The 57,465-nt window shown below is 43.6% G+C and carries 57 protein-coding genes (2 of these 57 running past the window's edge); 26 read left to right on the forward strand and 31 right to left on the reverse strand.

Annotation, left to right across the window (positions count from 1 at the left end):
• The 7 genes from AC04MM_RS02630 to tsaA form a co-directional block, all read left to right on the forward strand.
• On the forward strand, window positions 1–177 hold the 3' end of the coding sequence (locus tag AC04MM_RS02630) for a YicC/YloC family endoribonuclease (protein ID WP_475378759.1). It extends 714 nt beyond the left edge of the window; the window shows 177 of its 891 coding nt (coding positions 715–891); the start codon falls outside the window, past its left edge; it ends in the stop codon at window positions 175–177.
• 2 nt (window positions 178–179) lie between these two features.
• A complete protein-coding gene (gene gmk, locus AC04MM_RS02635; protein WP_475378760.1) occupies window positions 180–764 on the forward strand; it encodes a guanylate kinase in 585 nt (194 codons plus the stop codon).
• A gap of 59 nt (window positions 765–823) precedes the next feature.
• A complete protein-coding gene (gene rpoZ, locus AC04MM_RS02640; protein WP_475378761.1) occupies window positions 824–1,063 on the forward strand; it encodes a DNA-directed RNA polymerase subunit omega in 240 nt (79 codons plus the stop codon).
• Between the two features lie 105 nt (window positions 1,064–1,168).
• On the forward strand, window positions 1,169–3,412 hold the full coding sequence (locus AC04MM_RS02645; protein ID WP_475378762.1) for a RelA/SpoT family protein: 2,244 nt from the start codon (window positions 1,169–1,171) through the stop codon (window positions 3,410–3,412).
• Window positions 3,412–3,978, forward strand: coding sequence for a hypothetical protein (locus AC04MM_RS02650; RefSeq protein ID WP_475378763.1), 567 nt, complete (start codon window positions 3,412–3,414; stop codon window positions 3,976–3,978). The genes AC04MM_RS02645 and AC04MM_RS02650 overlap by 1 nt, the downstream gene beginning before the upstream one ends.
• 61 nt (window positions 3,979–4,039) lie before the next feature.
• Complete coding sequence (gene ileS / locus AC04MM_RS02655) at window positions 4,040–7,210, forward strand: isoleucine--tRNA ligase (protein ID WP_475378764.1); 3,171 nt, start codon at window positions 4,040–4,042, stop codon at window positions 7,208–7,210.
• The gene (tsaA, locus tag AC04MM_RS02660) at window positions 7,210–7,959 is read left to right on the forward strand and encodes a tRNA (N6-threonylcarbamoyladenosine(37)-N6)-methyltransferase TrmO (protein WP_475378765.1); all 750 of its coding nucleotides are present in this window, start codon (window positions 7,210–7,212) and stop codon (window positions 7,957–7,959) included. Before ileS ends, tsaA begins: the two co-directional genes overlap by 1 nt.
• A gap of 228 nt (window positions 7,960–8,187) precedes the next feature.
• Here tsaA and AC04MM_RS02665 read toward each other — a convergent pair whose 3' ends face one another.
• From AC04MM_RS02665 to hemB, 3 genes are all read right to left on the reverse strand, one after another.
• On the reverse strand, window positions 8,188–8,484 hold the full coding sequence (locus AC04MM_RS02665; protein WP_475378766.1) for a hypothetical protein: 297 nt from the start codon (window positions 8,482–8,484) through the stop codon (window positions 8,188–8,190).
• A 12-nt stretch (window positions 8,485–8,496) separates the two neighbouring features.
• Complete coding sequence (locus tag AC04MM_RS02670; protein ID WP_475378767.1) at window positions 8,497–9,294, reverse strand: hypothetical protein; 798 nt, start codon at window positions 9,292–9,294, stop codon at window positions 8,497–8,499.
• A gap of 993 nt (window positions 9,295–10,287) precedes the next feature.
• Window positions 10,288–11,259, reverse strand: coding sequence for a porphobilinogen synthase (hemB, locus tag AC04MM_RS02675; protein ID WP_475378768.1), 972 nt, complete (start codon window positions 11,257–11,259; stop codon window positions 10,288–10,290).
• A 100-nt stretch (window positions 11,260–11,359) separates the two neighbouring features.
• On the opposite strand from hemB, the gene AC04MM_RS02680 reads away from it, so the two are divergent.
• The 9 genes from AC04MM_RS02680 to hemH are packed head-to-tail and all read left to right on the forward strand — an operon-like array spanning window position 11,360 to window position 21,172.
• Window positions 11,360–12,262: a Rossmann-fold NAD(P)-binding domain-containing protein gene (locus AC04MM_RS02680; RefSeq protein WP_475378769.1), complete on the forward strand. Its 903-nt coding sequence runs from the start codon at window positions 11,360–11,362 to the stop codon at window positions 12,260–12,262.
• Window positions 12,253–13,737: a type 2 periplasmic-binding domain-containing protein gene (locus AC04MM_RS02685; RefSeq protein WP_475378770.1), complete on the forward strand. Its 1,485-nt coding sequence runs from the start codon at window positions 12,253–12,255 to the stop codon at window positions 13,735–13,737. The genes AC04MM_RS02680 and AC04MM_RS02685 overlap by 10 nt, the downstream gene beginning before the upstream one ends.
• A gap of 2 nt (window positions 13,738–13,739) precedes the next feature.
• Window positions 13,740–15,026, forward strand: coding sequence for a glutamate-1-semialdehyde 2,1-aminomutase (locus AC04MM_RS02690; RefSeq protein WP_475378771.1), 1,287 nt, complete (start codon window positions 13,740–13,742; stop codon window positions 15,024–15,026).
• Window positions 15,023–15,898, forward strand: coding sequence for a sensor histidine kinase (locus AC04MM_RS02695; protein ID WP_475378772.1), 876 nt, complete (start codon window positions 15,023–15,025; stop codon window positions 15,896–15,898). The genes AC04MM_RS02690 and AC04MM_RS02695 overlap by 4 nt, the downstream gene beginning before the upstream one ends.
• A gap of 1 nt (window position 15,899) precedes the next feature.
• Entirely contained in the window at window positions 15,900–16,586 is a 687-nt protein-coding gene (locus AC04MM_RS02700) for a response regulator transcription factor (protein ID WP_475378773.1), read from the forward strand.
• 22 nt (window positions 16,587–16,608) lie between these two features.
• Window positions 16,609–17,619 (forward strand): uroporphyrinogen decarboxylase family protein, encoded by a 1,011-nt coding sequence (locus AC04MM_RS02705; RefSeq protein ID WP_475378774.1) that lies wholly within the window; start codon window positions 16,609–16,611, stop codon window positions 17,617–17,619.
• The gene (gene hemN, locus AC04MM_RS02710) at window positions 17,612–18,958 is read left to right on the forward strand and encodes an oxygen-independent coproporphyrinogen III oxidase (RefSeq protein WP_475378775.1); all 1,347 of its coding nucleotides are present in this window, start codon (window positions 17,612–17,614) and stop codon (window positions 18,956–18,958) included. The genes AC04MM_RS02705 and hemN overlap by 8 nt, the downstream gene beginning before the upstream one ends.
• The gene (locus AC04MM_RS02715) at window positions 18,955–20,169 is read left to right on the forward strand and encodes a protoporphyrinogen/coproporphyrinogen oxidase (protein ID WP_475378776.1); all 1,215 of its coding nucleotides are present in this window, start codon (window positions 18,955–18,957) and stop codon (window positions 20,167–20,169) included. The genes hemN and AC04MM_RS02715 overlap by 4 nt, the downstream gene beginning before the upstream one ends.
• On the forward strand, window positions 20,162–21,172 hold the full coding sequence (hemH, locus tag AC04MM_RS02720; protein WP_475378777.1) for a ferrochelatase: 1,011 nt from the start codon (window positions 20,162–20,164) through the stop codon (window positions 21,170–21,172). The genes AC04MM_RS02715 and hemH overlap by 8 nt, the downstream gene beginning before the upstream one ends.
• 33 nt (window positions 21,173–21,205) lie before the next feature.
• Here the strand turns inward: hemH and AC04MM_RS02725 are convergent, their stop codons facing one another.
• The 15 genes from AC04MM_RS02725 to AC04MM_RS02795 form a co-directional block, all read right to left on the reverse strand.
• On the reverse strand, window positions 21,206–22,222 hold the full coding sequence (locus AC04MM_RS02725) for a hypothetical protein (RefSeq protein WP_475378778.1): 1,017 nt from the start codon (window positions 22,220–22,222) through the stop codon (window positions 21,206–21,208).
• Window positions 22,203–22,490, reverse strand: a complete 288-nt coding sequence (locus AC04MM_RS02730) for a hypothetical protein (RefSeq protein ID WP_475378779.1) — start codon at window positions 22,488–22,490, stop codon at window positions 22,203–22,205. Before AC04MM_RS02730 ends, AC04MM_RS02725 begins: the two co-directional genes overlap by 20 nt.
• Window positions 22,491–22,564: 74 nt before the next feature.
• Window positions 22,565–23,017, reverse strand: a complete 453-nt coding sequence (locus AC04MM_RS02735) for a single-stranded DNA-binding protein (RefSeq protein ID WP_475378780.1) — start codon at window positions 23,015–23,017, stop codon at window positions 22,565–22,567.
• A 175-nt stretch (window positions 23,018–23,192) separates the two neighbouring features.
• Window positions 23,193–24,161 (reverse strand): type II secretion system protein GspN, encoded by a 969-nt coding sequence (gene gspN, locus AC04MM_RS02740; RefSeq protein WP_475378781.1) that lies wholly within the window; start codon window positions 24,159–24,161, stop codon window positions 23,193–23,195.
• On the reverse strand, window positions 24,161–24,847 hold the full coding sequence (locus AC04MM_RS02745) for a hypothetical protein (protein WP_475378782.1): 687 nt from the start codon (window positions 24,845–24,847) through the stop codon (window positions 24,161–24,163). The genes gspN and AC04MM_RS02745 overlap by 1 nt, the downstream gene beginning before the upstream one ends.
• Entirely contained in the window at window positions 24,844–26,565 is a 1,722-nt protein-coding gene (gene pilM, locus AC04MM_RS02750) for a pilus assembly protein PilM (RefSeq protein WP_475378783.1), read from the reverse strand. The genes AC04MM_RS02745 and pilM overlap by 4 nt, the downstream gene beginning before the upstream one ends.
• Window positions 26,566–26,628: 63 nt before the next feature.
• Window positions 26,629–27,900: a type II secretion system minor pseudopilin gene (locus AC04MM_RS02755; protein WP_475378784.1), complete on the reverse strand. Its 1,272-nt coding sequence runs from the start codon at window positions 27,898–27,900 to the stop codon at window positions 26,629–26,631.
• Complete coding sequence (locus AC04MM_RS02760; RefSeq protein WP_475378785.1) at window positions 27,900–28,766, reverse strand: type II secretion system protein GspJ; 867 nt, start codon at window positions 28,764–28,766, stop codon at window positions 27,900–27,902. The genes AC04MM_RS02755 and AC04MM_RS02760 overlap by 1 nt, the downstream gene beginning before the upstream one ends.
• A complete protein-coding gene (locus AC04MM_RS02765) occupies window positions 28,759–29,271 on the reverse strand; it encodes a type II secretion system protein (protein WP_475378786.1) in 513 nt (170 codons plus the stop codon). Before AC04MM_RS02765 ends, AC04MM_RS02760 begins: the two co-directional genes overlap by 8 nt.
• Before the next feature lie 20 nt (window positions 29,272–29,291).
• Window positions 29,292–29,915 (reverse strand): prepilin-type N-terminal cleavage/methylation domain-containing protein, encoded by a 624-nt coding sequence (locus tag AC04MM_RS02770; RefSeq protein ID WP_475378787.1) that lies wholly within the window; start codon window positions 29,913–29,915, stop codon window positions 29,292–29,294.
• Between the two features lie 16 nt (window positions 29,916–29,931).
• Entirely contained in the window at window positions 29,932–30,378 is a 447-nt protein-coding gene (locus AC04MM_RS02775; RefSeq protein ID WP_475378788.1) for a type II secretion system protein GspG, read from the reverse strand.
• Between the two features lie 7 nt (window positions 30,379–30,385).
• Window positions 30,386–31,606 (reverse strand): type II secretion system F family protein, encoded by a 1,221-nt coding sequence (locus AC04MM_RS02780; RefSeq protein WP_475378789.1) that lies wholly within the window; start codon window positions 31,604–31,606, stop codon window positions 30,386–30,388.
• A 5-nt stretch (window positions 31,607–31,611) separates the two neighbouring features.
• Window positions 31,612–33,303 (reverse strand): type II secretion system ATPase GspE, encoded by a 1,692-nt coding sequence (gene gspE / locus AC04MM_RS02785; RefSeq protein ID WP_475378790.1) that lies wholly within the window; start codon window positions 33,301–33,303, stop codon window positions 31,612–31,614.
• Between the two features lie 18 nt (window positions 33,304–33,321).
• The gene (gene gspD, locus AC04MM_RS02790) at window positions 33,322–35,697 is read right to left on the reverse strand and encodes a type II secretion system secretin GspD (protein ID WP_475378791.1); all 2,376 of its coding nucleotides are present in this window, start codon (window positions 35,695–35,697) and stop codon (window positions 33,322–33,324) included.
• An 11-nt stretch (window positions 35,698–35,708) separates the two neighbouring features.
• On the reverse strand, window positions 35,709–36,632 hold the full coding sequence (locus AC04MM_RS02795) for a type II secretion system protein N (RefSeq protein ID WP_475378792.1): 924 nt from the start codon (window positions 36,630–36,632) through the stop codon (window positions 35,709–35,711).
• 151 nt (window positions 36,633–36,783) lie between these two features.
• On the opposite strand from AC04MM_RS02795, the gene AC04MM_RS02800 reads away from it, so the two are divergent.
• A complete protein-coding gene (locus tag AC04MM_RS02800) occupies window positions 36,784–37,275 on the forward strand; it encodes a hypothetical protein (RefSeq protein WP_475378793.1) in 492 nt (163 codons plus the stop codon).
• A 124-nt stretch (window positions 37,276–37,399) separates the two neighbouring features.
• The gene (locus AC04MM_RS02805; protein ID WP_475378794.1) at window positions 37,400–38,341 is read left to right on the forward strand and encodes a hypothetical protein; all 942 of its coding nucleotides are present in this window, start codon (window positions 37,400–37,402) and stop codon (window positions 38,339–38,341) included.
• 6 nt (window positions 38,342–38,347) lie between these two features.
• Here the strand turns inward: AC04MM_RS02805 and AC04MM_RS02810 are convergent, their stop codons facing one another.
• Together AC04MM_RS02810 and AC04MM_RS02815 are read right to left on the reverse strand one after the other, a co-directional pair.
• Window positions 38,348–39,205, reverse strand: a complete 858-nt coding sequence (locus AC04MM_RS02810; RefSeq protein WP_475378795.1) for an adenylate/guanylate cyclase domain-containing protein — start codon at window positions 39,203–39,205, stop codon at window positions 38,348–38,350.
• Between the two features lie 649 nt (window positions 39,206–39,854).
• Window positions 39,855–41,015: an endonuclease/exonuclease/phosphatase family protein gene (locus AC04MM_RS02815; protein WP_475378796.1), complete on the reverse strand. Its 1,161-nt coding sequence runs from the start codon at window positions 41,013–41,015 to the stop codon at window positions 39,855–39,857.
• 107 nt (window positions 41,016–41,122) lie between these two features.
• Here AC04MM_RS02815 and AC04MM_RS02820 point away from each other — a divergent pair, with 107 nt between their 5' ends.
• On the forward strand, window positions 41,123–42,007 hold the full coding sequence (locus AC04MM_RS02820) for a hypothetical protein (protein ID WP_475378797.1): 885 nt from the start codon (window positions 41,123–41,125) through the stop codon (window positions 42,005–42,007).
• Between the two features lie 91 nt (window positions 42,008–42,098).
• On the opposite strand, the gene AC04MM_RS02825 is transcribed toward AC04MM_RS02820, so the two are convergent.
• From AC04MM_RS02825 to AC04MM_RS02850, 6 genes are all read right to left on the reverse strand, one after another.
• A complete protein-coding gene (locus tag AC04MM_RS02825; RefSeq protein ID WP_475378798.1) occupies window positions 42,099–43,247 on the reverse strand; it encodes a hypothetical protein in 1,149 nt (382 codons plus the stop codon).
• Window positions 43,247–43,837 (reverse strand): YceI family protein, encoded by a 591-nt coding sequence (locus AC04MM_RS02830; RefSeq protein ID WP_475378799.1) that lies wholly within the window; start codon window positions 43,835–43,837, stop codon window positions 43,247–43,249. Before AC04MM_RS02830 ends, AC04MM_RS02825 begins: the two co-directional genes overlap by 1 nt.
• A 31-nt stretch (window positions 43,838–43,868) precedes the next feature.
• Entirely contained in the window at window positions 43,869–44,264 is a 396-nt protein-coding gene (locus AC04MM_RS02835) for a hypothetical protein (RefSeq protein ID WP_475378800.1), read from the reverse strand.
• An 18-nt stretch (window positions 44,265–44,282) separates the two neighbouring features.
• Window positions 44,283–44,975: a hypothetical protein gene (locus AC04MM_RS02840; protein WP_475378801.1), complete on the reverse strand. Its 693-nt coding sequence runs from the start codon at window positions 44,973–44,975 to the stop codon at window positions 44,283–44,285.
• A gap of 8 nt (window positions 44,976–44,983) precedes the next feature.
• Window positions 44,984–45,529 carry a globin family protein gene (locus tag AC04MM_RS02845; protein WP_475378802.1) on the reverse strand — a complete coding sequence of 182 codons (546 nt, stop codon included), beginning with the start codon at window positions 45,527–45,529 and terminating at the stop codon, window positions 44,984–44,986.
• A gap of 286 nt (window positions 45,530–45,815) precedes the next feature.
• The gene (locus AC04MM_RS02850) at window positions 45,816–46,694 is read right to left on the reverse strand and encodes an RluA family pseudouridine synthase (RefSeq protein WP_475378803.1); all 879 of its coding nucleotides are present in this window, start codon (window positions 46,692–46,694) and stop codon (window positions 45,816–45,818) included.
• A gap of 74 nt (window positions 46,695–46,768) precedes the next feature.
• Between AC04MM_RS02850 and AC04MM_RS02855 the strand changes: the two genes are divergently transcribed.
• A complete protein-coding gene (locus AC04MM_RS02855) occupies window positions 46,769–47,455 on the forward strand; it encodes a DedA family protein (RefSeq protein WP_475378804.1) in 687 nt (228 codons plus the stop codon).
• Between the two features lie 59 nt (window positions 47,456–47,514).
• Here the strand turns inward: AC04MM_RS02855 and AC04MM_RS02860 are convergent, their stop codons facing one another.
• Window positions 47,515–48,558: a hypothetical protein gene (locus AC04MM_RS02860; protein ID WP_475378805.1), complete on the reverse strand. Its 1,044-nt coding sequence runs from the start codon at window positions 48,556–48,558 to the stop codon at window positions 47,515–47,517.
• An 86-nt stretch (window positions 48,559–48,644) separates the two neighbouring features.
• The gene (locus AC04MM_RS02865) at window positions 48,645–49,577 is read right to left on the reverse strand and encodes an HD-GYP domain-containing protein (protein WP_475378806.1); all 933 of its coding nucleotides are present in this window, start codon (window positions 49,575–49,577) and stop codon (window positions 48,645–48,647) included.
• A gap of 29 nt (window positions 49,578–49,606) precedes the next feature.
• Between AC04MM_RS02865 and AC04MM_RS02870 the strand changes: the two genes are divergently transcribed.
• The 5 genes from AC04MM_RS02870 (at window position 49,607) to AC04MM_RS02890 (ending at window position 52,969) form a co-directional block, all read left to right on the forward strand.
• Entirely contained in the window at window positions 49,607–50,092 is a 486-nt protein-coding gene (locus tag AC04MM_RS02870) for a hypothetical protein (protein ID WP_475378807.1), read from the forward strand.
• 5 nt (window positions 50,093–50,097) lie between these two features.
• Window positions 50,098–50,880: a TatD family hydrolase gene (locus tag AC04MM_RS02875; protein WP_475378808.1), complete on the forward strand. Its 783-nt coding sequence runs from the start codon at window positions 50,098–50,100 to the stop codon at window positions 50,878–50,880.
• Between the two features lie 27 nt (window positions 50,881–50,907).
• Window positions 50,908–51,786 carry a tRNA threonylcarbamoyladenosine dehydratase gene (locus AC04MM_RS02880; RefSeq protein ID WP_475378809.1) on the forward strand — a complete coding sequence of 293 codons (879 nt, stop codon included), beginning with the start codon at window positions 50,908–50,910 and terminating at the stop codon, window positions 51,784–51,786.
• The gene (locus tag AC04MM_RS02885; RefSeq protein WP_475378810.1) at window positions 51,786–51,923 is read left to right on the forward strand and encodes a hypothetical protein; all 138 of its coding nucleotides are present in this window, start codon (window positions 51,786–51,788) and stop codon (window positions 51,921–51,923) included. The genes AC04MM_RS02880 and AC04MM_RS02885 overlap by 1 nt, the downstream gene beginning before the upstream one ends.
• Window positions 51,924–51,997: 74 nt before the next feature.
• Window positions 51,998–52,969, forward strand: a complete 972-nt coding sequence (locus AC04MM_RS02890; RefSeq protein ID WP_475378811.1) for a deoxyhypusine synthase family protein — start codon at window positions 51,998–52,000, stop codon at window positions 52,967–52,969.
• Window positions 52,970–53,041: 72 nt separating this feature from the next.
• Here AC04MM_RS02890 and AC04MM_RS02895 read toward each other — a convergent pair whose 3' ends face one another.
• Genes AC04MM_RS02895 through AC04MM_RS02905 form a run of 3 tightly spaced genes read right to left on the reverse strand, consistent with a single transcriptional unit; the run spans window position 53,042 to window position 56,572 of the window.
• Window positions 53,042–54,523: a phospholipase D-like domain-containing protein gene (locus tag AC04MM_RS02895; RefSeq protein WP_475378812.1), complete on the reverse strand. Its 1,482-nt coding sequence runs from the start codon at window positions 54,521–54,523 to the stop codon at window positions 53,042–53,044.
• 19 nt (window positions 54,524–54,542) lie between these two features.
• On the reverse strand, window positions 54,543–56,054 hold the full coding sequence (locus AC04MM_RS02900; RefSeq protein WP_475378813.1) for a phospholipase D-like domain-containing protein: 1,512 nt from the start codon (window positions 56,052–56,054) through the stop codon (window positions 54,543–54,545).
• Between the two features lie 11 nt (window positions 56,055–56,065).
• Entirely contained in the window at window positions 56,066–56,572 is a 507-nt protein-coding gene (locus AC04MM_RS02905) for a hypothetical protein (RefSeq protein WP_475378814.1), read from the reverse strand.
• Window positions 56,573–56,763: 191 nt separating this feature from the next.
• Here AC04MM_RS02905 and AC04MM_RS02910 point away from each other — a divergent pair, with 191 nt between their 5' ends.
• Window positions 56,764–57,465, forward strand: partial view of a DUF3943 domain-containing protein gene (locus AC04MM_RS02910; RefSeq protein WP_475378815.1) — the 5' portion only. The gene runs 378 nt beyond the window's last position; only the first 702 of its 1,080 coding nucleotides appear in the window; the start codon lies at window positions 56,764–56,766; its stop codon lies off the right edge, out of view.

A 57,465-nucleotide genomic window follows, 5' to 3' on the forward strand; every position in this document is an offset into this window, starting at 1 on the left:
AAGCTGATTGAAAGCTCTATTGTCGAAGGTAAAAAGCTTGATTTTTACACACAGGAATTATTGCGTGAAGTTAATACGATCGGATCAAAAAGTCAGGTTGCAGGAATCACCGAATCTGTTGTAGAAGCTAAGACACTTATCGAAAGAATCAGAGAACAGGTGCAAAACATAGAGTAGATATGAACAGCAGTAACAGCAGCAAAGCCACTCCTACAAAAATGATCATCGTGGCTGCTCCAAGCGGAGCAGGCAAGAGTAGTTTTGTGGAAAAATTGGCCGCTGAAGATAAACGTTTGCACGACGTAGTTACCTACACCACGCGTTCTATGCGAACCGGCGAAAGCCAGGGTAAACCTTACTTCTTTATCAGCGCTGAAGACTTTGAACAAAAAAAGAAGGAAAACTTCTTTATCGAGTGGGCTAAGGTTCACACCAATCATTACGGAACCTCGTACGAGCAGTTACAAAGCGCTTGGGATAACGGCAAGGTCGTTATCATGGATATCGATATCCAGGGTGTTGCGACATTTAAAAGCAAGTACCCGGATGCGAAAACTGTGTTCATCTTGCCGCCGTCGCTGGATGAGTTGAGACGCCGCGTTATCAAGCGTGACGGTAATCCGCCGCCTGACCTGGAAGTGCGCATGCAAAATGCCGAAAAAGAGATGGCTAAGGCCCATGAATTTGACGTTAGAATCGTCAATGACGACTTTGAGCGCTCTTTTGCCGAATTTAAGAAGATCGTAGACGCCTGGCTAGCTTAATTCCTTGAAAAATCACTAAGTTAAGGGTACAACTTACTACTTAAACCGGAGGTCCACCCATGGCTCGTGTAACCGTTGAAGATTGCTTAGATAAAGTTCCTAACCGTTTTGCTTTAGTTTTATTAGTAGCTAAACGCGCAAAGCAATTACTTAAAGGCGGCGAGTGCACGGTTGCGACTCGTAACAACAAATACATCGTTAACTCTCTTCGTGAAGTGGCGATCGGTAACGTCGTTTTCGACACGAAAGTTGACGAGACGATGGCTCGCGAAGACATGTTGAAAGATTTAAACAAATAGTTTGTTTAGGCCTAGGTCCGAATCAGTTAAATTTTGTTAAAAACCCGCTCACAAGGCGGGTTTTTTCATTTAAAATATCTGGATAGGGCGAGGTGCTTTACCACGATGGCTGATTTTTCTTCTCCGACTTCACATCTTGATGATCGTTTACCGACGAAGCCGGTGAAAACCGTCGAAGACCTTTTAAATAAAATCAGAACCTATTACCCACAGGCCGATCTGCAGATCGTGGAAAAGGCTTATTTATTTTCCGAGAAAGCCCACGAGGGACAGCTGCGCAGATCGGGTGAGCCGTACATTTCCCATCCGTTATCAGTTGCCGGAATCCTGGCTGATTTAAAACTCGATTTAGATACCATTATGACCGGCTTACTGCACGACACTGTCGAAGACACCGCGGTTACATTAGATGATATTAAGCGTGAATTCGGCGAAACGGTAGCTTACTTAGTTGATGGTGTAACTAAAATCGGTCAGATGAATTTTCGTAACAGCTTTGAAAAGCAGGGCGAAAATATCCGTAAGATGATCGTGTCGATGGGTAAAGATGTACGCGTCGTTTTAGTAAAGCTTGCAGACCGCCTGCACAATATGCGCACGCTTAACCACATGCCGTACGAAAAACAAAATCGTATCGCACAAGAAACCCTGGAAATTTACTGCCCGCTGGCCGGCCGTATCGGTATCAGTGCTTTAAAGATCGAATTAGAAGATCTGTGTTTTAGATATTCGCGCCCTGATAAATACTATGAACTTGTTCAGTTGATCAAAAAAACAGAAGCAGACACTGACCGCTACATCGAAGAAGTAAAAAGAAATGTCAGTGAGGTTTTGAGCAAGTCGACAATTAAAAATTATAAAATTTACGGCCGATCGAAGCACTTATGGTCGGTTTACAGAAAAATGACATCGCGTAATCTTGATTACGATCAGATTTACGATGTGTTGGCGTTTCGTATTATCGTGAGCAGTGTGGTTGAGTGTTACGAAGTGCTTGGTTATATCCACTCGATCTGGAAACCGATTCCAGGGCGTTTTAAAGATTTCATCGCCATGCCGAAATCAAATAATTACCAGTCACTGCACACCACCGTGATCGGCCCGGGCGGTGATCGTATCGAGATCCAGATCCGTACCGAAGAAATGCATTTGATCGCTGAAAAAGGTATCGCCGCACACTGGAACTATAAAGAGCGCGGAAACCTAACCGGTGATAAATTACAGCAGGCCAACTGGCTTCGTGAGTTAGTTTCATTGCACCAACAGTCAGAATCATCGGATGAGTTTTTAGAAACCGTTAAGACTGATTTGATGGAAAAAGATATTTACGTGTTCACCCCGCGTGGAGATGTAAAAGAACTTCCGGAAAATTCAACACCGGTCGATCTGGCCTATGCGATTCACACCAATTTAGGTAATACCTGCACCGGTGCGCGCGTAAACGGGCGTATGGTTCCGCTCAAACATGCCCTGCAAAACGGGGATCGTGTCGAGATTTTAACCTCTAAAACCCAGTCGCCCTCGAAAGACTGGTTAAAGTTTGTTGTTACCAATAAAGCCAAATCAAAAGTGCGCCAGTTCGTTAAAGAAGAGCAGCGCCGAAATGCACTCGCTATGGGTAAAGACCTGGTCGAAAAAGAATTTCGCAAATTCGGCATGGCTGCATCCCGCTATTTAAAAGGGGATCTGTTTGATAAGTACATCCGCGAAGCGGGTGTGGTTGACGTTGATGATCTGTATGTAAAAGTCGGTTACGGTAAAACTGAACCGCGTCATTTGATTTCTGCCCTGGTTCCTGAAGAGCAGCAGAAAATTGCCGATGCTAAAGAAGCTAAACATGAACCGGCATCGTTCATGGAGAAAGTCGTTAAATCGGCCAAATCGAAAAAACGTAAAACCAATTCTCTGGTTTCTGTTGACGGTATGGATGATGTGTTAGTGCATTTTGCCAAGTGCTGCGCGCCGATTCCGGGTGATCCGATCTCGGGATTTATTTCACGCGGTAAAGGGATCATGATTCACAGAAGTGATTGCCATAAGGTGTTTGAATTAGATCAGATGCGCAGGGTAGATGTGGCGTGGACAACAAAATCCGCAGGCGAAGGACAAGAGCGTTCAGTGCGCCTGGAAGTGATCGGTCAAGACGTGCCAGGATTGTTAAAACTGATGTCAGAGGCCTTTTCAGCCCAGGGGATTAATATTGAATCAGCCCAGATCAGAACTACCCGCGATAAAAAAGCGGTCTGTGTGTTTGAGATTTCAGTTAAAGATTTAACCCAATTAACCAACTCGATATTAGCGTTACAGAAAATCAAAGGTATTATCGGCGTTAAACGTGTGACCGAGTAATGAACAGTAAAGCTGTCCGTGCCATTGTTATTGTTTTAGTCGGTCTGTTACTGGGCTCGTATTTTAAAAATATCAAAGATAATAATCAGCCTGCGATGGAATGGCAGCCAATTCAGTTTAAAGAACTAAGTTTTACCTCGCCGTTTAAAATCGAAACTGATCCTGAGCCGGTCGATTATCCGCCGGAAGTTGATGTATTGATCAAAGAATTTCAGCAGTGGCGGGCCATTAAAAGTGGCGATGTTCAACTGGGTGTAGCCAGAATTGTTTACCACGATCAGGCAAATATTTCTGTAGATGGAGCTGCCACCGGCTCGATCAATTCTATGGCGCGCGGTTATGGCGATACCACGCCGGTGCCTAACTTTGAGCCGATTCAAAACAAACCTTACGAGGGTTTAATAGCCATCTACAATACCACCGTCGAAAGTAAAAAAATGCTTATTCGTGGGGCTTATATTGTGCGCGGTCAGAACCTGTATATGCTTATTGCGATTTTTCCCGAAGGTGCGTTTGCTGAAAACGATGTCTATAAAATTTTTGACTCGATCGAGTTTAAAGACTAACAGCTGACGCAACGCCAAATCGTGTCAAGTTTCTTAAAAACCTGTTAAATATTAAGGACCTATGACAAATGCAAACACACGTTCAAATCCGTACTCAGCCGTTAAACCCGATGTCAATCTTGCCAAGCAAGAAGAAGGCATTCTTAACTTCTGGGATCAGGAGAAAATTTTTGCGCGCTCGTTAGATCCAAAAGGCAAAAAAACTTACAGCTTCTACGACGGGCCTCCGTTTGCAACCGGTCTTCCGCATTACGGCCACTTACTTGCCGGCGTGCTCAAAGACGTGGTTCCTCGTTACTGGACAATGAAGGGTTACACTGTGCCTCGTCGTTTCGGTTGGGATTGTCATGGTCTTCCGGTTGAATACGAAATCAATAAGACGCATAAAATTGAAAGCCGCAAAGACGTTTTCAAAATGGGTGTGGCCAATTACAACGACGCTTGCCGCTCGATTGTAAAACGTTATTCGAACGAGTGGAAAACCACGGTTCGCCGTGTGGGCCGCTGGGTCGATATGGAAAACCCGTATTTCACGATGGATGTTTCATTCATGCAATCGGTGTGGTGGGTATTCCAGCAATTATTTAATAAAGGTTTAATCTACGAAGGTTACAAAGTCGTTCCGTACTCAGTAGGTATCTCAACGTCACTTTCAAATTTTGAAGCCAATCAGAATTATAAAATGGTTCAGGATCCGGCGATCACGGTGATGTTTAAATTATTAAATACTCCGGATACGGCTGTAATGGCCTGGACAACAACGCCTTGGACATTACCTTCTAACTTAGCTCTAGCTGTTGGTAATGACATCGAATACGTAAAAGTCTTAGAAAAAGCGACCGGCAGAAAACTTATTGTGGCGAATGCCTTACTTGGTTCAGTTTGGAAAAAACCGGCTGATGAAGTTGAAGTTATTCAGATGATGAAGGGCTCAGAACTTGTTGGGTTATCTTATGAGCCGCTATTTGCATACTTTGCTGATCGCGCAGATAAAGGCGCATTCCGCATTATTCCTTCCGATCACGTAACCACTGAAAGCGGTACTGGTGTAGTTCATATGGCGCCAGCGTTTGGTGAAGACGATTACTACGCTTGTGCTAAAGCCGGTATTCCGATGGTTAATCCGGTGGATGACGATGGTATGTTCACAGCTGAAGTTCCTGATCACGCCGGTAAACGGGTAAAAGATGCCGATAAAGATATTATCGCTGATCTAAAAAAACAGGGAAAATTATTTAAGCAAGATACCATTCAGCATAGCTATCCATTTTGCTACCGTTCAGATACGCCGTTAATTTATCGTGCGGTATCAAGCTGGTTTGTGGCTGTTGAAAAAATCAAAGAAGAATTAATTGCCAATAACAAACAAACTAACTGGGTTCCGGATCACTTGCGCGACGGTCGTTTTGGTAATTGGCTAGAAGGTGCTCGTGACTGGGCGATTTCGCGTAACCGTTTCTGGGGAACGCCGCTTCCGATCTGGAGAAATTCAGAAGGTGAAGTGATCTGTATCGGCTCGCGTGCAGAACTAGAAAAACTGTCAGGTCAGAAGATCGATGATCTGCATATTGAGTTCGTTGATAAAATCACCATTCCATCGCCGACAGGTAAATCGCCACTTAAACGTGTAGATGGTGTTCTGGATTGCTGGTTTGAATCAGGTTCTATGCCATACGCGCAGTGGGGTTATCCTGAAACTTCGGTTGAAGATTTCAAAAAAGCTTTTCCTGCCGATTTTATCGCAGAAGGTTTAGATCAGACGCGTGGCTGGTTTTATACCTTATCAATCATCGGGACAGCGTTATTTAACCAGGCGCCGTTTAAAAACGTAGTCGTGAACGGTTTAGTTTTGGCTGAAGACGGTCGTAAGATGTCTAAGTCGTTAAAAAACTACCCTGATCCGATGGAAGTTTTAAATCAGCATGGTGCCGATGCTCTACGTTTATATTTAATCGATTCGCCGGTCGTAAAAGCGCAGGAGTTAAAATTTTCTGAAAAAGGCGTTTACGATATCGTTCGTAAGATCCTGCTTAGATGGTGGAACTCGTATTCGTTTTTTGCCAACTACGCCAATATCGACGGCTTTATCCCTAAAGGTGATGCGAAGCAATCGCCGAACATCTTAGATCAGTGGGTTTTATCTAGATTAAACGGTCTGATAGCAAACACGCACAAAGAGATGGACGCTTACCGTCTGTACAACGTTGTGCCACACTTACTGCAATTTATCGAAGATTTAACGAACACCTATATCCGCTTTAACAGAAGTCTATTCTGGCAAGACGGCATGCCTGAAACGAAACGTTACGCCTACGAGACTTTACATGAAGTTCTTGTGACCTTAGCGCGTTTAATGGCGCCGTTTGCGCCGTTTATGTCGGAAGTCACTTACAAAAATCTGGCGCAGGTTTTAAAAGACAAGAAAGACTCTGTGCACTTAGAATCTTTTCCGGTGGCCGATCTATCAATGCTTCGTCCTGAATTAGAAGAAGCAGTAAAAGCGATGGATACGTTAGTGACGTTAGGCCGTAATCACCGTGAAAAAATCGGTGTAAAAGCGAAGATTCCGTTAAATGAAATTAAAATCATCCACAGAAGTGCAGCTTTACTTGAAACTTTAAAGAAGTTTGAACCTTACTTCGTTGACGAGTTGAACTTCCGCAAAGTGGTTTACAACCCTAATGAAGATCAATTTGTTCAAGTGACGGCTAAAGCAAACTTCCCGGTACTAGGTAAACGCCTTGGGCCGAAGATGAAGTCTGTGGGCGCTGGTATCATGGCGCTGTCATTAGAAAACATCTTAAAGCTTGAAAGCGGCGGTACAGTGACAATCGAAGGCGAAGAGATCACATTAGCTGATGTTGAAATCCGTCGTGCACCTAAAGGTGATAACGCCAATCTTTCTGTGCATCAGATTGTTTCGATTGAAGTTGATCCTACAGTAACTCCAGAGCAAGAACGTGAAGGTTTAGCTCGCGAGATCATGCGTAAGATCCAGCAAGCCCGTAAAACGGCAGATTTTCAAATGGATGATAAGATCACGCTTGAAATCGCATGTGATGGCGCTTTACTTGAAGCCTTGAACGCGCATAAAGATATGATCGTCAGTGAAACACTGACGAAAAATTTAAATATCCTGGCGTTATCAGCAGAACCTAAAGGTAAACACACCGAAACATCTGACATCGACGGTCAGGTGCTTAAACTTGGTGTGATGAACTTACCAAGATAATGAAACCACTCGGAGAAGAATTTAAATTCTCTGCGATAGGTGTGGTGCGAACTCCGTTCAAAGATCGCTTCGGAGTTCCGCGCCAGCCTGGTCTTGCAACGCAAGCTAAAGGGGTTATTAAAATTAACCCTGATCCGGATTTGAAAACTGCTCTTCGATCGCTCGAAGAGTTCTCGCATATTTGGATTGTTTTTGTTTTTCACGATCATGGTGGCAAAGACTGGAAGCCAAGTATTCGTCCGCCAAGATTGGGCGGAAATGTTAAAGTAGGCGTTCTTTCGTCGCGCTCTCCGCATCGTCCGAATCCGATTGGTATTTCTGCTGTCGTGATTGAAAAAATTGATTTAGAAGCCAGTGGCGGGCCTGAGATTCATGTTGGTGGTGTTGATCTTGTAGATGGAACTCCGGTTTTAGATATCAAGCCTTACATCGCGTACGCCGATTCAATTCCTGATGCAAAAGCGGGGTGGGCGTCTGAACCTATTCCAAGGTTTCCGGTTATTTTTTCTGAAGAGGCCGAGAAAGAAATTTTAAAGCGTGATCCAATGGGCGAAAGTAATTTACGCGCGTTGATTATCGATATCATTGAACTTGATCCAAGACCGGCTTTTCAAAAACGTCAGAACCCCGTAACCGAATCTTCTTCATGGGGCCAACGTTACGGTATCGATGTGATTGGCAATGACGTTAAGTACGAACTTCGCGAAGGTGGATTTTACGTCAATGATATTCAAGACTTAAAAAAGTAAACACATGCTCTTTAGCTCCGGCCATGACGGTGTTTCAGAGTTAAGCAAACAGTGTTTTCATATTTCATCGTTAGTTCGCTTTAATGAATTCACACAGTTTGTCGGGTGTTCGGCATTCTAATTTCGTGACGATTGCTACTCGACTTAATCTACCATTCTTTGTATTCATCACCGCTGCCATCAGCTACATCAAATAGTTAAAATATACTTTTTACGTTAATGGATTTTCTAGAATGATGTCAGGTAGAGCAGCATTGAGATCGGTCCTGCGACAAATAATCCGAAATTCCAAGATAAAGCTAGCGATCCGACTGCAAAGCCAATTCTGTATGCGAAATCTGGTTGGAAGGCCATAATGCCGTCGTTGCTTATTATATTGATAATAATTTTCCAAATTAACACTGAGCCATCCCATAATCCTGCAAAGAAGCTTGTGTTATCTGTAGTTGAGTTTGAATCTCCAATAAAATGACAAGATGAGAGAGTTGCAGTGAGAGCTAATAACAGTATTAAATGCTTTTTCAAGATACTACTCCTTTAATATGCTTTTTTGATGACTTTCTTACCTTCAAAAAAAGGAAACTGATATTTTTTGTTAATTACAAGTCGGGATTCTTTACCTTCAATATTAATCATTTGCGAATATTGTGGAATAAGCTTTGGATTATTTAGAGTGAAAGGTAATTGCGAGCCGCTAATGCTTAAGACTCCACATTTCAGGTTAAAGAACTCAATATGCCCAGAAATAAGAGATAAAGATGGTAAGCATGTTTTGGTCATGTGCATTGAGTTCAAATCTAAATCAATGATTGAGAATTGATGATTTCCAAAAATGAAATATACTTGGCTCATTGCTTTATCGTGAATAAATTTTGTTAATCGCTCCTGAGAAGACTTTATTTCAAAGAGTAACAAAAATGCAGTAGTTAAATATGCGTCGTTATAAGTGTTAATTAAATTCTGGTATTTGATTAAGGTGGTTTTAAGATTAAGAATTATGCTTAAAACAGTATACATGTTTAAGATGTCTTCTCTGTTTTTGTAAAGGTCAGCCAAAAATGAGCTATGTTTAAAATTTGTTAGATCGCTTTCGATTTTGTAGTCTTGCCCAGATAAAAGTTTTCCTAGCTCAGATATATGTAAACTGAATATTTGAATTTCATTTAGTAATGGTAAGAAAGTCTGAAAATTAAACCCTCTTTTGCTATCTTCGTCCTCTTTAATGTAAATTCGAACAAAGTCGAGACTGTCGGGTAAATCAAGTTTCGCTCTTTTTTGGATTAGATCAAAATTGATCGCTTGCTTAAGAATATTTAAGTCTGGCTGAATTCCCATGAAATAAGTTTAAATAGAAAAAATATTTAAACACTATAAATAAAATAATAGTTAGACTTTAGTATTAATCTGATTTGTTTTTTATCAGCAACATATTGCCACTGATCCTCTGGAAGATCGCCTAGTTTTGATATGCCAGTACGAACACTTTTAAAACCGTAAACCTTTAAATTAACTAGTTCGCGCATTCTTCTGATTTGACTTTTTTCTTTAGGGAGTTTGCCTTCAGCACCAAGTTATTTCACGAGCACAATATATTTTTACAGTCGAAGATTTTTCGACGATAGCCTTTTAGCAACTCAGGCATCTTGAGTGCATAAAAGCAATCCTTGTGGATCGATATCTAAACGACTGGATCATAACCAGGTTCAGGTTGTGCTGACGCATATCCGATCGACTTATTTATCATTATAGTTTTATGTTATTTTGATTCTTCATCGCTTCGGCTGAAAAGTGTGATTTTTGCATCTTAACAGAATGTAAGCTGTGATCGCAGCTTAAACCGTCGTAATATAATGGAGCCTATCAATTAAAATCGGGGCGAAATTCTCAAGAAACTTCACAGGGAATACCTGTCTAGATGATGATAATTCTCCGGATAAGTCGCAATTTAATAGCTTTTTTTTATATTAATCATTTTATCGAATAAGGTGGAAATAGAGAGGTGATCAGTTGCAAAACCATTAGTAATTATGTTTACTTTGTTGTTAGCTCTTTCGTCTAAGCTGCATACTCAAAACAAAGCAGTTACTTTTACTGCTAAAGCAACAAATGGATCTTACCATTGCGCACATTTAACATGTCCAGACTCGCCATAAATTCTTTTTTCAAGATTAATTTATGGCAACTAGCCAATAATGTTTGTTTGTCGACCGACGTGAAAAAGCATTATCATTATGAATATAAAATTCTCTTTACAGATGTCGGTTACCATAAATTTATGAATTCATTAGTCGTTCAAGCAACAAAGCTGGGTTGTTCCTAAAGTAGGCACTAATTAGATATTAAAACTCTTGCCACTTCAGGAGCGAAGTAAGTCAAAATTACATCAGCACCGGCACGACGAAATGAGTACATGCACTCCATCATCGTTTTTTCTAAATCCAAAGCACCAGCTTGAGCAGCAAAGTGTAACATCGCGTATTCACCACTTACGTTGTAGACAGCTACTGGAACACTCGAGTGAGTTTTTAAATCAGCGACGATATCAAGATACGGAAGTCCAGGTTTTACCATTACCATATCTGCGCCTTCTAAAATATCTAAATCCATTTCGCGAAGAGCTTCTTTGCGATTTCTGAAATCCATTTGATAAGTTTTTTTATCGCCGGCTTTTGGAGCTGAATCTAAAGCTTCACGAAATGGTCCGTAAAAAGATGATGCGTACTTTGCAGTGTAAGAAAGAATCGAAGTTTTGATAAAGCCTGCATCGTCTAAAGCTTCGCGAATCGCATCCACGCGGCCATCCATCATGTCCGAAGGGCAGACCCAGTCAGCGCCCCAGCTTGCTTGTTTGACGGCCATTTTGGCTAAAATTTGCACGGTTTCATCATTTAGGATTTCACCATTTTTGACGATGCCATCGTGGCCATCGGACGAGTACGGATCAAGGGCCACGTCCGTGAATAAACTAATTTCTGGATGATTTTGTTTAAGGGTTTTAATCGCTCGCGGCAGCAGACCGTTGTCATTTAAAGCTTCAGAACCACGGGGGTCTTTTTTGCTGTCGTCAATTTTCGGAAAAAGAGCGTAGTTTTTAAGCCCTAATTTTTTCCATGCTGTGATCTTTTGGCTCAAGACATCGACACTCAGACGAGATTGCCCAGGAAGTGTGCGGATTGGCTGTTCGATATTCTCGCCGTCGCAAATAAAGACGGGGTAAATCAGGTTGGCCACACTCAGGTGTGTCTCGGCGATCATCTCTCGGATATTAGCGCTTGCGCGCAGGCGTCTAGGTCTGTGCATAACCTATTATCTGAGCTATGGCCGATTAAATAGCAACTTTTTTTTATCCAAGTGACAAACTTGTGACAAACTAATTGAGAATCTTTGCTATGTTATTTTCATGCTAAAGCTCTGGCACCAGCCCATAGAACAAGACAACCATTATTTACCGCCATTAGTCGTGGATAGTAAAACTGTTTTATTTTGGGAAACCTGCCGCCGTAAAATCTATTTTTATCTGGATGAGTCAGCATTTTTAGCCGACAGCCGTGGTTTCATGCAGGGCTTAGAGGCTGAGTCATTTTTGATTGAAGTTTTATGTGGCTTACACTCTCCGGTTGTGGGCGAAACTGAAATTCTTGGCCAATTTCGTCAACTGGTCAGTCAGAATGCTGATCATGCCTGGGTTCAGAAATTTCAACCCCGCATTCAGACATGGATTTCTTTGATTAAAGAAATTCGTGAAAAGTATTTGTGTAAATTCGGCTCGCAGTCTTACGGTGGTTATTTGCGCCGTTTATTTTATAACCATTCAGAAGTTCAAATTGTTGGTGCCGGTTCGTTAGTTGAGGATATGCTACCTTGGCTTAAAGCCAAAAATGTTCAAGTCTATGCACGTAACCCTGAAAAATCTCAAGTGCAGGTTATGCAGCACTTGCCACAATATGATCAGGCTAAAGGTTCGCTTTCAATTCATAAATTAGAAGCGTCTTTACCAACGGCAGAGGCTTTAGTGATTGCAGCACCTCTTTCGCATGAGCAGGTAAAAGAGCTTGTCGAAAAATCACAAGGCTTGCGAAAATTTGTCGTTGATTTACGTCGTGATTCAAAATTATTTAATGACCGTGATCCAAAAGTTGAAAACTGGGTCACGTTAGAAGATGTGATGGAATTTTTCTCTCAACAAAAGGATTTGTTATCTTCCAGACAACAGCAAGCACAGGCCGCGGTTAATCAGTGGCGCTTGGCTCAGATGGATAAAGTTACATTGCGTCCTTTCGGTTGGGAAGACTTATGCGGTTAGTTTTAGGAGCCAGACAGAGTGACCTCGCTCGTCTGCAAGGGTACCTGGTTGGCGACGCGCTAAAAGCGTTAGGTGTCGAGATTGAGTACGTATTTCGTGAATCATTGGGTGATAAAAATTTAACAGATCCTTTGTGGAAGATGCCGGAAAAAGGTGTCTTTACCCAAGACTTTTACCAGGACTTAATCAGCGGAAAATTAGATTTTGTCGTGCACTCGTGGAAGGATCTTCCGGTTGAGCCTACGCCAGGCACCGAGATCGTGGCCACTCTGCCGCGTGCTGACCAGCGTGATTTAGTCGTTATAAAAAAAGCCAGCCGTGGTAAAAAACACTTACGCATTTTTTCATCTTCGCCACGCCGGGAATATAATTTGATCCCGTTTTTGGCTAAGCACTTACCATGGCCGACCGACAAAATCGAATTCGCCAACGTGCGCGGCAATATTCCGACGCGTTTACAAAAGACGATCGATGACGATTCAATTGATGGATTAGTTTTGGCCAAAGCCGCTGTTGACCGACTGTTGGCGCATCCGTACCCGGAATTTAAACCGGTGCAGGAAAAAATCCGTGCCCATTTAGCCAAACTAAACTGGATTATTCCGCCGCTGTCAGAAAACCCGAATGCCGCAGCCCAGGGGGCGCTGGCGATCGAGATCAGAAGTGACCGTAAAGATTTAAAAGAGCTATTTGCCAAAATCCACTGTCCGACAACGGCAGCGAGCGTAGTGCATGAACGAAAAGTTTTTTCTGGCTATGGTGGTGGTTGCCATCAAAAAATCGGTGTGACTGTGTTAAACCGCAGTTACGGTGAAATTTTAATCGTGAAAGGGCTTTCACCAAAGGGTGAAGTTTTAAATACCCATAAATTAATTTCGCCTAAACCAAGCCGCGAAGGTTTAGTTAAACATGCGTTTACTTTTGTTATTGAGCGCCAGCATAAAGCGGCTGCGGTATCGCTCGCTAACACGGATATGGTGTGGGTTGCGCGCAGCGAAGCAGCCGGTTCAGTGGATCTTAAAAATTATCAAGGCGTTGTTTGGGCCGCCGGCACCAGCACCTGGGCAAAGCTAGCAGCTCAGGGTGTTTGGGTGAATGGCTGCGCCGAAGGTTTAGGCGAGTCAGAAGATCCCCGTATTGAATTTCTGATCGGTAAAAACAAACCAGAACAGGTCACATTGACCCATACCCAGGCGTCTAATGCCGGAACTTATGACTTGCATATTCGGCTTGCAGACGGCGAGCTCGCTAAGCTTAAAAGCGATTTATTGCTAGCTGGTGGCTACTTCTTTTACTGGAAGAGTTCGACCCAGTTTCAGGCGGTGTTAAATGCCCTTGATCACTCGCAAAAAGCAGGTTTTTTAAATTGTGCTCATGCCTGTGGCCCGGGTAAAACGTGGCAAAGTCTTAAAGAGACCTTAGGCACAGATCAGAACTTATATATTTATCTAAATGAAGAAAGCTGGAAGTCGTAATTATGAGTCAACTCACTTCAGAAAATTATTTCGAACGCGCAAAACTTGTCGCACCCGGCGGCGTGCATTCACCGGTCCGTTCATTTGCAGGCCTTGGACGATCGCCGGTATTTTTTAAATCAGCCCAGGGTGCATATCTAACTTCGGTAGAGAACAAAAAATACATCGACTGTTGCCAAAGTTTTGGTCCGTTGATCCTGGGTCACCGTGATCCGGAAGTGCAGGCCAAAGTGATGGAGATGATCGACACAGCATGGACTTTCGGGGCCTGTGAGCCGTACTCATTGATGTTAGGCGAGTGGATTCAGAAAAAAGTTCCTTGGGTTGAAAAACTTCGCTTTGTCTCTTCGGGCACTGAAGCTGTCATGTCGGCTTTGCGTGTGGCCCGTGCAGCAACAGGTCGCACAAAAATTTTAAAATTTGAAGGCTGTTATCATGGCCATGTGGATTCCTTGCTGGTTAAAGCCGGTTCTGGTCTTGCCGGTGTTACGGCCTCATCAAGTGCCGGTGTTTCTGAGCAAACGGCTTCAGAAACTTTAACGGTTTCGCTAGATGATGAAAAAGCATTAGAAGCTGTTTTTGCAAGAGAAGGTAAGAATATCGCAGCGTTAATTATGGAACCACTTCCGGCCAATTATGGTCTACTTATTCAGCGTAAAGAATTTATCCAGAAAGCCTGCGAGTTGGCCAAAGCCAACGGCGCGCTGGTTATTTTTGATGAAGTGATCTCGGGTTTTCGTGTAGCTCTTGGCGGTATGGCCGAAGTGCTGGGCATTAAACCAGATCTTGCAACCTATGGTAAAATTTTAGGTGGTGGATTTCCGGTTGGCTGTTACGGCGGCCGTCGTGAGTTAATGGATTTAATTGCTCCCCTTGGTCAGGTGTACCAGGCGGGTACCTTAAGTGCTAACCCCGTCGGTATGGTTGCGGGGCTTGCGACCTTAGAAAAAATGGAACGCGAAAATGGCTGGGCTGTTTTAGAAAAGCGTGGCCAATTACTTGAAACTAAAGTTAACGATTTAATTAAAAATATGAACTTACCGTTAAATTTTGTTCGTTACGGAAGTTTATTCTGGTTACACACCAAAACAGCCGACGGAAAACCGATCCGTCAGGTTGAACAAATTGCACCAACACAAAAAGAGACATTTAAAAAATTATTCTTAAATTCGTTAGAGCGCGGTCTTTATTTAGCACCGAACGCTTACGAAGTGGGTTTCTTATCATTAGCCCATACCGAAGAAGTGGTTAATGACATGGTGAAAATCATGGGAGAATCACTGGCGTGAATTTAAAGGCTCTTTCGCAAAGCAGACTGCGCTTTTACCTGTCGATTATCTGGCTCGTGTTGATCGGGGCGCTGACGACGTGGTGGTGGCTATTGAGTCTGCGCCAGCTCGATGCGATGCGCACGCTTATGACTGTTGAAGAGTACACCAGTAACTTTCGCATGATCATGTCGGAAGGGGCATTTTTCGTGCTGGCGGTTTTGGTCGGCGGCATGGCTTTAATTATTCTGGCGAAAAAAGATTTAGAGCGCCATGAACAGATAAGACTTTTTTTCGGTAACTTTGCCCATGATATAAAAACCTCTATTTCACGTTTGCGCCTGCAATCAGACTTGCTACGTGACGGTTTTGATTCGCAGACGCTAAGCCGTCTCGGTGAAAACATGAACCAGTTAGATCTGCAGCTGGAAAACTCGCTGTGGGTGGCACGTGGTGAAACCCAGACTCTGCATTTACAGGACGTTAAAATCTCGAAAATTTTCTCAGTGATCCGCAGTGAGTGGCCAGAAGTTGAGATCAGTCTTACTTCAGATGCCACTGTCTATGCTGATGAGCTGGCGTTGCGCAGTGTTTTTCGTAATCTGATTCAGAATGCGGTCATCCACGGTAAAGCCAGTAAAATGCAACTAGTGGTTAAAAAAACTGATGGGTATTTTGAAATCGAGTTTCAGGATAATGGCCAGGCTTTTACCGGTGATCTATCTCAGCTGGGTAAACACTTTATTCAGCCGAAATCTTCGCACGGCAATGGACTGGGATTGTATTTAACCAGATTTTTAGTGGATAAACTTGCGGGAAAAATTCACTTTACCCTGGGAAAAGACGCGCAGTTAGTGGTGTTAGTTATTTTACCTAAAGGAAAGGGTGTCTAAAGTGAGCCTTTCTTTTAAGAAGAATATTTTACTGGTCGAAGATGACCCGGTGTTAGGCGAAGGTTTAAAAGTAAGTCTGGCTAAAACATATAACGTAAAGTGGGCCAACACTTTGGCCAAGGCCAAAGAATTTATCAGTCATGAAAATTTTGATCTTTTAATCTGTGACTTGGGTTTACCTGACGGAAACGGCATGGATCTGGTCGAACAGATCCAGACTCTTGCGTACAAACCGCCAGTTTTAATTTTATCGGCACAGGGTGATCCGGAGACCCGCTTAAAAGGTTATGAAGTCGGTATCCAGGAGTTCGTGCCTAAGCCATTTCATTTAAAAGAATTGCTCTTACGTATCGGGCATGTGTTTGAAGCCCATGCGAGTCAGGTTGAAGTTGAAGTAGGCAAAGTTAAAGTTAACTTTACGACGTTTGCGGTTTATCACCAGGATGGGTCTATTGAGTATCCACCGGTCAATGATATTAAAATTTTAAAACATTTAACCAGCCTGCCGGGCATACCGGTGAGCCGTGATCAGTTGATTGATGCAGTCTGGGGCAGCGAGAGCGAAACCAGCCACCGTACGATCGACAACGCCATTGCACGCCTTCGGCATCTGATCGGGGATTCTGATGAGCAGCTTATTCGCTCAGTTCGCGGCGTTGGCTATGTATTCGAAAATAAAAACAACTGAGATAAAACAGTAGAGGGAAACTATGATTTTACAAACCGGAACAAAAGCTCCACCAGTATGGATGATGCGTCAGGCTGGCCGCTATCACTCTCATTATCAAAACCTACGCGCCAAACATTCTTTTATGGAACTGTGTAAAGTTCCGGATCTGGCCTCTGAGGTTGCACTTGGTCCGGTGCAGGATTTTGATTTCGACGTGTCAATTTTATTCAGTGATATTTTATTCCCGTTAGAAGCTCTGGGTATGGGGTTAGATTACACCGATCACGGGCCGCGTTTAGGTTTTCAGTTAGATCAATCGACAATCGGAAAGCTTGTACCGTGGAGCGATGCCCTTCCCAAACTAACGTTTCAGAAAGAAGCGATGATTTTAACCCGTCAGAAAATTCCGGCGCAAAAAAAAGTGATCGGTTTTATCGGCGGACTTTGGACTTTGTATGTGTATGCGGTTGAAGGATCACATGCCGGATCCTTAATTAAAAGTAAACAGGACATGGTGCTGTTTCAAAAATTTGCGCAGACCATGCTGCCGTTATTAAAAGAAAATATCCGCATTCAGTTTGAAGGCGGTGCCGATGCCTTGATGATCTTTGATACGGCCGCCGGCGAGGTAAGCCCGGCATTTTTCCAAAAGTGGATTGCGCCACTTATGGCAGAGCTGGCTAAAGCTTACCCGGGAAAAATCGGGTATTATTCAAAAGGCACCCAGGCTTCATTTTTTACCCCTGAATTTTTAGCCTTGCCATGGGCCGGGATGGGTTTTGACCATCGCTGGAATCTGCCGGGCATTTTAAATAAAACCGTTTTAGCAACGCCTGGGTTCGTGCAAGGTAACTTCGACCAGGCCTTGTTATTTTTGCCTCCTGATGAATTTGAAAAAACATTCCGTACCTACTTAGAAGATTATAAAAAATTAACGCCAGAACAGCGTTCAAACTGGGTGTGCGGCTTAGGTCATGGAGTTTTACCAAAAACGCCTGAAGCTAATGTTCGCAGATTCGTGCAGATTACCCGCGAGGTGTTTCATGAATGATTCACAGTTGTTTGCAAAATATGACGTTCCGGCTCCGCGCTACACCAGCTATCCGACGGTGCCGTACTGGGGGAGCGCCCCGACTGAAGAGCAATGGCTATCACACCTGCGCCAGGGTTTAGCTGGCGGTAAAAATCAATGGTCAATGTACATCCATGTGCCTTACTGCGAAAGTCTGTGCACGTTCTGCGGCTGTAATACGATCATTACCAAAGACCACAAAAAAGAAGACCCGTACGTACAGATGGTTTTAAAAGAGTGGGATTTATACCGTAAGCATGTACCGGAGTTTTCTCAGGCGCAGTTGCAGGGGATTCACTTAGGCGGTGGGACGCCGACATTTTTATCGGCCCAGCATCTTAAAGCATTGCTGACACCGATTTTAGAAAACACCAAACGCGGCGAACATTTTGAAGGGTCGATTGAAGTTGACCCGCGACGAACTAACCGTGAACAATTACAGGTTTTATTCGATCTGGGTTTTCGCCGTATCAGTTTAGGGGTGCAGGATTTTAACCCTGAGATTCAGCGCTTAGTTAACCGTTTACAGTCGTTTGAAGAAACTGAAAGCATCACACGTTTTGCCCGAGAGATCGGCTTTACGTCGGTCAATTATGATTTAATTTATGGTTTGGCAAAACAAACTTTAGCGACGATGAAGCACACCATTGAACAGACGAAAAAACTTCGTCCGAACCGGATTGCATTATACAGTTTTGCTTTGGTTCCGTGGATCAAGCCGGCGCAGCGTCTATTTAAAGACGAAGATCTTCCGGTGGGAAAAGATAAGCGTGATCTTTACGAATACGCGCGCACTGAGCTGCTGAATTTCGGATATGTAGAAGTCGGGATGGATCACTTTGCGTTGCCGGATGAGGCTTTGGCTATCGCTATGAAAAACGGCAAGCTGCACAGAAATTTTATGGGTTATACCGACCAAAAATCACAGGTCATGCTGGGTTTAGGCGTAAGCTCTATTTCAGAAACGCCGCAAAGCTTTCACCAGAACGAAAAAATTCTACCGAAATATGAAGAGCTGTTAAACGCGGGCCATATACCGACTTCGCGCGGTCATATTCTGACGAATGAGGATGTTAACCGCCGCCAGCAGATTTTAACCTTAATGACGACCTACGAAGTAACAATGACAGAAGAGCAAAAGGCGTTAGCGCCGGAGTTTTTAGCTGAGATGATTGCGGATAAACTTTTAGTCATCGAAGGCGATAAAGTTAAAGTCACCGCAATGGGTAAGCCGTTTTTACGTAATATCTGTATCTTTTTTGATGAACACTTAAAACGCAATAAACCCCAGACAAAAATTTTCTCACAATCGCTATGATCCATATTGTCGGTGCTGGTTTTTCTGGATTAACTCTGGCTTGGGAGCTGCAAAAAGCAGGTCTTAAAGTTAAGCTTTACGAAAAAAAGCAGGTCGGTGGTTTGATTGGATCCCACCGAACTAAAACGCATTTACGTGAGACTGCTGCAAACGGGGTTTTATGGAGCCCGCGGCTTGAAGAATTGGCCAAGGAGCTTGAAGTCGACTTTCAAGCCTCACAGTCAGCGGCAAAAAAAAGATTTATTTTTCGCAACAACCGGCCGCGCCGCTGGCCTTTGTCGGTCATTGAAACCGTGCAGTTTGTTGGAGCCGGGATTAAATTTTTAATAACCAAACTTCTCACAAATAGACCTGTGCCAGCTGAACTGACGTTAGAGCAGTGGGGACAGCGCTCATTCGGAAAAACGTTTACCGAAATTTTATTGAGCTCGGCCGTGCAGGGTATCTTTGCGTTAAGCCCTAAACATTTAAATGCCAGGGCGGTTTTGGATTCTTTTAAGACGGTCACCGCATTTAAAAAGGCCAAGAAGTATAAACCTGTGACCTATGCGCCGGTAGACGGCATGGGCGCGTTGATTCAAGCCCTCAAACAAAAACTCGAACACAACGGCGTCACCATTGCCATGCAAGAGGTGCAATCGCTTCAGGATTTAAAAGCTGACGCTCATGATGTGGTCGTGGTCGCCACCGCAGCCTGGGATGCGGATAAACTTATTCCTGGTCAGGGCCTGGCAGCGATTCAGGCGGTACCACTGACTTCGGTGACCCTGGTGTGGCCAAAAGAGACTCAGGTCTTGCAGGGGTTTGGTTGTCTGTTTCCGCCGAGCGAACATTTTTTTGCAGCCGGGGTGCTGATTAATTCCTGCATTTTTTCTAACCGCGGCCCGAATCCGTCAGAGACCTGGATTATAAATCAGGATTTAACCGAGCTCAGCGATGCTCAGGTAAAAGCCAATATTCTGATGGATCGAAGCCGCTTGTTGGGCGGTCACGAAGAGCCTCTTGAGTGCTCTATTACCCGTTGGCCAAAGGCGATTCCGGCTTATAACCATGACTTGCAAAAATTTTTACAAACGTATCCGCAGACGGCCAGAGCTCTTGCTAAAGATAATATTTTTCTTGCAGGAAATTACCTAGGTAAGATCGGCTTGGCTAAAATCTACGATCAAAACATCGCCTTAGCGAAAAAACTTAAAGTGCATTATGGGTAAAAAATTATTAGTCTTAAGCCAGATCGGAAGCCCCTCACAGCCGGAACCACAGGCGGTGGGAGCTTACTTACGCCGTTTTCTGATGGATAAACGCATTATCGATATACCGTGGTTTTTTCGATTTATTCTGGTGAATTTCGGCATTGTCTGGCGCCGTAAAAAACCATCGGCTGAAAAGTATCATAATATTTGGACGCCGCAGGGTTCACCGTTAGTGGTTGAGACCACAAAGTTTGCTACAGGCTTACAAAAGCAACTACCGCATTTCGACGTTATCACACACTGGCGTTACGGTGAACTGAGTGCAGAGCAGACATTAAAGCCTTTGCAAAAAAACAGCTATGACGAAATTTTTGTAGCGCCCATGTATCCGCAGTTTGCTATGGCCACAACAGGGTCGGCTTTAGATGTGTTACTTCCCGCGATCGAAAAGATCTGGCCCAACCAAAAAAATGTAAAAACACTAAAGCCATTTTTCGATCACGACGCATTTGTGAATTCTTGGGCAAACCGTTTAAGACCGCTGATCAAAGAGAATAATCATGTACTGTTTTCTTTTCACGGGCTTCCCATATCGCAAATAAAAAAAATACCAGGTTGTGAATTGAATTCTTGTTGTGATCGTTCTTCTAATGTTTCGAAGTGTTATTATGCACAATGCAAACAGACAGTGAAATTATTAGCCCAGCGTTTGAATCTCAAAGCGGATCAGTACACGCTTTGTTTTCAGTCTCGTGTAGGGCCGAAAAAATGGTTGGAGCCTTCGACCGAAATAATTACGCAAAAAATCATAAAGACCCAAGGCATTACGTCTCTTGTTGTAGCCTGTCCTGCATTTGTCACAGACGGGTTAGAAACACTCGAAGAAATCAATATGGAACTTCAGCACAATTTCAAAAATTGGGGTGGTAAAGAATTCGCTATGGCAAAATCATTAAACGATGATCTTGATTGGATTTCGGGATTTGTAACTATTGTGCACGATCCAAGCCGCTGGGATTAAAAAAATTATGCGAAATAAATTTTTGTGTGCTTATTAAAATTTCGCGCCAAAACCGACCATAAAGCTGCTGTGATCGATCACGGGTACGGTGTTGGATTTATTTAATGAATAATGATACTCGGCTGCAAACGGCATAAAGAAGCGGTTGTTAAAGGTAAAATCAAACCCGGCACTTCCGACGATTGCATTTTGTACCTGCAGGTCTTCCTGGCGAAGTGATGTCGTCTCACGCGCGGTTGGAAATTTAAAAGCCATACCGCCGGCAACCCAAACATTAAACCGACTGATGTCGTATTCAAATCGTAAATGTCCGCCGGCACTGATATACGATAAATTAACCAAGCAGTCTGGCGAAGTTTTTCCGGCGCAGACGTTGTCATCGACGGCTCTGCCGTAGACACTTAATTTTTCCTGTAACAGTACGCCACGTAAGGTAACACCCCATTTAGACGGGTAATCAAAAGATAAACCGATTCCGGAACCGGTGCCTTCCATCGGCACAGTTTCTTCATTGGCAAACGGTAGGGTATCATCAGCTTGTTTGGCCGAGATTTTATCGGTGGTAAACGAGCCAAGCAGCGCCACTTTGAGCATATCACGGCGTAAAACCACAACGTCATCAGACATGCGGAGCCGGTCACGGCGCTGCTCATCGGTTTCGTATATTTCTTCGTCTTCAGGGTATTCAGGTTCGGCCGGGGCCGCTTTAGTCGGTTTGTTGGCAGCCAAAGCTTCTTTGGCTTTTTCAACGGCACTGGCTTCAGCCGCTTTACGTGCGACTTTTTTTCCGATCACGAATTTTCCATCAGAAATCACCGCTACGGCTAACTTGTCACGAACCTGTAAAACCTTGGCTGAACCTGCGATTTCAGGCCCGTCGGCGGTTTTATTGATTGAGATAATCACATCGCCGGGAAAAAGTTTTTCACCTTCAAGATCGATAAGAACTTTTTGTCCGGATATATCTTTAACTTTATAGGCTTCAGCCGATAACGAAAGACAAAGCAGTGCAAATGTTAAAAATGTATTTTTATTCAAAAGTAACGTCATACAAACAGTATGTGCCTTTTAAATCAGTGGATTCATAAAATGAATTTTCCTGGATTTTGTGTTCCCATAAAAATTCATCGTCAATGGTCGTAAGCAAGCGGCTTTGTGAAGCCTCAGGGGCCAGCGACTGGGCTGAGCAGGTCATTTTTTGCAGACTCTTAATTTTAAGAGCCGGCGCCTCTGATTCAAAACTGTTACGGTCTGCCGATTTATAAATCGAGCATGAAGCGCTTGCCAGTAGAATTAAAAATAAAAAAAGCCTTTTCATTTTTTTCACACCTATAGTTTGAGTGTGTTTTATAAAAAAGAAAAGGCTTTATATGTGTATAAGTATGTTTTTAATTAGAACGGGATGTCTTCAGATTGGTTGAAGCTTGGCTCCGGGCCAAAATCTTGGAAATTAAAATCTCCGCCACCTTGGTTCATAGAGTCGTTATCACGGTTGTTAGCACCAGCGCCAGTTGAAGCGCCACCACCTAAAAACTGAACAGTCGAAGCTACGATTTCTGTAGCGTATTTTTTCTGACCGTTGTCTTCCCATGAACGAGTTTGCAGTTTACCTTCAACGTAAACCTGACGTCCTTTTGCTAAATACTTACCGCAAAGTTCGGCTAATTTACCCCAAACCGTAATACGGTGCCACTCAGTGCGCTCTTGCTTGTTACCAGTTTTATCTGTCCAAGTTTCGCTTGTAGCAACGTTAAGACGGGTAACTGTAGCCCCTTGGCCAACAGCTTTCATCTCAGGGTCTTGACCTAAACGGCCAACAATAATTACTTTGTTAATTCCAGACATATGCCCTCCAGGCACCTATTTCGTATCGGTTGATAAAATGAGTCAACACTAAAACCAGTGCGACTCTGCGTGTGCTAAGGGTTTTGGCAAGGATTGCTCCAATACAAGCACAGGTTAAAATTGCTGAGATTTAACAGGCAATTCGATAGACGGAATTGCCTAAAACAAGGGCTAATTAATTAAGCGGTAACAGCGATGGCGGAAGCTCGGTGCTTGCAGCCTGTAGCTTTAAACGGTAGCGGCTTGAACCTTTTTCTTCGGTTTTAAACTGATCGATAAAACTCAAGAAAAAACCGGCTCTTTGCACGAACGCAGGTTTGGCTACCAGGTCTAAATTAAAATTATAGGCGCCCATCATCGGCCGTGCCTGGCCGCCGATGTTTTGGATGCTGATGGCGATGTCGCCTTTTAAGGTTCCCGATAAATCGTCGGAAGGATTGCCAAGCTTGGCATTCTCGATCACCAATTTGCCGTTACTTAGTTTTCCTTTTACATCGACTTGTTTAAACTTAATTTCCGGCAAGGTTAAAGCGCCGAAGTTCGGAGAATTAATTGAGGTTGAAGGCATTTCAAAATTATTAATGACAATCGCCACATCGCCGTCGGGTTGTTCTTTAAACGACATATCCGCCGTAACGTTGGCGTTAATGTCAGTCGAACCCGATAGCGGAATAGAGATCTTCATCGTTTCACGTAAATCTTTAAGCGAGATGTTTTCAGTTATGACTTCTAAATTGGCTTTTAATGCGCCGGATTCCAGTGTTTCAAGCGGGGTCAGTTTAATCTGCGCATTGCCGCCAAATAATCCCTCAGCTACTAGCTTTCCGCCGGGCTGGCGTTTAAATAAAGCGGCCAGTGAAGGTGAAGCTGAAATCGAATTTACATTTAAACCATCAATTGACGAGGTTTCAACCAACACACCGTCAAGGCTGATCGACGCGGTTACCGGATTAATCTGCATATCATCAAACTGCAGATAAACCGAATTTTGCGTAAGCTTAGAAACTTGCCCTGAGACAAAGTCGTTTAGGTCTTTAAACGGAAACAGCATAAACAAAAACACTAAGGTAAATACCAGAGTGAACAGAATTTTAAACTTCTGTGCCCAGATATAGCGAAATGTTTTAATGATTATATCCATCATTATTGGTCACCCGCATCTTCGCTCGATTTTTTCTTTTTGTTGCTGACCGGCTCTGGTGGCGGTTCTGGCAGAGGTTCTGGAACTTTTAAAGCGTATAGTTTGTAAGTCACATCAAAATAGCCGGCCATTTCGGCGTTGGCCTGCATTAGCATGTCTTTCACTTTTACGGCCTGAGAAATATTGGCTAACTGTAAACCGATATCCACAACCTGGCGTAAATTTAATTTGGCTAACTTAACTTCGACCACACCTTGTTGCAGATTTGCCGGGATTAAGCGGCCTTCAGGTTGGGTCGGGTTTACCGACAGGATCTGGTCGGGAATAAGTTTTGCTCCCTGCAGGGAACCCTGAATGCTGGCCACCAATTCGTTGACCTGCGGTGCCGGCGCCATTTGTAAGCCGCCGGAAGATTCGCGGTAGGTTTTAAACATATCGCGGATCAAAGTTCTTTTGTCTTCAAACTGGGTCAGTAATTCGCTCGATAATTGTAACTGGCTGATCGGTGAATAAAACACGATACCGGCTAACAGCACCGCGGTAACCGCTTGCGCGATTTTTTGTCCTGTTGGGCTTAAGCTTTGGTATTTATCATTAAGTTGATTGTAAGCTTCTGACTCCTGAATGCGTTCCCAGGTCTGCTGTAACGAGGCTTTGGTTTGCTCTTTGATTTCATCAAAACGACTCATTTAAGTAGCCCTCGGTCAGTTTTTAAACTTAATGAAAAGGCGACGCGGTTAGGTTTGCTCGGAAGCGTCGGCGTCTCTTCGGTTACTTTTTTGTTTAACGCCATGGTGCTTAAACGCTGGTTTAACAGCGTAACTTCGCGCGGTGAGTTGGCGTAGCCCACGATTTTTACATTATCGTCGCTGATCTGTAACTGGGTGATATCGATTTTAGATTGCGATTTGTCAGGCGATACTTCGCTGATTTTCTTAAGCACATCTAATGCCGAATTCATGCCGGCAACCTGATTTAACAGTTTAAATTCCTGCGCCCGTTTTTTGTTCTCAGAGATGTATTTTTTTACGCCTTTTTCATTGGCTTGTTTTCTCGGTAGGCGGGCCACGTTCTTCGCCTGCGTTGAAAGGGCTTCGTCACCTTTTTCAGCCAGCGTGGTGGTCATCGATTCGCGGAAACTTCCCCAGATAAAAAACACCAATACGGCAGCTGCTGCGGTTTTTACAATTAAACCCCAGTCTGTCCAGAATTGTTTCAGACGGTTATTTTCAGAGACAAACTCGCCCTTCATAAATTGCAGGGCAGGGTTTTTTGGTTTTTTAAAGGCTTCGATGGCAATACCCACCGCTGTGGCAAAACGTGATTTGACCGCATCGAGTGGAATGTTGTTGGTCTGAATCGAACTCTGGTCAATAAACTGGTCGATCAGAGAAACCGGATTACAGGCAACCTCTAAGTGCTGAGTTAAAAAAGCACCAATGTTCGGAAGCAGCGACAGACCGCCAGTTAGGTACACATTTTGAATTTCACCGTGAAATTCGCTCTGTAATTCTAAAAATGACATCTGCAGGTCGCGCACCAGTTCGCGCATGCTTTTTTCAATTGTCGAAGCCATGTTGGCAGTTTCGAAATCCTGATTGGCCTTTGATAACAACAGAGCCGCATCAGCCTGTAGCATACGTTGCGCTTCCAGATAAGGAAGCTGAAATTTACGCACGAACTCCTGGATGATATAGTCTGAACCCCACATTAAACTTCTGACAAAAACCAGACGACCTTCGATCTGTGCACACAGCAAAGTTTTTTTGTGGCCGATGTTTAAGGTGACCTGGATTGCGCTGCCTCGGGCGGTAACGCCAGCTTCTGTGTCTTCAGCCTGGGGAACTTCTTCGTCAGGGTTATAGCTTAATGGCCCCTGGGCGGTTGGGAACTGTGGCGGAGCCTGGTCCCAAACTTCAAGTAAATTAGAAAACGCAATGCCATCAACAGTTAACGTGTACGGCTCAATCCCGAAATCCTTGGCTAAGCTTAAGGATTTTTCGATATGAGATTTCGGTGCCGCAACCGCTAACACATGGGCTGATAAACCTTCGGTCAGAATGGTTTTTGCATCAAATAAACAAAGATCCGGATCGAACGGAATATCTTCTTCCATTTCGAAAGATAAACTTTTTAAAATTTTTAAACGGTCAGCAAAGGGAAATTGTTTTTTTCGGACGGTCACTTTGTCTTGCTTTAAAGCCATCACCACGCGGGCCGAAGAAAAATCCAATTGCGGGGCAAGCGAGCGCACGTATTCAATGGCTTCGATTTCGCGGTCGTGGGCTGAAACCTGTTGTGAAAGTTTTTTCTCGAAGACCTGTGTGATGTAAACGGATTTTTTATTTTGAACAACCTCGGCAATCTTGATTGAATCTTCGCCAATATCAATACCAAGTGCGCGCATGTTGTTTACTCCTACCGTGTTGCAAAGCAATAGATACAGTCACTGCCTAGCAGTGCAAGCTAACTATTGCTCAATCCAGTATACGATACGAGGTCGACCTTTGGGAAGGGGATCTTGTGCTGGAGCGCTAGACTGAGGGCTAGGGTTTGGATTCGGATTTGGCTGAAGGCCGTTGGCCTCATCTTGCTCTTTTTTCTCTTTATCAAGATAGCTCTTGATGGTGGCTGCGGCTTTTTGAGTGTTCATCACATAGGCGGTGATTTTTTTCTGTACCGCCCCTTTACCGGAGCCGGTCATGCCGATGGCTTCAATTTTAAAATTTACCACGAGGTCACACTGAAACGGGATTTTATCAAATTCAGGGGCTAAACGGGCGCCGCGGCTTTCGACAAACTGTTTAAAATCTGCGCGGCATTCGTCAGAGCTTGCGCCTTTGAACGGCCCACCTTTTTCGTCGTCGTCACGGCGTTCGATCGCTTCTTTAACGGCCTCATCGGTCATGCCCGGGTCCAGGGATTTTAGAATATCCTGTCCTGCGGTATTCGGGTTGATGGCTTTTGATCCGTAAATCGTAACTGACGGCGCCATGAGCGAAAAAAACTCTTCGGTCATGCCCGGTACCAGGCGCATTTCATCTAAAGTTCTAAAGCCGCGGTTTGGCGGGTAGGTTTCACCTAACCCCTGAAACGGCTGGCGTTTGTCGCCGCCGTTTTCAGAAGAATTTTTCTCACTCATCCAATCGGCGATGCGGTTAACCAACTCGGTAAAGTTATAATTCTGGTGAACTTCGCGGAAGCTATCGTCATTCTGCAATTTAGCTTCAAAAATCGTTAAAATCTGTTTTTTCGTGATCTCGCGTAATGTTTTCGACGGTGAGGCTAAATCATTAACATCAATTTTAGAGCCTTCATCGGTGATGGTGTGTGTATACTGACCATCAAAGATCGACGCTTTTTGTGCGCCTTCAACATCGTCTTTAGTGGCAATTGAGGCCTCGGCAGCAATCGGAAGCGGCCACGCAAACGGAAATTGCCAAATCTGATTAAGCTGTTGCGAAAAACCCGGCGGTAAATTCATCCGTGATGCCTGCTGGTAAACTTTTACGCGCAACAACGCTAAATCAAGAGAACTCCGGGCTGAATAAAACGCTTTGATGCGATTAATTTCCTGCGAGTTGACAACGTATTCAATGGTTGAATCGGTTGAAACTTCGCTTGCGACCCAGACCATTAAAATCAATGACGTCATGGCAAGAAGTAAAGCTACACCTTTTTTCGAAAATTTCTCGCTGCGGCTCAGAGGATTAAATTTAAGTCTTGTTTTCCATGAACTCATTACTGGCCTCCGGTTGGTGTCGGAGCGGTGCCCGGTGTTTGTGTTTTTTTCTGCGGGTTATTCGGAAAATGCAGTGGCACTACGTATTGCAGTGAGTACTCGCGCTTTTTACCCTGCAATTCACGTTCGATGGCCAGAGTAATTTCAACGGCATCCGGAAAAATTCCTTTTACCGAGTCATCCTGGCCGCCGACGGTTTTCCACTCTTTTTGCCAGTCTTTTTTTGATTCGCCGGTGTAGCGTAATTTAAATTCTTTTACGTTTTCCAGTAACACCGCTTCAGTTCCGCCTTTAGTGACATCGGCATCTAAAACTTTTTGTACCCGGCGAAACAGGCACTGGCTTGATGTGTCTTTGGTTAAATTTTTACAGGCTTTAAGCGCATAACCGACTTCGATAAAATCAGCCTGTATATCATTGGCCAAAAATCGGCCGTTATTTAAGGTCACAAAATTAATCTGTTCGGTTTCGCCGACAAAATCAGTTTTCGGGTCTTCGCGTTTGTTTTCTCTGGCCGGCGGGGCATTGGGATCACCTTGAGGTGTTGGTATTGCCGGTTGGCCAGGGCGTGGTGGCGCAGGCTTTTTGGCGCTATCTATGATTTCTTTTTCGAAATCATAGTGGTTATACGCCTGATAAATATCGGCGCGCATGATTTTAACCGCATCACGTAAGCCTGAGACATCCTGCACTTCGGCCTGAATTTTAGTCCGCGCTTTTAAGGCGTTGCCTAGCGACGTTGCGACTAAAACGGTAAGTGTCGCTAAAATAGTGATGGCTAAGATAACTTCAATTAAAGTAAATCCATTGGCCTGACGGCAGGAAGCCGTCAGAAGCTTGCCACGGATGGTAACTGGTTTAACCACCGCCACCTCCTCCTGGCATCGGAAGCGGACGATCGTAATCTACGACATAAAAAACCACATCAACAGTGATCGGTTTTTTTTTGTCTTTGTAGGTGACAGTGACCTTAACTTCTTTGACTGACTTAGATAAGTGTTCAGAAAAAAGTTTCATGATCGAAACTAAATCCAGATTTTGGTTTTCGCCGACGCCACCGATAATGCCTGATAAATCCGGAAATTCAACTTTTTGCGATTTCATCTCCCAGGTGTAGTTGGGAAGTTCAGAGCCGAAATCACCGGTGTCTTCTTCTTTGATATTATCTAAACTCTGGGTTTTAAATTCGCGTTCAAGTTCAACGATTTTACGTTCAAGTAAGGCGGCAAGTTCGACCTGAACTTTGGTTTTTTGCAGACGGTTGTAGGTGCCGGCCCAGGAGTTAGTTAAAATAAATAAGCCCGAGGCCATGATCATCATAGCAAGTACAACTTCAATTAAAGTAAAGGCTTTTTGATTCTTAAATTTCATTTACACCACAAACGGTAAAACTATTGGCGATTGATATCGCGCAATGCCTTTGCTCCGTCTATGATATCAGCTTGACCTGTGAGAGGGTTAAAGACAAGTGTCCAGATGTTTTTTTTCGGATCTTGAATTTGCAGTGCTACCGGCTCAATCATGCCCTGAGCGAAAAAGTGGATATAAGCCAAGCCCTCGGTGATCACGACATCTTGAGGGCCGCTTTCCAGCTGTTTAAAGGTGTAACCCGAAGGCAGTTGTTTTTCTTTTTTTGACCAGCTGGTATCGACCTGAAACGGCGAGGGGGGTGCGCCTTCTTCGTCTTTACTGCCGCGTTCGCGTTGTTTTGCCAGAAACTCTTTGTCGATTAAAGTGGGCGAGGTCGACTTTTCGACCCAGTAAGACCCCTCTTTTTCATCAATTTTAAAAACTAAACGGTAGGTTGTGCTGTAAAGCTTGGCGCGGTTGCGGATTTCTTTAACCGAGATAACGATGTCGCGAAATACAGTGCGGTTATCAACTTTGCGACCGAAATTCATCCGGGATAGAGAAGCAGAAAGGACTCCGCCGATAATCATGATCACAATAATGATCTCGATTAGAGAGAAGCCCTTTTCGTTTCGCGATAGCAGATTCAAATGACTTTTCGCCACTAGTGTTGGGGGCGGCTTATTCTTCGCCGCCGACTGATTCGTCAGAGTAAAGATCTTTATCAAAAGATGTACCGCCAGATTTTTTATCTGCGCCTAATGAAGAAAGATTGTAACCGTTACCTGCGGTCGAGTATTGGAATTCAGATCCCCAGGCGTCTTTAAGTAAGTGAGCTAATTTAGGATTCGATGTCCAGTTTTTGCAGCTGGCATCATCTTCAGTGATAAATGTTAAAGTTGTTGGGTATTTGCTGCACTCAGCGTAATACTCGTTTATTTTTGTGGTGATCTCGGTCATTTTCATTTTTGTTTGGTTTACTTGGCCTTTTTTCTGACCATCTTGGATTTTTGGCAACACGATCGCCATGATACCACCGATGATGACTAATACGATCATTATTTCCCCTAAAGAGAAACCCTTAGAATTAGAGATTGTAGAACGTTGTGAGTTTAATAAGTTTTTCATATGTGGATTATCCCCCTAATTTAGATGTCATATCGAACATCGGAACAATAATAGATATTACTATGACAAAGATCACAATACCAATCAATAAAGTCATGATTGGATTTAGCAATGTTGTTAAACCATCAATTTTAGATTTGACCTGAAAATCGTAGGCATCCGCGACTAAGGTCAGCATATTCTCCAGATCACCGGTTTTTTCACCGATGTTAACCATGTGAACAACAATCGGTGGAAACTGGTCTGATTTTTTAAGCGGTCCGGCAATGGATTCACCCTCAGAGATATTGCTTTTGGCTTCATCGATGGCCATAGCTAAGACGTGATTATCAACTACGTTTCTGACGATATCCATGGCGCTTAACATCGGAACACCACCGGCTAAAAGCGTAGAAAGTGTACGGGTAAAGCGTGAAATTGCGACCATGCGGGTGATTTCGCCAACGACAGGAAGTTTAAGAACAATCGCATCCCACGATTTGCGGCCTTCGGTAGAATTTTTCCAGTTTAAAAACACTAAAACGGTAATAATAATAAAACCGGCAATCCAGTACCAGCTTTCAACAAACACTTTTGAGATGGCTGCAATATATTGTGTCATTACCGGTAAAGTCATATCCGGCATCGAATCAAAGATCGCTAAGATCTCTGGTAACACCTTAGTAAACAAGCCAAACATGACTAAAGTGATCACACACAACATAATAATTGGGTAGGTCATAGCCGACACGACACGCTGACGTAATTCAGCCTGCGCTTCGGTAAACTCGGCAAGACGTAATAAAATCACATCTAAAGTTCCTGACATTTCGCCGGCTTCGGCCATCGAGATATAGATCTTGTCAAAAACCTGCGGGTATTTAGACAGGGCCTTATGCAGTGACTGACCTTCGTTCACCATATTCTTACAGTCAGCCACGGCCTCAGAAAGTGTTTGGTTTTCAACCTGCTCAGAAATGGCGGTTAGGGCGTCGACTAACGGGATGTTGGCTTTGATCAGGGTTGCCAGCTGTCTGGTCATCAGCGATAAATCTTTTACCGGTACTGAGCCCGTTGAGCGGATCGTCGATTTTTTTATGCCGGCTGCTTTTTTCTTGTCTTTGATGTCGACAACAAAAATACCATCTTTTTTAAGCTTCGTCCGCGCCGCACGTAAGTTCTCAGAATCGAGAGTTCCTTTTACTGTTTTACCGTCGCGGCTTAAGCCTTTGTATTCGTATAATGGCATAAATATTAGATATCAATCTGCGTGTTGGTTAATAGCTCTTCAATAGTTGTAATTCCCGCTAAGACCTTTTGGATACCGTGATCACGGAAAGTTTTAAAACCTTTTGAAACCGCTAATTTTTTAATTGTATTACCATCTTTTCGTTGCATCACCAGGGAGCGGATATCGTCGGTAACAGGAAGAAGTTCGGCGATAATCGTACGACCCACGTAACCTTTTTGTCCGCAGTGTTCGCAGCCCATGGCTTTACAGATGTTGGCACCTTTGGCTTCTTGAGCCGTAATACCCAGAGTATCTAACTCAAACTGTGAAGGGGTATGCGGCGCTTTACAGTGCGGGCATAAAACACGCACCAGACGCTGTGCTAAAATTCCTAAAATCGACGTGGCAATTAAGAACGGCTCAGCCCCGATATCCATCAGGCGGGGGAAGGCTCCGGCCGCATCGTTGGCATGGATGGTAGATAACACTAAGTGACCAGTTAACGATGAGTTAATCGCTAACTCTGCAGTTTCTAAGTCACGGATCTCACCCACCATGATAATGTCGGGATCTTGACGAAGAAACGATCTTAAACCTGCCGCAAACGTTAAACCGATTTTCGCGTTTACCTGCACTTGGCCAATCCCGTGAATACGCTGCTCCACCGGATCTTCGATCGTTAAAATATTAATATCGGGTTTATTTAATTTAGAGAGACAACCGTAAAGTGTTGTCGACTTACCGGAACCGGTCGGACCGGTGACCAGTAAGATGCCGTACGATCTTTCGATCATATCATCTAAGGTATCCAGAAGTTCTTGCGAAAAGCCAGCCTGCGATAATTCACGCACCTGCGATGATTTATCCTGAAGACGCATAACGATACGTTCACCGAATGTGGTCGGCACCGTCGACAGACGGATATCGATATCTTTACCGCCGACTTTTAACGGAATACGGCCGTCTTGCGGTAAACGTTTTTCGGCGATATTTAAATTCGCCATAACTTTAATACGGGATGTGATCGCGTTTTGCAGCTTCTTAGGTGGTTTAAAGACATCATATAAATTACCATCGATACGGTAACGAACGGCCATATCTTTTTCATAGGGTTCCATATGAATATCAGAAGCTTTTTCTTTTACAGCGCGGAATAAAACAGAGTTTACTAACTTGATGACCGGAGCATCATCTTCGCCGGCTTCAAGTAAGTCGATAATCGGATCTTCTAAATCCATTTCGTCATCTTCGATTTCATCCATGCCGGATAGATTCGAAGTCGATTTTTCATACACGCGGTTAATCGCATCTTGCAGGCGCTGAGTTGTGGTAATCATCGGCTTAATACGTTTACCGAACAGGGCCCTTAAATCATCTAACGCTTTGGTGTTAACCGGATTTGATGTCAGCGCAAAAAGCGTCTCGGTTTCATCTTTAAATGGTAATACGCCCTGGGTTTTAGCGTAGTTGATCGGGATATCACGAACAAGGTCGGCAGAGATTTCGCTAACCGCGATATCTTTGACAAAATCCAGACCCAGCTCACGGCAAAGATCCGCCACCAAATCTTCAGCGGTTGCGTACTCTTTTGAAGACAGAGTTTCGCCAACGCTTACGGGGCGGGAAGTGGCTGGGTTCTTTAAAATCGATTTGATCTGATCTTGGGTCAGAGTCGTCGATTTACCTAGTATAAGTGGAATATCCATTTGAGCCATTAAAACTAAAAACTCCTGTTATTTTTTAATCGCCGGTTGCGGTTGTGCAGCTGGTCTATCTGTTTGCTCAGCAAATCCTGTCGATTGCGGAACGCGCTCACGTTTTAAGATCTTATCAATCGTTGAACCATAAGGATCTTTGCCACCGTGTTGTTTTAAAAAACGTAAGCGTTCATCGGTTTTAGAGCCTAACAGATTTTGTGAATCTGCGCGATTACGAATAATTTTTGGCGACAAAAACACTAACATATTCACTTTACGTTTAGTTGATTTTTTCGACTTAAAGAACCAGCCTAAGATTGGTAAGTCCCCTAAAATAGGAACTTTTCTCACTTCTTCTGAGTCTTCATCCTTCATCAATCCGCCGATTACTGCAGTGTCCCCATTGTTTAAAACAACGTTGGTATTGATCGAGCGCGTTGCAAGCGGTTGCACTGAACCAGCAAAGTTTGCCGGAACCTGAACGCTCGATAATTGGTTGATGGTTTGTTTAAATTCCATACGGATGGAATTCGAAGTAGGGCTGATAAACGGTTTGATTTCCATCTTGATGGTTGCATCACCGAACTCTGGCGAAGACTGTGACGGCGCACCGTTCACACCAGGGGTTACGATATTTCGGGTTACAACTTTATCACCGACTTCAATCGTTGCTGTCTGAGCATCGGTTGCAATAATTTGTGGCGTAGATAAGATATTGGTTTTGCCGAATTGTTTTACGAATTTTAAGTAACCCAGTAAGTTTGGAACCTGTGTTGTGCCTTTTGATGGATTTGTGGCATCAAGCGGAACCGTGACTGAACCTGTCGAGAAACCTAAGATCGCAGACCCTGCGCCTGAAAGTGGATTTAACACGTCAGACACATCTTCTGCTGAAGAGGCGAAGCCGGCTTTACCGCCACCTTCTTTGAACTGAACTAAACCACCGCCAGAAGTCATGCCATCAGATAGATTCATCTCCATGATGATGGCTTCAACAAACACCTGATCACGCGGGATATCTAACTTGTTTAAGATCGCTAATACTTTTTCGTAATCCTGTTTACTTGCTGAGACAACAAGTGAATTGGTGTTTTTATCCGATTTAATCGAAACTTCGCCACCGAATAAACCCTCACGAACGGCCGCTTGGCCTTGCGGTTGAAAACCAAAGCCCGTTGATTGCGGGGCGGCTTTCGGAGCCGATTCTTTGGCCACTTCAGATAATGTTTTGGCGATATCTTCAGCGTTACCATGCTTTACGTAATACACGTAAACGCCGCCTTGGTCTTCAGCACGTACTTTAAAGTCTAACTGAGCAACAAGTCGTTTAACGCGCGCGATACCCGGGCGGTTACCTACGATAATTAAAGAATTTGTTCTGTCATCTGGAAATACTAAAAACGAAGCGGCTCCTCCGGATTTACCACCGGCTGCAGATGTATTCGTGCTAAAACGCGGAACACCGGCATTAAAGCCACCGGTTGTTGCAGGCTTTTGTCCTTTGTTCACGATTTTGTCGATTAGATCAGCGATGTCTTTAGATTTGGCATATTTAATACCGACAACTTCTAATTGCTCTTCAAAGCCCGGAACATCTAATTGGTTGATGATCTTCATGATACGGTCAATAGACGAACCGAAATCTGAAATGATCATCGAGTTAGTTTGCGGGTAGGCTTCGATCTCACCGTAAGATGAGTTTAATAAACGGCCTAATTGCTGTTTTAATGTTTCAGCTGAAATATGTTTTAAGTGCACGACTTTCGTGATCATCTGATCGGCGTTTGGATAGTACGAACCAGAGTAGATATCAATTCCGTCACGCTGCGCTGATCGGGCATTTCTGATTTTTAAAAAACCGCCGGAAGGTACGATAGTAAAACCGTTAATCGCAAGCGATGATAAAAACGCTTTGTAAGCTTCAGCTACCGTAATTTTAGATGGAGCGATGATCGTGATCTTACCGCGCACTGTTGAATCGATGATAAAGTTTTTACCGGTTAGTTCAGAAATTGCTTTGATAATGTCAGTGATATCTACATTCGGAAAATCGAATGATTCGATAGTTTCCGGAAAGTTTTCTGAAGTGATATCTTCGGGATTGGCTTTGGCAAACTTCGCCCGCTGTTTGTCGGATAAAACCGTCGATTTAGTGCCTTTAGCTGAGATAACGGTATTGCCGCCGCCACGAGGAGTTGGTGTTGGGGTCGGTGAAAGTGCCGGCGCGTTACCACCAAAATCAGTTGGCGGAGGTGGCGGAGGCATCTCGCCTACAGAAGGTGCCGCAAAGTCATCAATAGGTGGTGGAGGCGGAAAATCCTCAAACTGCGCGTAACCATAACTTCCTGTCAATTGTGCTGCTAAAAAGCTAGTAACTACAGCTGTGGTAATTAAACTTCTTCTAAAGGCCATCATCTACCTCTTTACTGAATTTCATAGTTGTACTTCTGGTCAGATCCATTGACCTCTACGCCAAGTTCAACTTTGCTTTCTTTTTTTAATTTATTAAACATTTCCATCGCACTTTGAATGCTGTTCACTGGCTCGCCACCGGCAGACTTAATAAGTGTGCCGCGCGGTAAACCCATTTGTTCAAAGATTGAACCGGGTTGGTAATCAACTAAGCGGTAGCCGTTGATTTCACCGGTATTTGGGTCGCGGTTTGGCAGGGCGCGCGCCTGCATCAACAGACCCGATAAGTCATTTAGGTATTTATTTAAATCGGTTCGTTTGATACGAAACGTGTTGTTGCCAAGGGCTAAAATATCTTTACCGCCCGCTTTAACCGGGCCAGCCGCCGGGCGTGAAGAATCAAAATTAACTTTAGTGTTGCCGCGGCTGATTTCGATATATTCAAGTGCGCCGTTGTTCAGATTTCTGAAATACACAATGCCGCGTTCAACTTTTTCAACCTTGGCCATGCTTTCGATTTCTGATCCGACCATGTATGAGCCGGACAAGTTTTTTGATTTTACATTGATAGCGGCCACCGATTTGGTTGGGTCAGAGTGGACAAGAGTGCCGATCAGATCTAACGGTAAACTTGATTGTACCGGGATATCTTCTTTTTGCTCTTCTTGTGCGGCATTTACTGCGGCCAACGGGTCAGGAATAGTCCCGGTTGAAGAAAATAAATTTCTTGAGGTAATCGCCGAATACTGGCTGCGGTCAGCGTATCCGCCGGTCTGCATTTTTGGGGCCTTTTTAGGGGGTGCTGATTGTGGGATAAAATATTCGCGCACATAGATAATGCCGAGATCGGCTACGGTAAAGCCAATGAAAAGCAGTAGCCCATAAAGAGCCCATTTTTGGATGACAGTTCGTTGTTGTGCGCTCAGTTTTTTCATAGTCAATTTCCAGATTAAAGCATAACAATGATAAGGTCTGGTTGTTAGGTGATAAACGTGACTTAGGTGAAGTCTGGACCTAGGTTGTGATTTACGGCTAAGGGCTTGAATCCCGGACTAGATCATCTATTCTAAGATCTAGGCGAGGACTATGACGGTCATCTACTTCACGGACGGAGCACTCATTGACGATTGTTTGATTCGAAGATCACTTCTTCGGATCCCGGAAGTTATTGAGGCTCTTCGTAAGGCGCAGGATGAGTTTATCGGCTGCGAACTTTTTATGGTGATGAATGAAACCTTGGCCTACCATAATCTTAACTACCACCAAAAAACCCATTTAAAATCGATTCTGCAAAATGCTTTATTCAGACGTTGGATGAAAAACGGAGTTGAACCGGATTTAATCTTAAAGAGAAATGACTACAGTCATTTTTATGAGTTAACACAGGTTTTCCAGAAACTTTCGACCATTGATACCCTAAATGTGGTTACCATCGGGCCGGGCTTTGACGATTTAGAGAGTTTTTTACGCTTACGCCTTAAATTAAATTCGAGCCCGATTAACGAGTTTATTTCCCAAGACCCCCACTTAAACTGGTTCTGGAACGAAATCCGCTCAAGCCTAGAGCTACATTCCTAAAAGGCGCCAGGTCCTATAGTTTTTTCAAGGATTCTTCAAGATTTCATGATCAGGCACATTCTTGTGCCCATTTTTAGCCAAATTACGATATAAGAATGCCGCACCAATCTCGGGGGATAGGCTTATGCAAAAAACACTGGTTTTAACGATTTCTTCTGTAATCTTAACGACGTCATTATTTTCATGCGCTCCAAAAGACGATAAAATTTTATCCGGTGGCGCTAACTCTGGTAATTTACAGGTATTAAATATCGAAAGTAATAAAGCCGAATCGGCAAGATACTTAGGTGTAAGTTTAGACCGTGCGTTTGAAGGCTTAGCCTTGTTAAAAGCCGTGTTAAACCCTGAGTACGCAGCTTCACAAAAGGTAACGGTTTCTTCAGATAAATTTGAACCGGATGTTTTAGATTTTAATACCGGTTCTTACCTTGAAAGTGATGTTAAAGGTCAGTTTTCTGGCCGTATCAACTACGCCATCGAAAAATTAGAAAAAGACCAAGACGGCAGAGTGGTCACTTTAGTGTTAAAATCTGAAAACATGAAATTAGAGAGCAAACACTTTAAAGACAATTCTGGTAAAGGTGCTTTTGTTGCTGCAAATAACATGAATGACCGTATTGTTATCGCAAAAGGTGTGCGTGAAAGATCCTACGTATTAACTATCGAAAAAACCGAAGAATTAAGCCTGGCGAAAAACTCGGTAGCCTACTCAAATACACAGGTTAAATTAGAATTTGCCTGGGATGGTTCATCTGAAATGTTAAATGAAGCGGTTAAAGTTCAGGCGATCCGTGTTAATGCTCGCATGCACGGGGCCCGCACTGGTGCGATTACACTTAAAGACACCAACGCTAATTTATCAGTTAAGCTCGATGCCTGCGTAAGTGCAAACGGTGAGTTAAATATCGTACGTGACAGCAAAGTGTTAAAAGGTCAAAAACCAACGGTTTTACCTGTGACAGTTGTTAAAATTGAAGATTCATCATTAACGATTGAAGATTCAGTATCTCAAGCGTTAGCTTGTTCAATCCGTCCACGCGTCGATCTAACCCGTTTTATCCGTTAATTTTTTCTATAAATTTGGCGGAACCTTAATTGCGGGGCCGCCAAAGACTTCTATAGGATCTCTGATCCCCTTAACCGCGATTTGACCAAACGAAGTAAATAGCCTTTGTTTTTCTGGTGTTAACGAATTCCATACATGATCCGAAATGACCACTGATACACCGAGCTCTTTACAGAGTCCTTCGAGACGGGCGGCGCGATTTACCGTATCGCCGATAATGGTGTGTTGTAGTTTTGTTTCTGAGCCGATCAGGCCGATGACCAGGGGGCCTCTGAAGATTCCAATGCCTATGCTGATTGCCGGAAGATTTTGTTTTTGAAATTTTTCGTTCAGAGTTTTCAGGGCGTTGAGCATGGCTAAAGCCGCATCAACGGCCATTTTGTTGTCTTGTTCAGCTCTGCCAAGGGGCGCGTGCTCAACATAAGCTAATATAGCATCACCGATAAACTTATCGACGATAATATGAAACTTAGAGATTTCATTGAGCATAACAGAAAAGTAGTCATTTAAAAGAGCAACGACCTGTTCGGGGGTAAGATTTTCTGACATCGAAGTAAAGTTGCGGATATCAGTCATTAGCACTGTCAATTCGCGATTGGTACCCCTGACTTGTTTGACTTCGCTGGTTAAAGCTTGTTCAACGACGCCTGCAGTTACAAACTTAGAAAACGATTTAACCAGTCTGGTTTTTTCGCCAAGAATTTTTGTGAAATCGTTGAGTTGGTTTAAGATGGCTGTCCACAGGCCCCAGCTGTTTGAAATGTCGCTGCTGTGTTCAAAATTTAGATCTTTAAGGTTTTTAAAATGAGTATTAACTTTTACGACTTGCTTTCTTTCGGATAAAAAATGAAAGAAAAGGGTCATTGTGACCCAGGTTAATAAGAAAATTACTACATAAGATATTTGATTGATCAAGCTATCATGTTCGGAAACGGGTGCAGTGTGCCCATTGGTCAGAGCAACGGATTGCGTAAGTATAAAGTGCAGCAGTATTGCAGCGATGATAAATATCGGAAACAGAATGCGAAAAATGTGATTGTACCACAGCCGTTGTAGAGGGGACTCGGCTTTTCTTGCTTCTGGGGTAATGGTAAATTCGGCCCACTCTAGACCGTAGGATTGAAGGAGTCCCAAAAGTACGCTGGCAAAAAATAAAATTTGTGGAGCTCTTGAGCGGGTTGAAAGGTGATTTTCGGAGAGAGAAAAGTGCAACACAATTAGTGCTGCGGCAGTGGCGATAAAATAAATAGCTGCAAAGACCGTAAGCCGGTTTTTAAAAAGAATATTTTGTAGTTTTGTAAAAATATTTTTTTTGATTATGTAGAGTAAAGCTAAGTTAACAACGTTTACGGTTGCTATGTAGATAGCTGTGTAATAACAACCAAACCCAAAGCCCGGTATTGTTAATATCGGGCAGACTCTCAGACCATATAAAGATAACAAAGGTATAAAGCTTAAGTTAACCAGCGCAAAAAAGACTGAGAAAATGACCAGGCGGTGGGTATTTGTCACGTTACTTTTTCTTCATTGAGATTTTTAAGCGCGAGTACAACGGGAAGTGATCAGCTACACCTACTTTGTTGTCTTCATCAAAACGCAGCGGTGAACCGTTTAAGCTGTTATCAGGGGTTTTGACCACCTGGATTGATTCAGGAATTAACGTCAAGCCCACTTTCGAAAGCGCATTGCTGTATACCATCACATCTAAGAATGACCATTCACCTTTATAGTTGTGGCTGCCTTTACAATGATCGCATCCGACGAGGTGAGATACCGGGCCGGCCTGGCTTAGGATTTTAGAGAAGTAACCGTTACGGCCTTCTTCGGTGGCTGTGATGTTCATATCACCGCCGGCAATAACAGCGCGGCCTTTTTTCTCGTACTCGGTGATTTTAGCTTTTAAAAACTCAATCGCCTGTTTACGCCATTCGGTCGGATTGGCCTGTGACGGGAAATGCACTGACATTAAAGTTAATTCTTTTTTGTTCGGTAAAATCACAGTCGCTTCAATCACTCCACGTGAACGTTTGGCGTATTTTAACTGTTCCGGGTTGTCATCCTTGTACGGGATGATGTGTAAGATCGGTTTACCTTTAAGCGGAAATTTAGATAAAATTGCCGGATCAATACCGCGTAAATCCGGGCCTTCGATCAACACGCGTGTCTGGTAACCTAAGCCCTGTAATTGTGTGTCGACAAGTTGGTTTAAGATATTCATGTTTTCAACTTCAGCCATAAGAATAATGTCAGGGCCACGGCCTGCGTCGATATACTTAATGGTTTTTCCGACCTGCGATAATTTAAAAGCCACGACTTCATCGTTCCAGTCTTTAAAATTACATTCGTCACGGTAGAATTTAGATTTAACCTTCATGCAAAATTCGCCCACTTCGGCCGAGCCTTTTTGGGTCCGTGGTAGGTAGGTGTAATCTTCGGTGCCTTTATCGTGAACATTATCAAACATGTTCTCGACGTTAAAAGTCATAACTGAGATCTCATCCGCAGCCTTGCTCAGGCGCTCGGGGGCGATAATGTCTGATCCGGCGGCAACCGGGGTGTCTGCACCCTTGGTGTCTTTACTTTTACAGCCGAATGGAGCTACAGCTAAAAACGAGATAAAAACGAAAATAGTCAGTCTTGAATGAATCTTAAAAAGAGTTTGTATTTTTTCCATGTTATGACATTAATCGACCGCGGATTTGAAAGGTAGTTTAGACAACTTTTACCGCAGTGTGATATATATCCGGGCAACTCAGTCCAAGTAAACTTTTTGGGGGAATAATGAAGTTAAAAGGCTTAATCCTAGTAACAGCGGTTTTGTTCGCAGGTTATGCAAATGCACAAAGTTCAAACGCAAAAGCAGCAGCCGGTGAAAACGTAGCTACCGTTGAAAACGACAGACCACAAAAAGGTAACTTCGGTATCACCTGGTATTTTATCGGTGGGCAGACGTTAAACCGGGATTCTAACGAGCTTTCTTCTTTTGATATCTTTGATTCCTACATCTCTTTTAACTACAAAATTAATCCGGATTTCCGTATTTCGGCGCGCCCGGCTTTTGGATATGCACTTCGTGGTACCTCTGAATCAGGACGTGAAACGAATGACCGCGCCCGTGTGCGTGACTTTTCATTTGTTGCGGCTTTCTCAAATCTATTTCAAGAATCACTGCCGGCTTCAACCAGCTACCGCTTTGCACCTCGTTTATACTTACCAACATCTGATGGTTCAAAAGAAGAAGGTATGATCGCGCGTCTTCGTTTAGAACAGTCTTTCCGTTGGAATTTTGACCGTTATTCAAGCTTAAATATCTACGCAAAACCTAGTTACTTCTTCCAAAGAAGTACGACTTATATGACATCGGCGGGAAAAATTCGTACGACGAAAGCGGCTGATTCTGAGCACGGTGTTGAAGTAAACTACTCATTAAGCAAAATGTTTTCGATCGTTCCGGCATTAAACTTTGTTGAGAGCTGGTCAAATGCATCAGCTGCTAATAACCAATCCACATTCAGATCAAGTGTTATTGATTACCGTTTAGGTTTGGAAGTGCGTGCGATGAAAGAATTAAGCTTCACGGTAGGTGTGCAGCGTGAACAGGATTTATTGGCTAAGAAAGACGATGAGATTTCTTATTCGTTGTTAACCGGTGGTACGTTGTTCTAAACGTTTCTCAGGGTAAAAGTAAGTTAAAAAAAAGCGACCGTTTGGTCGCTTTTTTTTTAAACAAGTTCGGTGTTTTTCGCTGCCATTAAACTTAAAAATAGTAATGCGTCATTAACCAAGCATAATCTCCCTCATCTTCAAGGGTAGATCGTTGTTCTTTTGTATAAAAAAGCTGAAAATCAAAGTGCGGTCTTGGGTACCAAATAAAACCAGGGCCATAACGATATAGTTTTGTAGCTCCATTATCTTTGTTAGCTTGATAATAGTCGTTTAACACCAAAACCTGAAATCCTTTGAAGGCTTCATAGCCCGTGCGGTGAATGGCTGCAAGCCCTGTTGTTTCTAAACCAGCTACAGGCTTGGTTTTAATCTGATCAATTTCCGCCAAGGTAGACCATCTTTCATTCCAGCCCAAGTTTCCAGTTAAACCAAAAACTCTCTTTTCACGAGTATCGCTTTTTTCTCTTAAGCCCTGGATACCGATTTTTAAATTTTCAGCAAACACTTTGCTCGCAGTGTAGGTAAAACCTTTGTCATTTTCTTTTGTCAGATCTTCTCGAATACGGTAGCCGGCTAACGAGAAATTGTACTCTTCACCTAGCCAAAACACTTCTGCGGTGTTTTTGTCTTCGATTGAAATCTTACCGCCGCGGTAAGACAGTGAACCCATTTCTAAACGGGTACGGGTCGACAGATTGTGATCGGGTAAGTTGATGCCAAAGTTGGGTTGAAAGCGGCCTACTTTAAAGGTTAACTCATCTGTAGGTTTAAATAGGCCGTATAATCGGCTTATTTTCGCCTGTATCTGATTGGCGTGAGCAGGTTCATTGATGTTGTACTGACCTAAAAAGCCGACAACGGCCCACTTCGGTTGGATAATTCCGATCTCTAAACCAATCTGCATATTGATGTAACGCCCATCTACGTTGGTTACTCCAGTAGATTTTTGTGTATAGTCCGTATGAACCTGAACACCGCGATAATCGCCACCGATGGCCAGCCACTCATCAACTGAGGATGTATCAACGGCACCATGCAAAAAGCCTTCTTCGCCCTTGGCCGACCAGGTACTGATTAATTCGGCAGATAGATTGCGACCGTAGGGGGTCAGGACGCCGCCGCCGCTGGGTGAGACATGGCAAGCGGTGCAATTGACGTAACCATGCTTAATCATTTCAGGAAACGCCAATAGAGTTTGCGAAAACATAATTACCAGAAGAGTAATTTTAAAATTTTTCATTATTGCACTGAACCTTTGAGTTGAACTTTAACCGTTACATTTTCGGCGACTTTTACGCCCAGCCATGAAGGCAACGTATCTAAGTGATCAGTGATCTTAAAGCCAAATTCGGCACTGCCGGTTACAGCATTGGCTTTTTTTCTGATAGTGGCTTTGCCACTGATATCGCTGGTTTTACCGTGCATCGTGAATTTACCTTTGAACGGAACTTCTGTGTCGGTCTCAGGAAGGGATGTGAAATCTGTTGGTAGCTGCAGATCAACCAGCTCTAAAGTTGCCGCTGGGTATTTTGCGACTTCCAGGTACTTGTTTTTCATATGGTCATCGCGAAGTTCAATCTTGGTTGTTAGCTGGTTTAAATCAACTTTTAAACTTCCGTTGAGTGTGTTTTTATCCACCTGTAAATTGCCTTCCGGCCCCTGGCCTTCGCCGTTGATTTTAATCATCGAAGGTTTACCGATCGCTAAGAATGTCGTTTTACCCTCTGAGGCCTTAAAAACGATCGCTGCGCTTTTGCTCGGTTCCGGTGTGACTTCACTCGCGACTTGCAGAGGGAGTGCGATTAGTAAAGTTAATAAAAACTTTCTCATAACTTCCTTTCAGAGGAACAGTGGGTGTAGATTAGGCGCAGGTAATATCGATAGGGTGGGTATGTCCGCTGTCTGATGAGGTTACTAAGCCGGTCACGGATTGGTTCATTTGCAGCATCGCAAATTGCGCTGGCGTAATGGTTACACTATGAATATGGCCATTGGCGCTTGATACATTGACCACAGTGTTAGATCCGGCCGCGGCGCCAGAAGCGATTTCGGCCTGAGTTAAGCTTAGTGTGTGCGGCGCACTTGAGTGTGCACCTGTTGTTAAAGCTGTGACGGGGTCTGCGGTTGTGCAATTTTGTCCGGTGGTTGTGCCGCCGCTGCTGCTGTTACCTGATCCACTTGAGCAGCCGGCCAGATTAACCACTGCTGCACCGATACCAAAGATTCCTAAAGCGTTTAAAAAATTTCTGCGGTTCATATTAATTATCCTTTATAGTTAAAAAGCTAAATACTCATGTGACAAAGCAAATTCTTTGCCTAAGTTGGTAATTCTAACTGAGGCCTGTAAGTTATTAAAATTGGCCTGAAACACTGATTGCCCCAATAAGTTTTTTTGTAGCTCGGTCTGTGATAGGATTGTCGCCTTGGTGCTGTCGCTATTTTGTTTATTTAAGTCAGAATACATATTTTCAAACTGTTTTTGGGCTATTTGCAGGTCTTGATACTTAGTTACGCCTCTTGAAGTCACTAATCGGTTCAGTCTGTCAAATTCAAGCCAAAGGGTACTGCTTTGTGAGTTTAAAAAAGGGCCCGAACATTCGATCTCAAAGTCAGAGTTTAATTTTTTACAATCGCCGCCTTGAGCTTTTACCCAGGATTCAACTTCCGAGCGCAGCGTTTTTTCCAGTTGCATATTGAAAAGTGCAATATCGTATGAGGCCTGTTTGTAAGCCGTTGATGCCTCGGCGAGGCGAGCTCGTCGTTGTTCTCGCTGCTCTATGGTTAGGGTCTGGTCAAAGCCTAGCGGGCAGGACATGCCCGCGTAAGCTCCCATATATCGATACAATTTTTGCACTGACTTTCCTAGGTACGGTTGTCCGATCGGAGTGTGTGAAAACCCAATCAACCCGGTCATTAAAACCATTAAGCTTACAATAGTACCTAAAGTGTAGAGTGCAATTTTTTTCATAATTAAGATTACTTGTTAATGATTGAGGCTTTAAAAGCTGAGTCAACTAACGGTGGTGCAAAACAGCTGTTCACATCATTTACGGGAACGCCATTGGTAGTGAGCGCTGGTACGACGATGTTCGTTAAGAAAAAGTCGTATTGCGCACTTGTGATGTTAAGTCCTGTGTGAGCTTCTGTCATATCCTGCGGACCAATGTAAGTTACATTGTCTGTATACTTGATGCTTGAAGGTCCACCGTAAACATAGACTAAGAAAGCGGCCAAGTTGCCTTTGAATGTGGGGAAGTCTGAAACGCTTGAGAATGAATTACCCAGATTTGTGGTCCCGCTTGCTGTTAACTCATTGACCACGTTCGTGAAGATTGACTCATTCACCGCTACGAAGGCATTAACGCCGTAGGTTTCCCAGGCATTTTTTCCTGAAGAGTCACAAGCCAAGCTAGCACCCGGGCCAGGGCGTAAATAGGGTTTCGACGCTTTTTCACAACTCATTACTGAAGCAATTGCCATCATTAGCACCGTTGCTTTTAAAAAACTTGAACAGATCTTCATAAAAAAATTCTCCCTTTTGGTGATGGTTGAAGTCTTGCTTTTAACGTTAAATTGAATGCCGAGATTTAGCAATTAATTAATGTCATTTGAGGTGACAGAAATGTGACATGAATTTGAAGGTTAAATAATCTCGACAATTCAATAACTTAGCCGGCTTTTTGCGGCTAGACATAAATCTTGAAATGAGTATTGCGATCAGCGTGGTGTTAACCGGTGAGAAATGTATTGGGTCGTTTTGGTACAGTGAGTGGATTAAGGTCGCAAGCGAAAGTTTGCTTTTTTGTCTTTATATAGTTTCGAAATCTTCTGACAGTTTGATCTGGTGACTTTGGCCCGCCCAGGTAAATTCGATTTCTTGAGCGCGTAAAGCGATTTTGTTTTCATCGTTGCCTAGGCGGCTTGCGTACAGTCGGTCGCCGATAATCGGAGCGCCGATTTCAGAGACCTGGGCTCTGATTTGGTGGGTGCGGCCCGTGAGCAGGTTGATTTTTATCCAGCTGTAGTGATCGAAAATTTTTTGCTGTTCGATTTTTAGTTCGCAGATGTCCCAGCCTTCTTGGGCGATCTGCGATACTTTTTTAGGGGCGCGTGGTGAAGGCTCCATGTAGTGCACTAAATGATTCGGAAGTTTGGCAGTCGTTTCAACTAAGGCCACATATTTTTTTGTGATCAGTTTTTTTTGTAATTGATCGTTGAAGCTATTTACAAACTGGCTGTTCTTTGCGTAGACGATCAATCCTTCGGTGAGTGTGTCTAAGCGATGAGTGATTAATAGTTTTTTTCCGATGGCTAACGACAATTGAGTGAGTGAATTTTCCAGCTGGTTATCTACTGACGGGTGGCTTGGAATATTATTTGGCTTATTTAAAACCACAAAATCCTGATGTTCGAAGACGATGCGTGATTTCCAGTCATAGTCGACGAAGTATCTGCGGGGCTTGGTGTGCACGCGAATAGGCATATTTTCTGTGACTTCGTCACCGGTGGCTGCGCGTTTGCCGCTTGTGTAAACACTTCCTAATTGAATCAGAAAGTTAATCTGTTCGATGGGGAGTTGTAAAACTTCGGCGATGATTTCGTTTAAGGCACCAGACTTTGGGCTATTAAAATGCTTAACTCCGTATTCGAAGCCTTGAGAATGGATTTGAGTTTGGTTTTTAAGCATGGGGTTTGAATAGCACACTGTACCTAGGTAACTCAAGACCTTAACTTTAGGTTCAATTCCGTTATGATATCTGAATGATCCAAGAAACCATGCAGTGCCTGTTCAATAATGCCGACAAGTTAACGTGTTTAGCGCCATACGCTTATGAACCGGGGTGGATTTATTTTTTCTTGGTCGTCATGATGTTGTTATCGTCAATCGGGTTGCCGTTACCTGAAGAGGTGACGTTGGTTTCGGTGGGAATTTTGGCCTACATGGGCGCCAATCCAGATAAATATCCACCGCCATTTCCGGGAGCACCGTTTGTACATCCGACCACCGCGGCGATTGTGGCTTTTTTTGCAGTGTTTTGTTCTGACTTTTTAATTTATGGGATCGGCCGGCTTTTTGGCTCGAAAGTATTCGAGTGGGGCCCGGTAAAGCGGGTCATATCTGCCGAAGGACGTATGCGTATCGAGAAATGGACGCATAAGTACGGAGCCCTTGCTTGTGGTATTTTTCGTTTTACGCCGGGTCTCCGGTTTCCGGGGCACTTAGCCTGCGGTATGGTGAAGTTTCCGGTGTGGAAGTTTGGCGTAGTCGACGGTATTGCGGCGGCGATTTCGGTTCCAACCCAGATTCTGATTCTGGCCCACTATGGAGAGCCTATCTTAGAGGGTTTGCGAAAATTCAAATTCGTCGTGCTCGGGCTGTGTGTAATTGCGCTTATTGTTTATGTGTTTATGAAGTGGCGCGCATCAAAAAAAGCCACCGCGGTCTAATAAAAAGCGGCGTGGTTCAGACGCCGCAAAAAAATTGAAAATTTTTAATCTCTAATAACTTAGGCGATTTTTTTAACGCCTAGATCTTGTTCTGTTAACTCAAAGCACACTTTAAATTGGGTTGGCTTTTTTGTTTTTTGGCTCGCAGCTTCGGGCCAGAATACTTTGTCGTAACCATGGTGCAGACCGAATAATTCTTCACGCACGCGGAATAAAAGACCTGCAGAAGAGCCTAATAACCAGTCCATTTGGATCTGGTGTAAGTATTGTTCTAAGTCGCTGTGTGCCTGGTGCGACAGGGCGTCTTGCGGTAATTGGTCTACTAGGGCGCAGGCATTGTGGTTGTACTGGTCAAACGCTCTTTGCATGGGTTCAACAAACAGCTTTTCAATGCGCACATCTTTATCTTTGTGGCCAACAAACGGAGTCGCCAATTTTTTAAACTGCCAGTAAATCAGGGCGTCGTTAGTCGTAAAATCAGCGCGCGGTAAGTAGTCAGAAATCGAGTCGCACTTAACCGATTCAAACGATGAGTCCTCAATATGAATATTGTGATCTAAAGCGATCAATGAGCGTAAATGAAATAAAAACGAGTACAATGCAAGGAGGTGATCGTTGAATTTTTTCGAAAACTTTAAAGTAAAGTTATACATCAACGGCGCCTGTATTTGCGATTCAAATTCCGAAAGCATATCAAAGGCTTGATCTAATTTATTAAAGCTGATTCCTTTTGAAAAATCCTGGGTTTCCCAGTACTGAAACCACTTTTGTTCAAAGGCAGAAGTAAGTTTTTCATCAACCGGTTTAAGCTTTTCTTGGATTTTAAAAAGGCGGTCAGCGCATGAGTAAAACAAAGTTGAATACGGGCATAATTCATCAATCGCGTGGTTGATAAAATCTTTTTGTTTCGGGGCATTTAAAAAGTTAGTCAGCCTGTGAAACTGTAAACCCACTAAAGAGTCGTTTTGAAATTTTAAAGGCGGGTGCGGCGTAAACTCAGCAAAACGGGAATTTTGATCCCAGATTTCCAGCGACACAGGTTTTAATACCGATCCGCGCGCTGTTTTAATTTCAAACCCCATAACAAATGAAGACGACTTCATTGAAATCTCCTAAGCTAAGATAAACTAAATCACAGATTGTTATCGGTATTTGCGACCGTAAAAATAATAAAACCTAGGTCTAGGTTTTACACGGATTTAAGGATGTTACCCAGGGTTTGGATATACTCGAGCGGAAATTTACCCATTTCTTCAACCATTAGATTTTTGATTACAAATTCACGGCTGTTGCCTTCGTAAGTCATCATGCGGTCAACCGCGTTGGCCGAGCTTGTCACTAATGCCATAGGGTCAATTTGTGGTTCAAAGTAACCGAGCGGCCCAGATCCGTCACACTTTTCTTCGTGCTGGTGGATGATGGTTGTTACCGCAAAATCCATATGGTTTTTGTCTTTAACTTTTTGAGCCCCTTCGAGCGGATGTTTTTTATACGTCTCAAGCTCTTCTTTGGTAAATTCTTTCAGTGGGCGGGTAAGCACCAAAGGTGAATCAAAGTGGCCAAAGTCATGCAATAATCCGCCCAGAGCCAGTAACTGGCGCTGTTTGGCATCGAAAAGTTTTAACTGCTCAGCTAAGGCAACGGCCAGTGTTGAGACAGTCACGCCGTGATGGGCAATACTCTGATCAAGATTCGGTGAAGCGATGATGGCCTTAACGGCGTCGTTGTTTTTTACCAGAAAATCCACATATTTTGCCGAGGCATCTTTTGCCGCATTATAGGCTTCGGCATTTTCAGGGCGTTCGAACACCTCTTCAGCGTTATTTTGTTGTGCTCCCTGGATAATTTCAGAGCGGGTTTTGATGTCTTTACCGGATTTATCGTCGTAGGCCATCTCGATATTTTTTTGCATGTAATCGCGGTATCTGTCTTCGTCTTCGGTGGCGATATACATTTTTTTGAGTTTTTTGGCTTTTAGGCGGTCTAAGCGCACCCCTTCGAAAGAGTCACCCTGGCGGAGATACAAAATCCACTTTTCATCGATCTTAAGATACGTATCAAAGTCGATCTTTTGATCGCCACGCAGTGTGCTTACTCTAATTGATACGTAATCCTTTGCCATTTTTTTCTCTTTTGATAGACTTTACCAGTATGTCATTAGATGCAGATATTTTGAACGATTTTTATCAGGAGTCCAATACCATCATCACCGAAAGTATCGACCTTTTGGAGGAGATGGAGGGTGATTTTTCACAAAAAGAAAATTTAAAAGTGTTTGCCAACAAGATCGACCGCATTATGGGCGCTTCGGCCAGCATCGCGATGATGGCCGAACCAGACCATGGTTTGAATCTGGTCACAGACTACACATCACTTTGTAAAATGGTGGCCTATAAGGCTGCTGAAATCCAGGATAATACCAAACTGTACGATGTGACGGTGGCATTACTGCTGGATGCGGTCGAGGCGCTGAATGTCTTGATTAAAAAAATTGAGCTGCCAATGGCCGAATTAAAAAAAGTCATCAGTCCTAATTTCATCGAACGTTTACGCTGGGTCTCAGAGCAATTCAGTAAGCAGAATTCTCTTAAAGCGCAAAGTGAAATCGATGACCTTATGAAAAAATTAGGTTTCTAATAAATATGTACTGCGACTGTCATGGCCATTGGACAGATCCGCGCGTAAGCGAAGAGTTGCGTAAGAGCTGGCTTAGTGATTCGCTAAAAAACAACATAGATCTTTTTATGGAAGCCGGTGTTGACCCTGAAGGGTGGCAGCGCCAGATTTCATTACAAAAACAATTTCCGCAGCATTTTAAAAATGCCTTCGGTTTACATCCGTACTTTGTGGCCCAGAATGATGCTGAAACCTGCGAAGAAGCCATGAATACCCTGGCAAAAATTTTAAATCAGGCGTCAGGGCTGGGTGAAACCGGTTTAGATTTTCGTGAGCAGTATGTGCAAAATGAAGCCGACGACCGCCAAATTGTCTTTTTTGAAAATCAGATTCAGTTAGCTAAAGCGTTTAATAAACCACTGGTGTTGCACGTGGTGCGAGCCCACAGTGAGGCCTTAAAAGTTTTAAGTATCTGGGATGCCCACGAGGTCGGTGGGATGGTGCATGCCTTTAATTCATCCATCGAGGTGGCCGAGCAGTACCTGGATCTTAATTTTTTGATCTCGGTGGGCGGGGCGGTAACCTATTCAAAAAACAAGAAGTTGATGGATGCGGTGAGGGTTATACCCTTAGAAAGGCTTCTTTTAGAGAGCGATTGCCCGGATCAGGCGCCGCAAGGCTGGTCGGAGCCCGAAAATAGCCCATTATCTGTGCTACAGGTGGCTAAATGCGTGGCCGAAATCAAACAAATGCCCTTAAATTTGGTCTTAGAAAAAACCTCCGAAAACTTCAAAATGCTTTTCACTTAGGCTTATCTTTGGTAGTTGTATTTTCCTATGGAAATTCAGCCAACCAAGCCTTTTGAAATTCAAGAAACTAACTACGTTTTACACCGCCGTTTCGACCGTATGGGTCGTTTAGTTGGCGACCAAAACATGAAGACTCTTTTCAACACGCATGTGATGATTTTAGGTCTTGGTGGAGTGGGGTCATGGGCTGCAGAAAGTCTTGCCCGTTCGGGTGTAGGAAAAATCACTTTAATTGATCACGACGAAATCTGCATTACCAATGCCAATCGCCAGTTACATGCGTTGCAAGGCATGGTGGGTAAGAAAAAAGCCGAGATCATGGCCGAACGTTTGCGTAAGATTAATCCCCAGGCTGAAATCATCGCAAAGCCGGTGTTTTACAACAAAGACACTTCAGCTGAGATTTTATCTGCTAAGCCTGATTACATCTTGGATTGTATCGATAACTTAACGGCAAAAACTTTTCTGTTAAACGAATGCCGTACCCAGAATCTAAAAGTGATCACCAGCTGCGGGGCTTCGGCAAAGATGGATCCGACTCGTGTTAAGATTGCTGACCTTGCAAAAACTGAAGTAGATCCTTTGGCGCACTCATTACGTAAAATTCTGCGTCAAGAGTACAACTTTCCGCGTGGCCGTGGTGCTTTCGGGATTCCATGTGTTTTTTCTGATGAACTGCCGATGCCATCAATAGAACTTAGTTACGACAATGGCCAGGGCTTTAAATGTGTCTGCCCGCAGGGCGAATATGATCCGCATTCTTGCTTGCACAGAAGTGTGATCTACGGAACCGCAAGTTTTGTTACCGGCGCTTTTGGCTTAGTTATGGCTTCATGGGTAGTGCGTCAGGTTATGCTACAGAACCAAACGCAGGCTTCAGCGCCTGCATCTGATGTGGTGAACTAATGAGCTTAGTAATCTTCTTTGGTTTTTCATTGATGGTGTTCTTAGCCGGTGTTTTAGTCGTCGGTGTAACACTTTACCAGTGGTATAAAATGAAAAAAGAGAAAAAAGCCCTTCCTTCGTGGAAGGACTTGGGCTAAATTTCAACGTCTTTAAATTTTAATTAAGTCGCACCTCAAGGTGCGCAAATGATTTACCTAAACGGAGTTATAAAATGACTATTACAAACTTTATTGATCATCACTTCAGACACTTCAACGCGGCGGCATTACGTGACGCAGCTGTTGGTTACAAAAAACACATCGATGGCGGTGGCCAGATGTTGGTAACTCTTGCGGGTGCAATGAGTTCTGCAGAGTTAGGTCTATCGTTAGCTGAAATGATCCGCCAAGGTAAAGTTCATGCGATCTCTTGTACGGGTGCTAACCTTGAAGAAGATATCTACAATTTAGTCGCGCACGATCACTACGTGCGTATTCCTAACTACCGTGATTTAACTCCAGAGCAAGAGCAAGAGTTGTTAGACCGCCACTTAAACCGCGTAACTGACACTTGTATCCCTGAAGAAGAAGCTATCCGCCGTATCGAAAAAGTTGTGTTCGAAGAGTGGGCTGCTGCGGATAAAAAAGGTGAAAGCTATTTCCCGCACGAATTCATGTATAAAATCTTACTTAGCGGCAAATTAAAACAGCATTATCAAATCGATCCGAAAAATTCGTGGTTATTAGCTGCCGCTGAAAAAAATCTTCCAATGGTTGTTCCAGGCTGGGAAGATTCTACAACGGGTAACATTTTTGCCGGTCACGTGATGAAAGGTAACATCAAGAATGTTCACACTGTTAAAGGCGGTATCCAGTACATGACGGCATGGGCCGAGTGGTATATGTCATTAGCTGCAAAAAAGCAGGATGTTGGTTTCTTCCAGATCGGCGGCGGTATTGCCGGTGACTTCCCAATTTGTGTTGTACCGATGTTATCTCAGGATTTAGAGCAAGATAACGTTCCGCTATGGAGTTATTTCTGTCAGATCTCTGATTCAACAACGTCATACGGTTCGTACTCAGGTGCGGTTCCTAACGAAAAAATCACCTGGGGTAAGCTAGGTATCGAAACACCTAAGTACATCGTAGAATCAGACGCCTCTATTTGCGCGCCATTAATGTTTGCGTACGTACTTGGTCAGTAATTAGCCCGACATTTGAATTAATAAAAAAGGCAGCTTCTCGGCTGCCTTTTTTATTTGGTGTTTTAGTTTGGATTATAACTGCTCTTTGATGATCGGGAAGAATAGTTCCCATAGCCAGGTGTTGCCGTGTGAGGCGCGGATCATTGCAGCCAGCTTTCTGATCTTGCGTTCGTCCAGATCTCCGATTTTTGTATTCATGCGGTTTTCCATACCCAATAAAGTCGAGCGTGAGATAATACGCGCAAGCTTATCCTGAACGTCTTGTTGCAACTGGTTTTCCTGGTGAACAGCAGTGATATCGGCCACAATACCGACTTCGCGGTTTAAATTTTGTGAGCGGTAGTCCCAGTTAAAAGAACCGACAAAAAGTTTTTGGTTATCAATGAGCACCATCTTGGCGTGCAGAGTATCCGGCCCGTTATAAACCCAGACTTTAACACCTTCATTGACCGCTAAGTGAACCGTGCGTCTAAAGCCCACATGTGCAGCGGCTACGTCGTTTGAGTTTTCACCGTTAGTCAAGACTTCAACTTTAACACCACGTTGGCGTAAAGCGCGGAATAATTCTACCTGCTCGGGTGTCACAACCAGGTATGGGGTCACAATCACTACGTGTTTGCGCGCGCTTAAGACCGTTCCGTAAAGCTGTTTGGCGATATTGTTGTGGTACTCTTCCGGTTTTTCTAAGCTTGAACGTTGGCCAACCGGATTATCATAAATATAATCAATCGCACCGGTACGCACGGCTAATTTATCCCACTCTTCGATCACAGCGTTTCTATTTGCCGGAATACCGTGTTCAGCGATGGTTTTTCTGTAAGATTCATTTAACGATAACATCGCCTTTTGAATCTGTTTGATATTTTGTTTTCTGCGCCACTCGCACGTGTCGTAATCATTTTGATCGTTATCACCACCGCGCCATCTTCTGCGTTCGCAGGCATCTTCAGCCAAAGCCCGTTTATCTTTCCATCCTAAATCTACCGGTTTTACGAATTTTGAAAACCATAAGTTATCAAAGTATTGTGCGGCTTCAAGAATGGCATAACTTTCCAAAACCAGGGCATCGGTGTCTTCTAAGACCGGTTTTGGATCTTCATCGTTATCAGAAAATTTTCCGAAATAGCCGTTGGCTACGTTTCTACCGCCAGAGATCAGCGCATGGCGGTCAATAATCATGGCCTTGTCATGCATACGTTTCGAGTAACGAAACGGGGCGTAGATTTTAAAGTTATTATATTCGCGGATTTCAATATTTGGATTTAACAACAGTGCGGCCTGTTTTTCGTTAGACATCAGGTTATGTAGGGCATCGACGATAATGCGGACTTTTACCCCGCGTTCGGCAGCGTAGCGCAGTAAACTTAAACCTGATGAAGAAACCTCATCATCTTCAATGGTAAAGTACTGCACGCGAATTTCTCGTTCGGCGGTTAAGATAAACTGGGCGCGGGCTTTTAGCGAAGCCTCGGGATCGTCTAAAAAAACTATCTTATCAGCAAGTGCCGCTTTGGTTGCAAAGACTGTGAGTAGCGATAGTAAAAGTTTTTTCATCTTTGGCTCCGGCTTATTCCTACAGTTGCTTTTTAATTAATGGGTAAACGATCTGCCAGAAAAGAATATTTTTATTTCCTCTTCTGATTTCTTTGGCTAAGTTGGCGATATCATCGTCATCGTATTCGCCATCTTCGCCGACTTCGTGATTTAATCTTTTTGTGTTTCCAAGTAGGGTTGAACGCATATAAATACGGCCGATTTTTGCGTAGAAATCTGTTTCGTTGATGTTAACCGGGCTGTTAGGGTCAATTGTTGCGATAATGCCGTTTTCACGGTTTAAGTTTTGTGAGCGAAAATCCCAGTTAAAAGAACCGACATACATTTGTGTTCTGTCGATTAACACCATTTTGGCGTGGAGCGAATCAGGCCCGTTGTATTCCCAGATCTGGGCACCGTGTTTAAGGGCCAGCTCGCGGGTGTTTAAATAGCCAACGTGGGCCACCGGTACGTCGTTAGAGTTTGCACCGTTGGTAAAAATACGCACACGAACGTTGCGGGCGCGTAGTTCTTTGAATAACTCTTCCTGCTCCGGTGTTATGATTAAATACGGAGTTACAATAACTACCGACTCGCGTGCTGTGCGGATAGCGCGGTAGAGTTGTTTGGCGATATTATCATCTACGGCCTTTGGCTTTTTTAGTGAACTTTTTTGGCCGACCGGATTGTCGTACACATAATCAATGCTGGCTACTTCAATAGTGTCTTTATTGCGCAGCCATTTGTTGATGGCCTGGCTTTTTGAAAGATTTGATTTGTTGGTTACCGCCAAATGAATAAGCTCGGCCCGTTGTTTTCCAACTAAAACTTCGTTACGTTTGCGAAAGTATTCACAAGATTCGTACTCATCGTGGCCAGAGTTGTTCTTAGAGTAAAATTGTTTTTTAGATTCGCACGCACCTGGTTTTAGGCGGCTTAATGAGAACTTGCCAAGGCCTACTTGTTTAACGAATTTTGAATTCCATAGATTATCAAAGTAATAGGCCGCTTCGCGCACGGCCGGGCTTTGCATTACCAGCACGTCTGTATCTTCTAGGATTGAATGGGTCGGGACTTCATCGTTTTTTTTGCCGAAATAGCCGTTGGCGATATTTCTGCCCCCGGAAATTAAGGCGTCGTTATCAACGATTAAGGCTTTATCGTGCATGCGGCGGTTGTAGCGCCAAGGGGCATAGATTTTAAAGGTATTGTATTCACGGATTTGTACGTTCGGTAACGGATTACCCTGGTCGTCAGACATAAAGGCCGCCATGGTCTCGCGTAACATCAGGTTATTTAGTGCATCGACGATGATACGAATACGGACGTGCGGTTTTTTGATGGCCACATCACGAAGAATAGCGATACCGGCGTTGGCGATATCGTCGTTTTCAATAATATAATACTGGGCGCGGATTTCAGATTCTGCTGTAGAAATTAGGTCTTTGCGGGCTTCAATTGATTCCTGCGAACCATCGAGCATAACCAGCTTATCTGCAAAGGTCGCCTGAAGTGAGAAAATTGTAACTAAACCTAACAACAGCTGTTTCATTGGAGCTGCTCCTAAAAGTTCTCTTCAATTTCTAAGGTTTGGGCTAACTTTAAAGCATTTAAGTTGAACTGTTCCTGATTTAAGAATTCAATGGATCCAAAGGCTAACTTGATATGGTTTTCTTTGATGTCGGTAACTTTAAGGGTTGCGACGATACGGTACTGTTCCTGGAATTTTTTAAAAATTACAAACTGAATGTCGCGTGAATGGGCGGTTGATTTATTGGTTTCAAAGAATGTCATTAAATAATTAGAATCTAAGCCCGAGTAAACCGGCGATAAACGCGATTTAAAATCAATCTGTTGATCGCGGATTAAGTGCTCGGTGATCTCTTTAAACTCTGGTTTTTCATAGGTTTTGGTTAAGAAAACAGACTGGTTCAAATTGAGACTGATCAAAGCCGGAAGCGTAATTTGTTCGAGCGGCTTAGCCGGTTGGTTCGGGGCAAAATACAATCCCGCAGCTGCTGCTGATAACATAAGTACGACAAAATAGTTGGCTATCTGATTTAGTTTCAAAACAATACCTCGATAGTCGACTTTACAAAAACCGCACCCCAATCAAATCTTGTAGATTCGAGCTGGTAAGATTTTCCTGTTAATAGTTTTGACAGTCGCCAGAGATTGGCAGCGCCTGAGCTAATAAACCCTGGCTAGAATCAGTAGGTTAGGTTTAAGTTGGTCGCAAATTCGCAAGCTTGTTTTTTCGTATGAAAATAACAATTTTAAAAACATTCGCACTTATTTTGGCTTTAACATTTTCTGCACAGGCCCAGCAAGAGCTGGAGCAAGAGCAGGAAATTTCACCGGAAGTTCAGAAAATCATCGCTGAAGCCTCACCGCTTGATCGTTGGGTAACTAAAGAACAGTGGAAGCAGATTGTTAAAGATGTCATGACAAAAAACTATGCCCAGCAGGTTATTGTGGTTGATACCCGTAATCAGGGTGATTGTTTTGCGATGTACAATCATTTACAAGCCAAAGGTTGGCCGGCAAATCCAACCATGTGTAACCAGGATCCGAATAATCCCTACGTGGCGGTAACCTTAGGTACAGATGTGACCAAAGAGTCATTAACACCTGAGCAAAAACTCTTTCAGAATAATCCCGATCTTTTTCGGGATACAAACGAACCTTCGGCACGCCGCAAAGAACTGTATAACCGCACCCGAAATATCGCTTTATTAAGTGGCGGGGTTGTTGCGGCCTTTGCAGCGCAGGATGAGGATAGTTCGGGTTGGGATCTGAAAGGTTTAAAAGAAAACGGCCCGGTTCACCAGGTTAAAGAACACTGGAAAAGAGGTCCGGTCCGCGATAAAGACGGCCCGTTCGTAAATTTCGTTTTACACCCAATTTCAGGTTCTATTTATTATCAGGCAGCGCGTATTTCCGGATACGGCAAAATGCAATCT

Source organism: Bdellovibrio sp. SBM16, from assembly GCF_056175625.1.

Excerpts from the sequence above, each read along its gene's own strand:
- gmk (WP_475378760.1), top strand. The coding sequence starts at position 180 with ATGAACAGCAGTAACAGCAGCAAAGCCACTCCTACAAAAATGATCATC.
- rpoZ (WP_475378761.1), top strand. The coding sequence starts at position 824 with ATGGCTCGTGTAACCGTTGAAGATTGCTTAGATAAAGTTCCTAACCGT.
- AC04MM_RS02645 (WP_475378762.1), top strand. The coding sequence starts at position 1,169 with ATGGCTGATTTTTCTTCTCCGACTTCACATCTTGATGATCGTTTACCG.
- AC04MM_RS02650 (WP_475378763.1), top strand. The coding sequence starts at position 3,412 with ATGAACAGTAAAGCTGTCCGTGCCATTGTTATTGTTTTAGTCGGTCTG.
- ileS (WP_475378764.1), top strand. The coding sequence starts at position 4,040 with ATGACAAATGCAAACACACGTTCAAATCCGTACTCAGCCGTTAAACCC.
- tsaA (WP_475378765.1), top strand. The coding sequence starts at position 7,210 with ATGAAACCACTCGGAGAAGAATTTAAATTCTCTGCGATAGGTGTGGTG.
- AC04MM_RS02670 (WP_475378767.1), bottom strand. The coding sequence starts at position 9,294 with ATGGGAATTCAGCCAGACTTAAATATTCTTAAGCAAGCGATCAATTTT.
- hemB (WP_475378768.1), bottom strand. The coding sequence starts at position 11,259 with ATGCACAGACCTAGACGCCTGCGCGCAAGCGCTAATATCCGAGAGATG.
- AC04MM_RS02680 (WP_475378769.1), top strand. The coding sequence starts at position 11,360 with ATGCTAAAGCTCTGGCACCAGCCCATAGAACAAGACAACCATTATTTA.
- AC04MM_RS02685 (WP_475378770.1), top strand. The coding sequence starts at position 12,253 with ATGCGGTTAGTTTTAGGAGCCAGACAGAGTGACCTCGCTCGTCTGCAA.
- AC04MM_RS02690 (WP_475378771.1), top strand. The coding sequence starts at position 13,740 with ATGAGTCAACTCACTTCAGAAAATTATTTCGAACGCGCAAAACTTGTC.
- AC04MM_RS02705 (WP_475378774.1), top strand. The coding sequence starts at position 16,609 with ATGATTTTACAAACCGGAACAAAAGCTCCACCAGTATGGATGATGCGT.
- hemN (WP_475378775.1), top strand. The coding sequence starts at position 17,612 with ATGAATGATTCACAGTTGTTTGCAAAATATGACGTTCCGGCTCCGCGC.
- AC04MM_RS02715 (WP_475378776.1), top strand. The coding sequence starts at position 18,955 with ATGATCCATATTGTCGGTGCTGGTTTTTCTGGATTAACTCTGGCTTGG.
- hemH (WP_475378777.1), top strand. The coding sequence starts at position 20,162 with ATGGGTAAAAAATTATTAGTCTTAAGCCAGATCGGAAGCCCCTCACAG.
- AC04MM_RS02725 (WP_475378778.1), bottom strand. The coding sequence starts at position 22,222 with ATGACGTTACTTTTGAATAAAAATACATTTTTAACATTTGCACTGCTT.
- AC04MM_RS02730 (WP_475378779.1), bottom strand. The coding sequence starts at position 22,490 with ATGAAAAGGCTTTTTTTATTTTTAATTCTACTGGCAAGCGCTTCATGC.
- AC04MM_RS02735 (WP_475378780.1), bottom strand. The coding sequence starts at position 23,017 with ATGTCTGGAATTAACAAAGTAATTATTGTTGGCCGTTTAGGTCAAGAC.
- gspN (WP_475378781.1), bottom strand. The coding sequence starts at position 24,161 with ATGATGGATATAATCATTAAAACATTTCGCTATATCTGGGCACAGAAG.
- AC04MM_RS02745 (WP_475378782.1), bottom strand. The coding sequence starts at position 24,847 with ATGAGTCGTTTTGATGAAATCAAAGAGCAAACCAAAGCCTCGTTACAG.
- pilM (WP_475378783.1), bottom strand. The coding sequence starts at position 26,565 with ATGCGCGCACTTGGTATTGATATTGGCGAAGATTCAATCAAGATTGCC.
- AC04MM_RS02755 (WP_475378784.1), bottom strand. The coding sequence starts at position 27,900 with ATGAGTTCATGGAAAACAAGACTTAAATTTAATCCTCTGAGCCGCAGC.
- AC04MM_RS02765 (WP_475378786.1), bottom strand. The coding sequence starts at position 29,271 with ATGAAATTTAAGAATCAAAAAGCCTTTACTTTAATTGAAGTTGTACTT.
- AC04MM_RS02775 (WP_475378788.1), bottom strand. The coding sequence starts at position 30,378 with ATGAAAAACTTATTAAACTCACAACGTTCTACAATCTCTAATTCTAAG.
- AC04MM_RS02780 (WP_475378789.1), bottom strand. The coding sequence starts at position 31,606 with ATGCCATTATACGAATACAAAGGCTTAAGCCGCGACGGTAAAACAGTA.
- gspE (WP_475378790.1), bottom strand. The coding sequence starts at position 33,303 with ATGGCTCAAATGGATATTCCACTTATACTAGGTAAATCGACGACTCTG.
- gspD (WP_475378791.1), bottom strand. The coding sequence starts at position 35,697 with ATGGCCTTTAGAAGAAGTTTAATTACCACAGCTGTAGTTACTAGCTTT.
- AC04MM_RS02795 (WP_475378792.1), bottom strand. The coding sequence starts at position 36,632 with ATGAAAAAACTGAGCGCACAACAACGAACTGTCATCCAAAAATGGGCT.
- AC04MM_RS02800 (WP_475378793.1), top strand. The coding sequence starts at position 36,784 with ATGACGGTCATCTACTTCACGGACGGAGCACTCATTGACGATTGTTTG.
- AC04MM_RS02805 (WP_475378794.1), top strand. The coding sequence starts at position 37,400 with ATGCAAAAAACACTGGTTTTAACGATTTCTTCTGTAATCTTAACGACG.
- AC04MM_RS02810 (WP_475378795.1), bottom strand. The coding sequence starts at position 39,205 with ATGACCCTTTTCTTTCATTTTTTATCCGAAAGAAAGCAAGTCGTAAAA.
- AC04MM_RS02815 (WP_475378796.1), bottom strand. The coding sequence starts at position 41,015 with ATGGAAAAAATACAAACTCTTTTTAAGATTCATTCAAGACTGACTATT.
- AC04MM_RS02820 (WP_475378797.1), top strand. The coding sequence starts at position 41,123 with ATGAAGTTAAAAGGCTTAATCCTAGTAACAGCGGTTTTGTTCGCAGGT.
- AC04MM_RS02825 (WP_475378798.1), bottom strand. The coding sequence starts at position 43,247 with ATGAAAAATTTTAAAATTACTCTTCTGGTAATTATGTTTTCGCAAACT.
- AC04MM_RS02830 (WP_475378799.1), bottom strand. The coding sequence starts at position 43,837 with ATGAGAAAGTTTTTATTAACTTTACTAATCGCACTCCCTCTGCAAGTC.
- AC04MM_RS02835 (WP_475378800.1), bottom strand. The coding sequence starts at position 44,264 with ATGAACCGCAGAAATTTTTTAAACGCTTTAGGAATCTTTGGTATCGGT.
- AC04MM_RS02840 (WP_475378801.1), bottom strand. The coding sequence starts at position 44,975 with ATGAAAAAAATTGCACTCTACACTTTAGGTACTATTGTAAGCTTAATG.
- AC04MM_RS02845 (WP_475378802.1), bottom strand. The coding sequence starts at position 45,529 with ATGAAGATCTGTTCAAGTTTTTTAAAAGCAACGGTGCTAATGATGGCA.
- AC04MM_RS02850 (WP_475378803.1), bottom strand. The coding sequence starts at position 46,694 with ATGCTTAAAAACCAAACTCAAATCCATTCTCAAGGCTTCGAATACGGA.
- AC04MM_RS02855 (WP_475378804.1), top strand. The coding sequence starts at position 46,769 with ATGATCCAAGAAACCATGCAGTGCCTGTTCAATAATGCCGACAAGTTA.
- AC04MM_RS02860 (WP_475378805.1), bottom strand. The coding sequence starts at position 48,558 with ATGAAGTCGTCTTCATTTGTTATGGGGTTTGAAATTAAAACAGCGCGC.
- AC04MM_RS02865 (WP_475378806.1), bottom strand. The coding sequence starts at position 49,577 with ATGGCAAAGGATTACGTATCAATTAGAGTAAGCACACTGCGTGGCGAT.
- AC04MM_RS02870 (WP_475378807.1), top strand. The coding sequence starts at position 49,607 with ATGTCATTAGATGCAGATATTTTGAACGATTTTTATCAGGAGTCCAAT.
- AC04MM_RS02875 (WP_475378808.1), top strand. The coding sequence starts at position 50,098 with ATGTACTGCGACTGTCATGGCCATTGGACAGATCCGCGCGTAAGCGAA.
- AC04MM_RS02880 (WP_475378809.1), top strand. The coding sequence starts at position 50,908 with ATGGAAATTCAGCCAACCAAGCCTTTTGAAATTCAAGAAACTAACTAC.
- AC04MM_RS02885 (WP_475378810.1), top strand. The coding sequence starts at position 51,786 with ATGAGCTTAGTAATCTTCTTTGGTTTTTCATTGATGGTGTTCTTAGCC.
- AC04MM_RS02890 (WP_475378811.1), top strand. The coding sequence starts at position 51,998 with ATGACTATTACAAACTTTATTGATCATCACTTCAGACACTTCAACGCG.
- AC04MM_RS02895 (WP_475378812.1), bottom strand. The coding sequence starts at position 54,523 with ATGAAAAAACTTTTACTATCGCTACTCACAGTCTTTGCAACCAAAGCG.
- AC04MM_RS02900 (WP_475378813.1), bottom strand. The coding sequence starts at position 56,054 with ATGAAACAGCTGTTGTTAGGTTTAGTTACAATTTTCTCACTTCAGGCG.